General features: G+C 59.4%; 46 protein-coding genes (1 of these 46 running past the window's edge). 32 read left to right on the plus strand and 14 right to left on the minus strand.

Features of this window, described 5'->3' with window-relative positions; all coding sequences use genetic code 11:
* The first annotated feature begins 343 nt into the window (after positions 1-343).
* Positions 344-1,066, plus strand: a complete 723-nt coding sequence (locus tag OQ248_RS23715) for a hypothetical protein (protein ID WP_265814210.1) — start codon at positions 344-346, stop codon at positions 1,064-1,066.
* 950 nt (positions 1,067-2,016) lie between these two features.
* Here OQ248_RS23715 and OQ248_RS23720 read toward each other — a convergent pair.
* Complete coding sequence (locus OQ248_RS23720; RefSeq protein WP_265814211.1) at positions 2,017-3,078, minus strand: AAA family ATPase; 1,062 nt, start codon at positions 3,076-3,078, stop codon at positions 2,017-2,019.
* 1 nt (position 3,079) lies between these two features.
* The gene (locus tag OQ248_RS23725; protein WP_265814212.1) at positions 3,080-3,673 is read right to left on the minus strand and encodes an AAA family ATPase; all 594 of its coding nucleotides are present in this window, start codon (positions 3,671-3,673) and stop codon (positions 3,080-3,082) included.
* 281 nt (positions 3,674-3,954) lie between these two features.
* Between OQ248_RS23725 and OQ248_RS23730 the strand changes: the two genes are divergently transcribed.
* The 3 genes from OQ248_RS23730 (at position 3,955) to OQ248_RS23740 (ending at position 6,153) form a co-directional block, all read left to right on the plus strand.
* On the plus strand, positions 3,955-4,494 hold the full coding sequence (locus OQ248_RS23730; protein ID WP_265814213.1) for a hypothetical protein: 540 nt from the start codon (positions 3,955-3,957) through the stop codon (positions 4,492-4,494).
* Positions 4,495-4,622: 128 nt separating this feature from the next.
* Positions 4,623-5,336, plus strand: a complete 714-nt coding sequence (locus OQ248_RS23735) for a hypothetical protein (RefSeq protein WP_265814214.1) — start codon at positions 4,623-4,625, stop codon at positions 5,334-5,336.
* 430 nt (positions 5,337-5,766) lie between these two features.
* Positions 5,767-6,153 (plus strand): hypothetical protein, encoded by a 387-nt coding sequence (locus OQ248_RS23740; protein ID WP_265814215.1) that lies wholly within the window; start codon positions 5,767-5,769, stop codon positions 6,151-6,153.
* A gap of 85 nt (positions 6,154-6,238) precedes the next feature.
* On the opposite strand, the gene OQ248_RS23745 is transcribed toward OQ248_RS23740, so the two are convergent.
* From OQ248_RS23745 to OQ248_RS23755, 3 genes are all read right to left on the minus strand, one after another.
* Complete coding sequence (locus OQ248_RS23745; RefSeq protein ID WP_265814216.1) at positions 6,239-6,649, minus strand: hypothetical protein; 411 nt, start codon at positions 6,647-6,649, stop codon at positions 6,239-6,241.
* On the minus strand, positions 6,646-7,119 hold the full coding sequence (locus tag OQ248_RS23750) for a hypothetical protein (RefSeq protein ID WP_265814217.1): 474 nt from the start codon (positions 7,117-7,119) through the stop codon (positions 6,646-6,648). The genes OQ248_RS23745 and OQ248_RS23750 overlap by 4 nt, the downstream gene beginning before the upstream one ends.
* Positions 7,120-7,769: 650 nt before the next feature.
* Positions 7,770-9,122: a hypothetical protein gene (locus tag OQ248_RS23755; protein ID WP_265814218.1), complete on the minus strand. Its 1,353-nt coding sequence runs from the start codon at positions 9,120-9,122 to the stop codon at positions 7,770-7,772.
* A 796-nt stretch (positions 9,123-9,918) separates the two neighbouring features.
* Between OQ248_RS23755 and OQ248_RS23760 the strand changes: the two genes are divergently transcribed.
* Positions 9,919-10,278 (plus strand): hypothetical protein, encoded by a 360-nt coding sequence (locus OQ248_RS23760; protein WP_265814219.1) that lies wholly within the window; start codon positions 9,919-9,921, stop codon positions 10,276-10,278.
* A 167-nt stretch (positions 10,279-10,445) separates the two neighbouring features.
* Here the strand turns inward: OQ248_RS23760 and OQ248_RS23765 are convergent, their stop codons facing one another.
* From OQ248_RS23765 to OQ248_RS23775, 3 genes are all read right to left on the minus strand, one after another.
* Positions 10,446-11,015 (minus strand): LemA family protein, encoded by a 570-nt coding sequence (locus OQ248_RS23765; protein WP_265814220.1) that lies wholly within the window; start codon positions 11,013-11,015, stop codon positions 10,446-10,448.
* Positions 11,016-11,018: 3 nt separating this feature from the next.
* Entirely contained in the window at positions 11,019-12,128 is a 1,110-nt protein-coding gene (locus OQ248_RS23770; protein WP_265814221.1) for a hypothetical protein, read from the minus strand.
* Between the two features lie 278 nt (positions 12,129-12,406).
* Positions 12,407-12,820, minus strand: a complete 414-nt coding sequence (locus OQ248_RS23775; RefSeq protein WP_265814222.1) for a hypothetical protein — start codon at positions 12,818-12,820, stop codon at positions 12,407-12,409.
* 217 nt (positions 12,821-13,037) lie between these two features.
* On the opposite strand from OQ248_RS23775, the gene OQ248_RS23780 reads away from it, so the two are divergent.
* Both OQ248_RS23780 and OQ248_RS23785 read left to right on the plus strand, forming a co-directional pair.
* A complete protein-coding gene (locus tag OQ248_RS23780; RefSeq protein WP_265814223.1) occupies positions 13,038-14,381 on the plus strand; it encodes a hypothetical protein in 1,344 nt (447 codons plus the stop codon).
* Complete coding sequence (locus tag OQ248_RS23785; RefSeq protein WP_265814224.1) at positions 14,374-14,763, plus strand: hypothetical protein; 390 nt, start codon at positions 14,374-14,376, stop codon at positions 14,761-14,763. Before OQ248_RS23780 ends, OQ248_RS23785 begins: the two co-directional genes overlap by 8 nt.
* A gap of 57 nt (positions 14,764-14,820) precedes the next feature.
* Here the strand turns inward: OQ248_RS23785 and gspI are convergent, their stop codons facing one another.
* Positions 14,821-15,201 (minus strand): type II secretion system minor pseudopilin GspI, encoded by a 381-nt coding sequence (gene gspI / locus OQ248_RS23790; protein WP_265814225.1) that lies wholly within the window; start codon positions 15,199-15,201, stop codon positions 14,821-14,823.
* 146 nt (positions 15,202-15,347) lie between these two features.
* Here gspI and gspG point away from each other — a divergent pair, with 146 nt between their 5' ends.
* The 10 genes from gspG (at position 15,348) to OQ248_RS23840 (ending at position 38,815) form a co-directional block, all read left to right on the plus strand.
* Complete coding sequence (gspG, locus tag OQ248_RS23795) at positions 15,348-15,806, plus strand: type II secretion system major pseudopilin GspG (RefSeq protein WP_279309477.1); 459 nt, start codon at positions 15,348-15,350, stop codon at positions 15,804-15,806.
* Between the two features lie 8 nt (positions 15,807-15,814).
* Positions 15,815-16,768, plus strand: a complete 954-nt coding sequence (gspK, locus tag OQ248_RS23800) for a type II secretion system minor pseudopilin GspK (RefSeq protein WP_265814226.1) — start codon at positions 15,815-15,817, stop codon at positions 16,766-16,768.
* Positions 16,765-17,910 (plus strand): type II secretion system protein GspL, encoded by a 1,146-nt coding sequence (gene gspL, locus OQ248_RS23805; protein WP_265814227.1) that lies wholly within the window; start codon positions 16,765-16,767, stop codon positions 17,908-17,910. The genes gspK and gspL overlap by 4 nt, the downstream gene beginning before the upstream one ends.
* Positions 17,903-18,448 (plus strand): type II secretion system protein GspM, encoded by a 546-nt coding sequence (gene gspM, locus OQ248_RS23810; RefSeq protein ID WP_265814228.1) that lies wholly within the window; start codon positions 17,903-17,905, stop codon positions 18,446-18,448. Before gspL ends, gspM begins: the two co-directional genes overlap by 8 nt.
* A complete protein-coding gene (gene gspD, locus OQ248_RS23815) occupies positions 18,445-20,817 on the plus strand; it encodes a type II secretion system secretin GspD (protein WP_265814229.1) in 2,373 nt (790 codons plus the stop codon). Before gspM ends, gspD begins: the two co-directional genes overlap by 4 nt.
* A complete protein-coding gene (gspE, locus tag OQ248_RS23820) occupies positions 20,814-22,220 on the plus strand; it encodes a type II secretion system ATPase GspE (RefSeq protein WP_265814231.1) in 1,407 nt (468 codons plus the stop codon). The genes gspD and gspE overlap by 4 nt, the downstream gene beginning before the upstream one ends.
* Entirely contained in the window at positions 22,220-23,431 is a 1,212-nt protein-coding gene (gene gspF, locus OQ248_RS23825; RefSeq protein WP_265814232.1) for a type II secretion system inner membrane protein GspF, read from the plus strand. Before gspE ends, gspF begins: the two co-directional genes overlap by 1 nt.
* A 349-nt stretch (positions 23,432-23,780) precedes the next feature.
* A complete protein-coding gene (locus OQ248_RS23830) occupies positions 23,781-24,890 on the plus strand; it encodes a substrate-binding domain-containing protein (protein WP_265814233.1) in 1,110 nt (369 codons plus the stop codon).
* A 96-nt stretch (positions 24,891-24,986) separates the two neighbouring features.
* Positions 24,987-26,099, plus strand: a complete 1,113-nt coding sequence (locus OQ248_RS23835) for a substrate-binding domain-containing protein (protein ID WP_265814234.1) — start codon at positions 24,987-24,989, stop codon at positions 26,097-26,099.
* A gap of 212 nt (positions 26,100-26,311) precedes the next feature.
* Positions 26,312-38,815, plus strand: coding sequence for a filamentous hemagglutinin family protein (locus tag OQ248_RS23840; RefSeq protein ID WP_265814235.1), 12,504 nt, complete (start codon positions 26,312-26,314; stop codon positions 38,813-38,815).
* Between the two features lie 49 nt (positions 38,816-38,864).
* Here OQ248_RS23840 and OQ248_RS23845 read toward each other — a convergent pair whose 3' ends face one another.
* The 3 genes from OQ248_RS23845 to OQ248_RS23855 form a co-directional block, all read right to left on the minus strand.
* On the minus strand, positions 38,865-39,158 hold the full coding sequence (locus tag OQ248_RS23845) for a type II toxin-antitoxin system RelE/ParE family toxin (RefSeq protein ID WP_347710552.1): 294 nt from the start codon (positions 39,156-39,158) through the stop codon (positions 38,865-38,867).
* Positions 39,139-39,333, minus strand: coding sequence for a stability determinant (locus tag OQ248_RS23850; protein ID WP_265814236.1), 195 nt, complete (start codon positions 39,331-39,333; stop codon positions 39,139-39,141). Before OQ248_RS23850 ends, OQ248_RS23845 begins: the two co-directional genes overlap by 20 nt.
* 255 nt (positions 39,334-39,588) lie before the next feature.
* On the minus strand, positions 39,589-40,536 hold the full coding sequence (locus OQ248_RS23855) for a transporter (RefSeq protein WP_265814237.1): 948 nt from the start codon (positions 40,534-40,536) through the stop codon (positions 39,589-39,591).
* A 211-nt stretch (positions 40,537-40,747) separates the two neighbouring features.
* Between OQ248_RS23855 and OQ248_RS23860 the strand changes: the two genes are divergently transcribed.
* The 11 genes from OQ248_RS23860 to OQ248_RS23910 all read left to right on the plus strand — a co-directional run bounded on the left by OQ248_RS23860 (position 40,748) and on the right by OQ248_RS23910 (position 51,371).
* Positions 40,748-41,779 carry an AraC family transcriptional regulator gene (locus OQ248_RS23860; protein ID WP_265814238.1) on the plus strand — a complete coding sequence of 344 codons (1,032 nt, stop codon included), beginning with the start codon at positions 40,748-40,750 and terminating at the stop codon, positions 41,777-41,779.
* Positions 41,780-42,055: 276 nt separating this feature from the next.
* Positions 42,056-42,943, plus strand: a complete 888-nt coding sequence (locus OQ248_RS23865) for a Dyp-type peroxidase (protein WP_265814239.1) — start codon at positions 42,056-42,058, stop codon at positions 42,941-42,943.
* A gap of 9 nt (positions 42,944-42,952) precedes the next feature.
* Positions 42,953-43,921 (plus strand): Gfo/Idh/MocA family oxidoreductase, encoded by a 969-nt coding sequence (locus OQ248_RS23870; RefSeq protein ID WP_265814241.1) that lies wholly within the window; start codon positions 42,953-42,955, stop codon positions 43,919-43,921.
* Between the two features lie 95 nt (positions 43,922-44,016).
* A complete protein-coding gene (locus OQ248_RS23875; RefSeq protein WP_265814242.1) occupies positions 44,017-44,769 on the plus strand; it encodes a GntR family transcriptional regulator in 753 nt (250 codons plus the stop codon).
* Complete coding sequence (locus OQ248_RS23880; RefSeq protein WP_265814243.1) at positions 44,766-46,496, plus strand: fumarate reductase/succinate dehydrogenase flavoprotein subunit; 1,731 nt, start codon at positions 44,766-44,768, stop codon at positions 46,494-46,496. Before OQ248_RS23875 ends, OQ248_RS23880 begins: the two co-directional genes overlap by 4 nt.
* A 25-nt stretch (positions 46,497-46,521) precedes the next feature.
* Positions 46,522-46,767, plus strand: a complete 246-nt coding sequence (locus OQ248_RS23885; protein ID WP_007959413.1) for a ferredoxin family protein — start codon at positions 46,522-46,524, stop codon at positions 46,765-46,767.
* Positions 46,768-46,877: 110 nt separating this feature from the next.
* Positions 46,878-48,281 (plus strand): ABC transporter substrate-binding protein, encoded by a 1,404-nt coding sequence (locus tag OQ248_RS23890; RefSeq protein WP_265814249.1) that lies wholly within the window; start codon positions 46,878-46,880, stop codon positions 48,279-48,281.
* A 225-nt stretch (positions 48,282-48,506) separates the two neighbouring features.
* Positions 48,507-49,289, plus strand: coding sequence for an ABC transporter permease (locus OQ248_RS23895; RefSeq protein ID WP_265814250.1), 783 nt, complete (start codon positions 48,507-48,509; stop codon positions 49,287-49,289).
* Positions 49,289-50,137 (plus strand): ABC transporter ATP-binding protein, encoded by an 849-nt coding sequence (locus tag OQ248_RS23900; protein ID WP_265814251.1) that lies wholly within the window; start codon positions 49,289-49,291, stop codon positions 50,135-50,137. The genes OQ248_RS23895 and OQ248_RS23900 overlap by 1 nt, the downstream gene beginning before the upstream one ends.
* Positions 50,134-51,096: a HEAT repeat domain-containing protein gene (locus OQ248_RS23905; protein WP_265814252.1), complete on the plus strand. Its 963-nt coding sequence runs from the start codon at positions 50,134-50,136 to the stop codon at positions 51,094-51,096. Before OQ248_RS23900 ends, OQ248_RS23905 begins: the two co-directional genes overlap by 4 nt.
* Positions 51,093-51,371 carry a DUF971 domain-containing protein gene (locus tag OQ248_RS23910; protein WP_134826492.1) on the plus strand — a complete coding sequence of 93 codons (279 nt, stop codon included), beginning with the start codon at positions 51,093-51,095 and terminating at the stop codon, positions 51,369-51,371. The genes OQ248_RS23905 and OQ248_RS23910 overlap by 4 nt, the downstream gene beginning before the upstream one ends.
* 22 nt (positions 51,372-51,393) lie before the next feature.
* On the opposite strand, the gene OQ248_RS23915 is transcribed toward OQ248_RS23910, so the two are convergent.
* A complete protein-coding gene (locus OQ248_RS23915) occupies positions 51,394-52,131 on the minus strand; it encodes a TorF family putative porin (protein ID WP_265814253.1) in 738 nt (245 codons plus the stop codon).
* 102 nt (positions 52,132-52,233) lie between these two features.
* On the minus strand, positions 52,234-53,988 hold the full coding sequence (locus tag OQ248_RS23920) for an amidohydrolase (protein ID WP_265814254.1): 1,755 nt from the start codon (positions 53,986-53,988) through the stop codon (positions 52,234-52,236).
* 103 nt (positions 53,989-54,091) lie between these two features.
* Between OQ248_RS23920 and OQ248_RS23925 the strand changes: the two genes are divergently transcribed.
* The 4 genes from OQ248_RS23925 to OQ248_RS23940 form a co-directional block, all read left to right on the plus strand.
* The gene (locus OQ248_RS23925) at positions 54,092-55,009 is read left to right on the plus strand and encodes a LysR family transcriptional regulator (RefSeq protein WP_265814255.1); all 918 of its coding nucleotides are present in this window, start codon (positions 54,092-54,094) and stop codon (positions 55,007-55,009) included.
* 92 nt (positions 55,010-55,101) lie between these two features.
* On the plus strand, positions 55,102-55,719 hold the full coding sequence (gene lexA, locus OQ248_RS23930) for a transcriptional repressor LexA (RefSeq protein ID WP_265814256.1): 618 nt from the start codon (positions 55,102-55,104) through the stop codon (positions 55,717-55,719).
* The gene (gene imuA / locus OQ248_RS23935) at positions 55,719-56,336 is read left to right on the plus strand and encodes a translesion DNA synthesis-associated protein ImuA (protein ID WP_265814257.1); all 618 of its coding nucleotides are present in this window, start codon (positions 55,719-55,721) and stop codon (positions 56,334-56,336) included. The genes lexA and imuA overlap by 1 nt, the downstream gene beginning before the upstream one ends.
* 7 nt (positions 56,337-56,343) lie before the next feature.
* On the plus strand, positions 56,344-57,671 hold the 5' portion of the coding sequence (locus OQ248_RS23940) for a DNA polymerase Y family protein (RefSeq protein ID WP_265814258.1). The gene runs 88 nt beyond the window's last position; 1,328 of the gene's 1,416 nt are visible here — the first part of the coding sequence; its start codon is at positions 56,344-56,346; its stop codon lies beyond the right edge, outside the window.

The raw sequence follows: 57,671 nt of genomic DNA on the forward strand, positions 1-57,671 counted from the left end.
TTGGGGGAGGGGGTGGAGATGCCTAGGTTGGTTAGGCCGTGAGTTTTTAGGAAGGAGCTATTTGGAAGTTTCAGGCGGGCTGTGGGTCATGGATCGCCGAGGGCTTGCTTAATTGTTTTTGGTCAACTAAAAAGCATGTCGTAAATGTCCGCTTTCGGCCAAAAGCGGCCATTTGCAAGTGGCCGTTTTCGACACAAACCTGCCGGTGACAGGCAGAAAACAACCAAAGCGTACCTTCTGAATGTCAATCATCGTTCGTCTTCGGCGAACTCGTTTGCTGAGAAGGAACATTTAGCCTTAAACTGCTGGTATCTTAAGGGTTTACTACTAGGCTATAAATCAAATGGTGGATTCTGAACAAGCGGTTTTTGACCTTGGTAAATGGCATGGAGCGCTGATCTTTAGCTCTGCAAATTTCAGAGATTTTAAAGGTTATTTGGAAAATACTGACGCTGTTGATTTTCATCTTTCCGCAAAAAAAATATTGTCTGTGAATGACGATGGCGACTTGATTCATCGCCCTCTCTCTGACGATCCACTTTCCAGCGCGATTTCCGACAAATACAAGGAGTCTTTCTCAGACTCTCTAACGATGCACGCTAATATGCTCGTCGTGATGGCAGGCGCGTATTTTGAGAATATTGTATTTGATTTTCTACAAAATTTTTTCACCCATAAACCGAACTCTCTTCACCAATATGTAGGTGGCGAAGACCGCCCAGGCTATATAAAGGTTACAGAGGTTTTTTCGTACAACGCATTAAGCGATCTGATGACAGAGTTATCTGCCAGAGGTGCAAAAAATGCAGCTGCTGGATCTCCGGATATTATTTTACGACGCATTAGAACTCTGACTAAGCACGAAATTCCAAGCAAATTGGAGCAGCGACTAGTAAAGCTAGTGGCTCAGAGAAATGCAATAGCTCATGACATTAAACAATACTCGCTTGATGAAATCGACATCGAGGGTGCTTATGAAACGTTGGAGGAGTTTCTGAAGACACTTGGCCTAATAACTAGCGCATTACATTTGCCCTTGTACGATCCGGGGCATTTGTTAACTTAAGCAGAAAAAGAGAAGCAAAAGGGGGGGCGGATCTATTTCTGCAAAATTAAAATATATTCGTCTCCAATCTCAGTGGAGCCGTGTCAGCATATAGCCCGAATGATTCGATAGTGAGGCTCCGGTAGGCTTCCCGGAGTTGGCGGCGAAGCTCGCTTTTCTAACGGGACTATAGTTGTAATTCCAGGGAGACGCATGACCGAAACTAGTACGCCCTCTTGCTCCCTTATCTCAATGGTGCTTTCGCCTTGAACCGTCGTGTCTAGTATCTCGCTAGGCTCAGTGCAAAGAACAAACCACCAGTTATCGCCTCTGCCCGGCCTCCGAGCGAAAGCTCGAGCCTCTTCCACCCGATTCGAGACTGCGACGTCATAATAGTGTTTAGCCAGTTGCTCAAGTCCAATCTTCAGTAGCATACGAACCACTGCGAGTGACTCCGTGACTTCGGCTATCAGATAAAACTGGGAAACCCGCCCCATTTCGACGAGATTTCTCAGTTGGTCGTTTCGCGGTTCGAGTTGAATGATTCCGGGCGCTCCGGATGCCTCCACTTGGCCAAGCATGGTATCCTTCCGAACGAAGCGTCGCTTCTTCGAGGGCACTCCTTGCAGAAGGCGATAGCCGTTAAATGGGAAGCTCAGCAGCGCCTTAGACTCAACTTTTTGACCAAAATATTGATTGCAGTGATCGCAGGTAACGCCCGGTCTTCCAATTGGGGAGTTTTTCCCGCCTAACGACTCGGGAACAATGTGGGCTACGGACGAGCCCTCACTGCTGTGACAAAAAATGCATGAGAGGGTGGTCGGCATATTTATGTGATCCTCATGAATTTATACGACAATAAGTGAAAAGGGGACTGATTTATTTTATATAAATAAATCAGTCCCCTTTTTTAGTGGCGCTTTTTTAGTGCTGTGTTCAGAAGGTGGATTTTTCTTAATTGTGTTGTTCATCTAAGTATCTTGTTTTTCAAAAGCTTTATCAATTGTTTTGAATAGTGCAAAGAATTTTTCGCTCGAGTCATAGGTGCTATCTTCATCGTAACGTTCCAGAATATACTCCATAAAAGCTTTCTTTGAGCTGTCGCGAATTTTGAATGATATTAGTTTGTCGTCGGCATCAATTACTGGTGACCCGCCTTCGAACCAGGCTTGCTCATGCTCATACGCTTCCAGAATCCAAACGTCAGGAAACAACCCTTCTATAGGGTGTCCGCCAGGGATGAGCACATATTCCTTATTTCCATTAAAACTGTAATCTTTGTTTGAGCAGAAACTGGACATTGCTCTAGCAGCATCTACTCCAGCCTTATCCCCATCAAAAAGGCTCACGGAACAAATTTCGGACCGAAAAAGCCCGAAGTTTGATTTTATGAATCCAAGCAAGTCTTGTACGCCGGTGAAGTCCTTTATCAGCAGTTGGCTTGAATTAAGGTAGGGGTAAAGTTCTTTCTGTTGAGGTTGCATCTGGTCCCATACGTACTCGATATATGCCTTATCCGTTTCACCTTCTACGAACAGGCTATACTTAGAGAGCGCAAAATAGTCAGAGAACTTCACGCCGAGTGACTTTCTTATCGAGTCTGTTGCTTCTCTGTGAGTAGAAAACATTTTCACAACAGTGTTTTGCATTTTTCCCGAGCGCGCAACACCTTGGACTAGATTGATGTTCGATGGAACAAAGTTTATAGCGTGGGTTGTCTTAACCACAGTGGAGATAGTCGAGAGGTCATCTAGTATTTTGGCGGCTTGTAGAGCAAGTGAAGGGTGCATATATGTTTCAGGCTCTTCTACCAGCCATATAACATTTAAGTTCTTTTGTTGTTCGGTTATCCACTTGAACGAAGAAAGAAGTACAGTGGCTTGTACGCCCATTCCCTTGGAGTAAATTGAACTTATGCTTGGGTCGGAAACGCGCAGATCGAAACTAGTTATTAGATCCTCGATTGTCCCGTTAGGAATGTCGAATCCCACCGTGATATCACCAAGGCCATTTTTATGTAGTACGCCGTTCATGCTATTTGGCAATAGTGGCGACGCTTTGCCTGATTTTCGGCAGGTGCTCTTCGAGAGCGCCCGCCACCTTTAAGCGAATAAAAGGCAAAACGAATTCATTATATAGTTCGTCGATGGATTTTTTTGATGGTATATAGTAGCACTTGAAGGAATCCAGTACAGATTGCACAAATGCTTTTTGTGCCATTGAATATTGTGGTGATTTTCCCTCCGGCCTTTTAATTCCTGGGTAAATCTGATAGACGGGGTTGTTGCCGTTGAAATAGACATTTATCGAAAATTCATCGCCGTCGTCTTCTTGCCCTAGAAGAGCCTTTAATTTATTTAGTTTTTCGAATATCTCTTCGTCTTCAGCCTCTCCCCTAAAGTGGCAGGTCAGACTCGTTTTTACAGATTTGTCGCCATGTGAAAGGTCTAGAATATGATTATAAGAGTGCTTGTTCTCATAGCCGGTAAAAAACATATAAAGAGCTAGCAAGGCGTTTGTTTTTCCAGCGTTATTAGGGCCAACTAGCGTTAGACCATCTGATAGCTGCAAAACCTGCTCTGTGGAAATAGTGCGGAAATTTTTGATCCTAAGGCTGTCAATTTTCATATGGCATCCGTGTCGCGGTTGTTAGCTTGTACCGATAATCTCAGAATGCCACCAACTCCACAATGAAGCGGCATGTGGAATGGAAGAAAATGACAAGGCCGGGCATCCGCAGGAAGCAGTAATCACCTGCTAGCCAAAAATAGAGAAAAAAGGGGACAGATTTGAATGGCACTTACTTAACAGCTAACCGATTGAGCTGAAAGCAAAAAATTAAGAAGGGCTGGCCTTGGTCTACGGTGATAGTCGCGAACACACACCAGAAAGCCAAGGACACAGCCCGCATGGATCGTAGACGCCAAATGCTCCAGCATCAACAGCAACGTTTTCGCCGCCATGCTTCGAATTGTGATGCCTATGCTTTTTTCAACCTGCTCACGGCTCCCGAGTTGCTGCAGCGCGTTGAGTCAGCACTGCCAGAGTATCGGGAGCGCTTGTATCCGCCAACGGAAACGCTGTCGATGTTCCTGGCTCAAGCGATGAGCGCCGATCGATCCTGCCAGAATGCCGTCAACGGCTTCTCCATCAAGCGATCCTGTAGCGGCATATCGGCTCTGTTGGCGGACTGCTTGCCTCGCGAACTGAGCTTCAAACACAGCCTTCAGCTATGGCTGGCGCTACAACAATATGGGAGTCCTGAAGACGAGGATGGTCTGGCGAACTTACTGATGCTGATAGCGCAAAGACGCGTTGGAAATCGACCTGGTCGTATCGAACCGCGAGCCATAAAACGAAGACCTCAGGCCTACCCCTTGCTGACCAAGTCACGTCGGTCAGCAAGGGCTGAGGTCAGGAAGAACGGGCATGCTAAACATGTTAAGTAAGTGCCATTCAAACCAGTCCCCTTTTTTCGGGTGGGATAAGGGAAGCAGCCTGCCTACACAATTCGGCCAAGTGGGCCATATTGTCACTGATACACTGATTTCCACTCGCCGATTAGCTAGGAGCTGAGATGGATATCAAAGAGTTTTGCGTCGCTCATGGATTCGACTTGAGTAAAAGTGGAGTGGCGTTAGGGGGTGGAAGTTTTGGAATGACAGATCTGAAAATTCCTCCAATGGAATTTTTGGTCTTGGCAGAAGAGGATTTTGAGCGGGGAGGATTGGCGGCGCTTGTGAACGCAACGACCAATGTGAAACGAGCCATTGTCGGACAGCTTGATCAGTTACTGATCTCCTTTGGCTATCCATCACTTAGATGGAACGTGCCAAAAAAGATCGAGCGAGTAAGGGCACTTGGATTATTGGCGCCAAGTCTGTTACGTAAAGTTGTCGATATGCGAAATTTCCTCGAGCACGAGTACGCCACACCTGAGCTAAAAAACGTTGAGGAAGCATTGGATATTGCGAGTCTATTTGTAATGTCCTCTTCAGCTATGTTCGTTCCGTTCGATGATGTCCTAGAGTTTTCACGGCCTGAGCCCCAAATGGCAGACGGCGCTGTCGCACTTCTCACAGCCGGGTTGAGAAGGGAGTCAGGCAGGGTTTTCTACAACGTCTACGCATATGAAACCGGCGGATATGCTGGACATTGTGTTGGTCAATGCCAGATTCAATCAGGGCATATCCTGTTTGAAGCAATGGTAAAGCTTTCCGCATCGCTGATGCTGCGATACAAAGTAAACCAAGCGATCAATGATTTTGAAGCTGCGTATGCTCAGTTATGAGTGCTCGATAGGTGAGTACTGCCGGTTATGGGGAGGATTTATTTAAGTGAGGGAGGTGCCGCTGTAAGGTCTCGATAAACGCCTGCGTTTAAAAAGACATCTCCAGACACTCTCTCAGGCTACATATCCTTGCGCCGTTGCCTACAGCTACGCCAGAATCCGCCGGCTTGTGCGCCTTGGGGGCGGGTTCTATTGTGGTCTGGTCGCTGACGAGTCAGCGATCGGGTTTGGTAGCCCGGCTTAGACTTGGCGCATTTCGTCACCCGATACAGGCCTTTTTGGGGCTGTGTATTTATGGTGGCCATGCGCAGGGCGTCTTCGGGCGCGCCGGTTCTCCAAGTCACCGGTCTACCAACCTTCGTATGGCCACCACCCCTTCGTTTGGTAGCGAAAGATGATGGCTCCTTTTCTATGATTTGGAGATTCACTCATGATCAAACCAACACCCAACCCGCCCGAAACCGACTCGGTTTCCCCCTACGAATCCATCGATTCCAGAAAACTCCACGAAGCCGCCGACCGCGCGCTCGACCATTACCTCTGTCCGCCCGGCTCCACGCCGCCTCCACGCAGAACCCGCGGGATGTATGCCGTGACGGCGGACAACAAAAACGAAGAACTGCTGATTGATGCCAGTGAGACACTCGCTTCGGCCCAGACCATTGCCCAGAACATCGCCAGTCTGGTACCGGCTTCGCAGCGTCGGGCGTTGGTGGGCATTGCGCAGTTGATCATGCTCGGAGAGTTGGCGGTGAATCGGGCGTTGGATAATTTGCAATTGCCGGTGAGGCAGACTTCGGGATCACCTGCTGATTAAACGGGTGTCAATTCTGGCGCCTTCGCGAGCAAGCCCGCTCCCAAGGAAAGGGGACTGAATTATTTCATTCAGTCCCCTTTGTTTCTTAACCCGCGTCGCCGCTCTCTGGCTCTGAAGGCGCATCCGGACATTCATCAGCCCATCGCGTTACCGTCATGTCTTTGAGCTGCTCACCCATGATGTCAACGCGCAAGCAGGCGCCTTTTTTTGAATAGAACAGGATGCAGCGCGAGCTATCAAAAGAGCAGGTATCGAGTTCCAGGAAATTGCGTGCAGCCAGTTCCCGCTCGACGCCACTGTATTCATAGCCATCGCGGGTGTGCATCCGGGTTGGCTTCCATCCTTGTTTGATCAACTTGGACCTGGCCGACACCAACGGCTCACCGACAGCGATGCCTGCTGGCCCGTATTTGTCGTTTGCTGCTTGCGAGCCATCAGCGAATGCGACGCTTGGACCCGTGCAACAAATGGCGATGAGGAGGATCGTGGCCTTCATTTAGCCGTTCTCTTGATTTTTCTTGCAGTGTAATAAATGACGCCTATCAAAAAGTGCTTGAGCTCCCACGCCCAAGCGCCCGCGAGCATGCAGATAACCAGAAAATGAAAATATTGAGCAAATTCTGTAAAGGGCACTTTTTGTGCGCTTTTTCCAACCAGTCCAAGAGTCATCAGGCTGATGCAAAAAGAACTCAAACACCGTAAGGCGAGATAGCAAATGTCTATGATGTTGGTCGTGTACACCCAGCTTTTTGCGGATTCAGAAAACAAGGCAGACCACACCAGATGAAACGCGCTTGCGTAGATGAAGCTCAGGCTTAGGCGTTGCGCCACGTCAACACCGGAGCTGAGGTAAAACTCCGAATAGAATTGGTCGAGAGAAATGCCTACCGGACGCATATGGTCGAGGTACGGAAACAGGGCAACCCCGCCTGCGAGATAGATAACTACAAAAGCGATGATTTTCATCCCGCACTCCATTGCTCCGTAAACGGCATCGGTTGACGACTTTTCGGCCAGGGAAAGCCGATAGCATAGTCATCCTTGTCCCATCCGTTTATTTGGCCTGGGAGTATTGTCTCCTGCCTGACCATTGGCGGCGAAAGGTTCATACCTGGATGTCTTTTTCGAACGCCTGTAGTTGCCTTATCGGGTCCCAACCGCTCGGCGACGCTTGAGCTTCGCTCCACCAAAGCATCCCGCTGGAGACCCATGATCTACGCAATTCAGCATGAGCCGCGGTCGTGTCGTCGTAGCCAAACTGCGTACCGCAGCACGGGCAGATGCCAAACGAAGAGCAGCCCAGTTCGTCGTATGGAGCCTCTTCAAGCCCGGTGTATCCACAAACCGGACAAAGATATGAAACGTTGCCTCCAATCATCCCAACTCCGGATTCCTGGCCTATAGGATCTGTTGTCGGCGTGCTCGATGATCGCTGGAGCTTTATTCCGACTCTTTTCAACTGACACCTAAAACGTAAAAAAGGGGACTGATTATTTCCATAAAATAAATCAGTTCCCTTTGTTCGTATGTCATGCGCCGGTGACCGGCGCCTGCAACTACCGTGCAAGCTTAAAAATAACTCCGAACGCAAGTAGTAGGAGCAACCTAGAGAAGAATCACATATCGCTAAACGCCTTCGCCGAGTCAGACCCTGAATAGGTTAACAACGCTTCAGCCGATTTAATCAGCGCAATTTTTGAATAGAATTCCGAAATCCCCCTTAGCACCTCAAAAGAAGTCATTCTATCGACTTTATTCCCATGCAAAATCTCAGACCGCCCATGCTCATATATCTTGGTTATAGTCTCATAGAGAGTCAGATCCCCATCATAATTCGCAACAATCTTATCTTCAGGGGTCTTCGTGAGATTTGAAACCATTTTTGATATAGCGCGCGTCTTGCCACCCCCGCTGCTCAATACATCCAAGCATGTTCCAAACTTTGCAATCGCTATCTGGTCACTTACCTCTCGACATGCCTCACCATGCCAATCAAGTGCAGTTGACCATCTCTGGCAAAGGCCCGGGCAACCATCACCATTACCGATAAGGCCTGTTAGTATTTTGGATACAGCCTCGAAAAATTTAATGTGACTTTGATCCAAATCCTCGGGCCGGAGCAGGAACGGATTTACTTCATCCGACAATTCGAGACCCGGATTCCAAAGAAATCCATTTGTCTCTACTATGCTATGCGTCAAGATAGGAGGCCTTCTTTCGGTATAAAGAGTAAAGCTCCTAAAATACTTTGGACTACCACCAATCAGTGATATCGAATCAAGCGCAGTTCGCGCAAGAATCGTAGAAAGTTTGCGAGAGAGCGCTTTTCCATAACCTGCAGTAGTCACACTAATCATGGATTTTGACTTGGTCACCACTTCATAAAGCGAAGCACTCAAAGGTTTTAGCTGTAAGTCCTTATCCACTAAAGCCGCTTTTAGATTTTCACGCCAGTCAGAATTATCGCCCCCCATGTAATCAAGTGCAGAGGGCGGAAAATCAATAGAATCAATCCAGTCTAAATTTTTATAAATCGTAACAGGGCCAATAACAAAAGGCCCATCAATCTCAAGACCAGTAAGCGCAGCGGGTAAATGACACGTAAAATCTCTGGATAGAGCAGGTGCAAACTCCGTTACCATCTGCTTTATCTCCCCCTTCAAGTAAGCAGGCAATAGGTATCTGATTGCACAGGGAGATGTGCCGAAATTCAAGAAACCGTCATACCTCTCAATGATTGCCTTCTTAACTAAATCATGATGTTCCTTCAGATCAAGTTTAATAGAGCCCGGCCAGCTCAGCTTTAGAAGAGCTGCTGATACAAGCCTGATTCTATTCTCGGTAGCGCCACTAACGCACACTTGCCTGCCACTTTTTGCCGTATCGAAATTCGGCGAAAGCGGCTCTTCACGAGTTTGCACCTTGCTAAGCGAGACCAACGCGTCGTAAATTAATATTTCCAGCTTCACGATTACTCCTTGTATAAAATCTTCTGAGATCCTTTCGCCTTAAGGCAATTTCACTCACGTTGGAATAGGCGCACTGGTGTCGATGACGACGACTTGATGCTTTTCTATACCAAGATCATCGGGCTCGCCAGGAAGCCAGCTCAGCGACTTCATAGCCCATGATGTGGCATGTTCGCACTACGTCTGAATAACACGCAACAGCACCTTCCAATGCAGAGCAATCCGACCTGGGGATGAGCACCTGTAGGCCAAGGGCGTACTTCCGAAGCTCTTCAATCAGCTCGCCCACGTTCACACCTATGTCCTTGAGTAACGACCTTGTGGAGGCCACTACAGAAAAAGGCGGGGAAAAAGGAGACTGATTTATTTCCAGAAAATAAATCTGAGAATTATCTGGCGGGCCTCCCCATCTCATGGAGGTGCCGCAGTAAGGTCTCGATAAACACCAACGTTTAAAAAGACATCTCAAGAAGCTCTCTCAGGCTACACACCCTTGCGCCGTTGCCTACAGCTACGCCAGAATCCGCCGGCTTGTGCGCTTTGTACCTGGTCTTTATCGTCTACGTGTCGCTGGCAACCCAGCGACCGGGTTTAGCGACCCGACCAGGTATAAGTTCAACGACGCTCCCGTTTGTCGCAGACATTTGCGATGACGATATGGTGGCTGTGCGTGGGAGACCTTCGGGTCTGCCGGGTCTTATACCTCTCGGTTCGCTAACCCGCGTACAGCTGCCACCCTTACTTGTTTAGCGACAGGTGTTGGTGGTTCCACCAGGTATAAAAATGGAGCTTCACCATGATCAAACCAACACCCAATCCGCCCGAAACCGACTCGGTTTCCCCCTACGAATCCATCGATTCCAGAAAACTCCACGAAGCCGCCGACCGCGCGCTCGACCATTACCTCTGTCCGCCCGGCTCCACGCCGCCCCCACGCAGAACCCGCGGGATGTATGCCGTGACTGCGGACAACAAAAACGAAGAACTGCTGATTGATGCCAGTGAAACACTCGCTTCGGCCCAAACCATTGCCCAGAACATCGCCAGTCTGGTGCCGGCTTCGCAGCGTCGGGCGTTGGTGGGCATTGCGCAGTTGATCATGCTCGGAGAGTTGGCGGTGAATCGGGCGTTGGATAATTTGCAGTTGCCGGAGTGATGCGGGGCAGCGATGGCGCATGCGCTGTTTCTATTGCCTGATATTCCGCTATCGCCAGCAGGCTGGCTCCCACAAAGTCATGGGTTGGTCACGGACACCGTGTTCGGCCAAGGAGGGAGGTGGTCGACCATCACCCTCACGGGTGATGGTCTGAAGCACTACGGGTGTCAGATATTCGGGGTGTAGGAGAAGCCTTGCGAAGCTTCGGTATCGGTGAACGGTGTTACGCGAGTTTTCTTGTTGAACAGGCCATTGACGATTGAAGCTGGGAACATTTCGATGGCGTTGTTGAACAGTTCGACGTTGCGGTTGTAGATGGTGATGGCCGCGCCGACGTTTTCTTGTTGTTCGGCAATTTCACGCATCATGTTGTTGGCGGCTTCGGATGCTTTCAGGTCAGGGTAGGCCTCGAAAGCGATGCGCAAACCACCCATTACTTCCCTCGACGCAGTTTCAACGTTGGTGAGTGCGTTGCCGTTCGCGCCAGCAGGAAGGGCGTGAATGGCGCTGCGCAGGCCGGCGATTTTTTCGAGGAGGCTGGACTCGAAAACCATGAAGTCTGCGAGCACTTTTTGCAGCTGATCGAGCACTTTTGTCTTCTGGCGTTCGTAAACCAGGACGTCCGACCAGGCACGTTGTACCCCGTTATGTCGGGCAATGATGTCGTTGTAGATGCCCAACCCCACCAAGATGATGATTACAGCGATAACGGCGGAGAGTATGAGTGCAATGTCCATGGCTTACTTCTCTTTGCATTTGTTTGGGGGAGAGGCGGTAAAGGTAAAGTTGTCATCGTGCAGCTCAGTGAGTGCGTGGCTCCATTGGAGCACTGACATCAGGCGCGGCAGTTCGATACCCGCAGAAATTTCTGCGTAAAACTCGTTGGGTGACGCCAGCGAATACTTCGTGCCGAACGCGAGCAGGTCGCTGCTCGCGAAGCTGAGGCAGAGCAAGCCATCGTCGGAGAACTCCAGGTTCGGACGATCGAGGATTTCGAATAGCTTCAACAAATGCAGCACTGTCGAAGGTTTGATGAATTTCGCGCAGAGTATCTCGCTCTGCCCTGTCAGACAGAACGATTTATTGAAGTCCGGGGAAGCCGTGTCCATCGACCATGAATAGTCGTTCTCTGATTGGTCATCGGATCTGACCGAGATCCCGGTGACCCAGGGAAAGTCGAAAACCAAACTGTACCGGTCGTAGTGGTCATACACCACTCGAGTCTCCGTTCTGGTTTTGCCATCTTTGTCGGTCACCGTAACTTGCACATGCCGCTTGTTGACGTAGTGCAGCTGGCGGTAGTGGTAAGGGAGTTCGCGCAGCGTGCCGGTAAACACTCCTTCTATCGATTCGACCAGCTCGCGGCTGTAGTTGCCCCGGCTGTAGTCACCAAATTGCGTATCCAGTTCGTTGAGGGTCCGGTTCGAGTTTTCTTCCATGAACATCAATCCGTTGTGGAAGTAGGAGGACAGTGCAGCAATTGTGCGGCTGAGCGCTGGTAAGCGCTCAGCTTTGGATGTCATCCAATTCATGCTTCCAATGGCGAACCCGAGGCCCACCACACCAGCGACTGCGCCGACCAGGCCAGGCTCAATGTGCAGACGTTGAAAAAAAGAAACCACCGGATAGCGGTTCATATAACCCAACAGGGCTACAGCGCCCGCTATCAATAGCAGGCCAGTACCAAAAAACCACCATGCGCGTGTGCAATTGAATTTGAGCGGGCCATCGTACGAGGCGAACGCGTGGATCACCTTCAACAGATCGGCTGTGGATTCGGCGCTGTCAATATTGGCTTCGCTCACAGCCAGCAACTCGTTAAATCTCGCGTTCTGCGACGTGTTGGGCATGTCAGATATCCATTGATTCAGCGATGCCCGGTGCGGGAGCAACGGCCCGGATTGAGGATTCGACGATATTCATGATCTGTCAGAAATTTGAAAAAGGAGGGGACGATACCATTTTCACGGCAATGATGGCTTCTGGCCTCTGCTTGAGAGAGATCGTGTGCGACGTTGAAACCTGCGGGGATTCGGGCTGGTAGCGATGGATTTGCTTCCCGACACTCCGCTATTGCTCGGAAGGGAAAAGGGGATTGATTCATTTCAATCGGTCCCTTTTTTGTTGCTTAACCCGCGTCGCCGCTATTTGGCTCTGAAGGCGCATCCGGACATTCATCAGTCCACCGCGTAACCGTCATGTCTTTAAGCTGCTCACCGATGGTCTCCACACGCAAGCAGGCGCCTTTCTTTGAATAGAACAGGATGCAGCGTGAGCTATCAAAAGAGCAGGTATCGAGTTCCAGGAATTTGCGTGCAGCCAGTTCGCGCTCTACACCGCTGTATTCATAGCCATCGCCGGTGTGCATCCGGGTTGGCTTCCATCCTTGTTTGATCAACTTGGATCTGGCCGACATCAAGGACTCATCGACGGCGATGCCTGCTGGCCCGTGCTTGCCGTTTGTCGCTTGCGAGCCGCCGGCAAACGCCAGGCTTGTACCGGTGCAATACATTGCGAAGAGCAAGAGGATCGGGGCCTTCATCTGACAGTTCCTCCGGCTGACGTCCATGTGCCCATGCTTCGTGCAGGATGCCTGAGGTAAAAGTTGCGCTCAACAGCCGCCATAAAGCACTGATGATTCGAGCCCGGAATCCGCAAGCCAGAAATCCGGATTTCCCCTACAACGAACACCGATTCATCCTGCATTCAAACCTGAGTCCGTTCGCCAAAGTCCCCCGTTTTCAGAACGGGACACGGACGTGACCAGACTCATCCCCCGAAGCGAACTCCTTGGCCAGCGTGACCAGATCCTCGATTCCTACCAAGCCATGGAAGACTTCCGACAGGCATTGAATCGCCCGGACGACTTGCCCGGATTCGATGACCTATTAAACGCCATGGGCCTGCATCGTTCGAACTACATGCAAGGCGCGAATGAGCGAAAACTCATCGATGCTGTGCGTAACGGTGAGTGGGCACTGGTGAAACCGCGCACGGCTACAGACAGCGGCGGCGCCTCCTGGAACGCCTTCAAACCCAAACCCGAGCCACCTCCCGCACGACACCTGGTGGAGGAACACGCCTACACCTTGCCGCAACCCGCTGAATCGGGTTTTCACATCGTTCAGAAACCCATGACGCTCGAAGCGCTTGAACGGGAGTTGTACGAAGTCAGGCCCGGTGAATCACTGCGTCGCGAATTCCGGTCACTCAATCGACATCTCGGTGAGCGGGTCAAGCCAGGGCAAATGGTCTTGTTCAGCGATTCACGCAACTACATGTGCCGGCGCGAAGAAGCACAGATGATGGCCGCTGCGGAAAAGGTGAACGAGGCGTTGAAAGATCTCTCGGATGAAGAGGCTTCGTTCATGGTTGAGCATCACGAAGTCATTGAGCCGTTTCTGGAGGTGTCGTCGGGGTCACTGGGGATTGCCTCCTATATGATCGGGCAGCATCTGGATGGGTTGAAAAAAGCTTTGCAGGATATGGAACAACTGCACCAGCAGCACTATCGGCAGTACGGGCATCTTCGCTCGCCAGATTTTTTTGCACAGCGCAAACGTATCTTGACGAAGCTTGATAGTGGCCTTGGGTCGCTGGTACGCAAGGGAACCGGAATTGCCGATCACCCCAAGCTCAAGAGAGCACTGGGTTTGTCGACTCGAAGAACTATTCACCGTTGGGATAAAGCGGGAGGCCCCACTCAGTTGCCGGGATATGCGTCCAACATCGTTGGCGTTGCGCGGGCGGCAAAGTTCATGCAGATCGGAGGTTACGTCGGAATTGGTTTAGCAACAGGGGCGGCAACTCTACGAATCAACGAAGTGTGCCGTACCGGCACTGATCAAGAATGCCAGAAGGTTAAATTCATCGAAGGCAGCAAACTGGCAGGTAACGTTGGAACAACTGTCGCGGCAACCACATATACCGCACCGCTCACAATGGAGTATTGCGCAGGTGTTGCACTAAAAACACGAGGCATCGGCGGCGTTATTTGCGTCCTCGTCATCAGCGGCGCGACAGCTTCTGTAGCAGGTAATACGGGATCTAAGATTGGCGATGTCCTCGGTGAGATCGTTTACGAAGCTACCTCAAATGATTGAAATCAAACTTCTGTTCGCCGCCACAGGCATTGGGTTATTGGTGCTGATCATTTCCAACGTTCTGGTGATGATTTATGTCGGGTATTTCAAGCTTTCCGAAATCGAGTCGCACCTTGAAAATTGTTATCTGCTCCAGAATTGCCCGCAGAAAGGAAGTGCCGGTTTTTGGGCGCGCAGGTACAGGCTCAATCTGATCACTGCTTTGCTTCGCAAGCGTCCTTCGCGCCTGTTGCTGGATAATCCGAACGCCCTCGAAGATGTCCGGCGCCTTCCGCTGAATTTGCGGCGGTGGGTCGAAATTCCATATCGATTGAATGCATTTTCTCTGCTGGGAATTCTGGCCTTGTATGGTTGGGCGGAATATCTAGGACTCTTCAAGTAAGCGCCATTGAGAACCGGTCGTCTATCAGAGGGTCTTGGTGGGCCGACGCTTGGGGGGCTAGGGATTTTCAGGACGGCTGAGCAACGTCTCCAGCCTCGCCAGTGGCGGCGCCTCCTGGCTGCGATCAAAGACTTGCACACCAACCTTGAGCAACCGCCCATTCTCCGCCCCCCCAATCACCTGCTCACACCGCAACAACAACCGCCCCTGATCACACTCAATCACCTTAACCCCCATCGGCAATCTCCCTTCCAACCTCAATTCCGCCATCCGACTCTGCGCCGCAATCATCGCAATCGAGCGATCCCGCAAAACCCCGCTGCTCTGCGTCATCAACCCAGCCACACGAACAGCGGCGGACATGGCGACGGCGATGATCGCCAGTGCGACGAGTACTTCAATCAGGGTGAATCCGGCTTGCGGGGAGGGGGTGCGCATCGGGGGCTCGGGCAGTCGGGCAGCCCTTGACGCTAACGCCCGTGCTTGACGGCTTGACGACGAAAACACCCGAGGATTTTCAACATCCCTGACATATCTTCTTGCAACACTGCGCGTCGAATCGAATCAAGCCAGGGAATGACGAGATGGATATCGCGCAATTCAAACAACCCGGTCGACCGAGCCGGATGCCCCGTGGGCAGCAGGGTTTCACGCTGATCGAGATCATGGTGGTGGTGGTGATTCTCGGGATTCTGGCGGCGATGGTGGTGCCCAAGGTGCTCGACCGGCCGGATCAGGCGCGGGCCACGGCGGCGAAGCAGGACATTGGCGGGTTGATGCAGGCGCTGAAGCTGTATCGCCTCGATCACGGCACTTACCCGAGCCAGAGCCAGGGCCTGAAGGTGCTGGTGGAACGGCCGGCCGATGCCAAGAACAGCAACTGGCGCTCGTACCTGGAGCGCCTGCCGAATGACCCGTGGGGTCGTCCTTATCAGTACCTCAATCCCGGTGCCAACGGCGAGATCGACATCTTTTCCCTCGGCGCCGACGGCCAGCCTGACGGCGAAGGCGTGAATGCCGACATCGGTTCCTGGCAGTTGTAAGGCCGGTCATGAACAGCCAATCGAACCAGCAGGGGATGGCGATCATCAGTGCGCTGCTGATCGCGGCGGTGGTCGCGGTGATCGCCGCCGGCATGCTGACGCGCCAGAGTGTTTCGACCCGGGCGCTGGAAGCCGAACAACTGCGCGTGCAGGGCCGTTGGGTGTTGCACGGCGGGTTGGAGATCAGCCGGCAATTGTTGTGGGACGCGCGGCAGCGCGATCCGCTGACCCGACTCGATCAGCCGTGGGCGCAGCGCTTGAACACCCAGGGTTTCGAGGGGCGGCTGGAGGACGAGCAGGGCAAGTTCAACCTGCGCAATCTGGTGGCCAACGAGCGGATCGATGACGCGCAGGTGCAGGCGTTCGAGCGCTTGTGCGAGTTGATTGGTGTCAGCAGCGGCTTGAGCCGGCGCATCAGTCAGCGGGTGATCGGCTCGTATCCGCACCTGTTGAATGCCCAATTGGTGGACAAGCCTGTGGCGAAAAACACCTTCGACAGCGGGCGCGCCACGTCGCCGTCCGCGTCGCGCAAACCGCAATCGCCGACCTTGCCGATGCTGCGCACGCTTGACGATTTGCGCAGTGTCGACGGGGTCAACGATGCGGTTTTGGCGAAACTGGCGCCGTACCTGACGGTGATTCCGGCGACCACCTGGCTCAACGGCAACACGGCCACGGCGCCGGTGCTGGCGGCTTATGTGCCGGGGCTGTCGCTGGAGCGGGCGCAGGCGTTGATCAATGAGCGTGACGCCGGGCGCTGGTTTATCAATCGCGGGGATTTCGTCAATCGCCTGCGCTTGCCGCAACTGGAGATCACCAGCGTCAAGGTCGGCATCACCAGCGACTGGTTCCGGCTGCGCGGGCAGGCGCGGCGGGATCAACGGCGGGTCAGCCTCGATGCGTTGCTGCATCGCAGTCAGGATCGGTTGCCGCAAGTGATCTGGTCGCGGGTGGGCGTATGAGCCAGTTGCGCGTGAGTTTGCCGCCGCTGGCGGAGTTGAGTCTCGACAGTGAAGTGGAGTGTGCGTGGCTGGATCGTCAGGGGAAGGTCACACGCCAGGAGCGTGTGCGGCTTGGCGCGCTGCCGAAGCAACCGCTGGTGTGCTTTCTGCACCCGTCGGACAGCCTGCTGGCGAGCATTGATCTGCCGCCGTTGCCCGCGAACAAAACCGCTGCGGCGGTGCAATGCGCGGCGCAGGCCTTGATGCTCGGTGACAGCGCCGACATGCACATCGCCCACAGTGCTCGCAATGAAAGCGGCCAGGTGCAGATTGCCTGGGTAGCACGCAAGGAGTTGCAGCACCTCGGGCAATTCGGCCTGAACCTCAAAGGCCTGTACCCGGCGGCCTACAGCTTGCCGGTGATGGCCGGCGGCGTCGGCTGCTTGCACGACGATCATCTGTTGCTGCGTCACGGCCCGAATGCGGCGCAGGTGCAGCCGATGATCGATGAAGCGTGGCTGCTGGAAACCGGTCTGCCGGCGCACTGGGTCGGTGACGGCGCGCCGGAAGCGGTGCAATCGACATTGGCCGATACGCAACGTTGCGCCGGCCCGTTGCCGAATTGGGGACTGCACGGCGGCCTTCAGCAACCGGGCACCGAACATCGTGGTTGGGGCAGGGCGCTCGGTTGCTGTGCGCTGGCACTGGCGGTGTGGGTGATCGGTTTGAACCTGTACGCCGCCCGCGAGGCCGGGCAGGGCCAGCAGCTCAAGGCGCAGATGGCGCAGCGGGTGAAGCAGGCGTTCCCCGAGTTGCCGGTGATCCTCAATCCGCTGCAACAGGCTCGTCAGCAAATCGCGGCGCGCCAGCAAGGCGCGGTGGATGCGCCGGGGCAGGACTTCACGCGGCTGGTGTTGCAGGCCGGCAGCGGCATGCCGTCCATGGCCGGGACGGTGCAGCGTCTGGAGTTTGTCGACGGCGCGCTGCAATTGAGTCTGCTGCCCGAGGCCCGGCGTTCGGGTAACGACAAGGACTGGCAAGGCATGCTGGCTCAGGCCGGCATCAGCATCAGCCCGAACGACGACGGTTGGGTCCTGCGCCCGGCCGGCGAGGCGACCGCCGCCACCGACAACGACGACAGCAGCGGAGCCGAAGATGAATAGCCCCTCGCTTGCGAAATACCGCGCCGGTTGGCAGCGCTTGAATGCTCAGTTGCAGGCCCGTTGGCAGCCGTTGGCGCTGCGGGAAAAACGCATGGTCGCTGGGATGGCAGCGCTGTTAGTTGGACTGTTTGTGTGGGTGACGTTGATTCAGCCGCCGCTGAAGAAGATCGCCGCCTCGCAAGTCGAAACCCCGAAATTGCGCGCCCAGGCCGAAGCGCTGGAAGTGCTGTTGCGCGACGTCAGCGTGCGCCCGGACGGGCAAAACCTGGAGCAATCGCTGCAACAGACCTTGCAGGCCAGCGGACTGGGCGGCCATTACCAATTGGCGGCCGCGTCCGCCGGCTGGCAGTTGACCTTCGACGCGGCACCGGCCGACGCCGTGCTCGACTGGCTGCTGAGCCAACCCCGGAATTTTTCACTGCAAGTGGTCGAGGCCCGTCTGCAACGCGCAGACGACGCCGCGACCGATGACACGGCCGGCACTCTGTCGGGCACCGTACGCATGGATCAGGCGCTGGGCGCTAAGGAAGCTTCATGAAGGGGTCAGGGTCCAAACGCATGGCGTTGCCGATGCTGTTGATGGCATTGAGCGCGTGCAGCAACACCACACCACCGAATCAACCGCCGCTGCTGGTGGACAGCGAACTCGGCCGGCCGCTGGCCAACACCCAGCGCAGTGGCGACGCGGTGCTCGACCGCGAGCGGGCGCAGGCTCAGGCCAGACCTGCGCCGAAGCAATTGCACAACATCACCGAACGCGCCCGCAGTGGCGGTGCGGCCCGGGGCACGACGTTGCCGGCCAATCCGTTGGGCGATCAACCGGTGACGCTGAATTTTGTCGACGCGGATATTCAAGCGGTGGTGCGGGCGTTGTCTCGTTCCACCGGCCAGCAGTTTCTGGTCGATCCACGGGTCAAGGGCAACCTGACGCTGGTCTCCGAAGGCCAGGTGCCGGCGCATCAGGCCTACGACATGTTGCTGGCGGCGCTGCGCATGCAGGGTTTCAGCGTGGTGGACGTCGGCGGCGTGGCGCAGGTGGTGCCGGAGGCCGATGCCAAATTGCTCGGCGGGCCGATCTACAGCGCCGACAAACCGGCCGGCAACGGCATGCTCACCCGCACGTTCCGCCTGCAATACGAGAACGCGGTGAACCTGATCCCGGTGCTGCGCCCGATCGTATCGCCGAACAACCCGATCAACGCCTATCCGGGCAACAACACCATCGTCGTCACCGATTACGCCGAGAACCTCACGCGGGTCGCTCAACTGATTCAGGGCATCGACACCCCGAGCGCCATCGACACCGACGTGGTGCAGATCCAGAACGGCATCGCCGCCGACATCGCGCCGATGGTCGCCGACCTGCTCGACGCGCCGGGCAATGATCCAACCCAGAAAATCGCTGTGATCGGCGACCCGCGCTCCAACACCATCATCATCCGCGCCGGCAGCCCCGAGCGCACGGAGCTGGCGCGCAACCTGATCTACAAACTCGACAATGCCCAGAGCAACCCGAGCAATCTGCATGTGGTGTATCTGCGCAACGCTCAGGCCGGCAAACTGGCGCAAGCGCTGCGCGGATTGTTGACCGGCGAGAGCGACAGCGGCTCCAGCGACAGTGCGCGCTCGGTGCTCAGCGCGATGGGCAGTTCCACCAACTCGGGCGGCGGGCAGAACGGCCAGAGCGGTACGCAAACCAACGGCTCGACTTCGACCACCAACAACGGCAGCACCGGCGGCAGCTACGCCCAAGGCAGCAGCAATAGCAGTGGCAGCAGCAACGCGCAAAGCAGCGAACAGAACGTTGCGTTCAGCGCCGGCGGCGTGACCATTCAGGCGGATGCGACCACCAACACCTTGCTGATCTCCGCGCCGGAGCCGCTGTACCGCAACCTGCGTGAAGTCATCGATTTGCTCGACCAGCGCCGCGCGCAAGTGGTGATCGAAAGCCTGATCGTCGAAGTCGGCGAAGACGATGCCAGCGAATTCGGCGTGCAATGGCAGACCGGCAATCTGGCCGGTAATGGCGTGATCGGCGGCGCCAACCTTGGTGGTTCGGGGATCAACGTCAACGGCAAGACCAGTGTCGATGTATTGCCCAAAGGTTTGAACCTCGGCTACGTCAACGGCACCGTCGACATTCCCGGCATCGGCAAGATCCTTGACCTGAAAGTGCTGGCCCGGGCCCTGAAGAGCAAGGGCGGCACCAACGTGCTGTCGACGCCGAACCTGCTGACCCTGGACAACGAAGCGGCGAGCATTTTCGTCGGCCAGACCATCCCGTTTGTCAGTGGCAGCTACGTCACCGGCGGCGGGGGTACGAGCAACAACCCGTTCCAGACCGTGACCCGCGAAGAGGTCGGCTTGAAGCTCAACGTGCGGCCGCAGATTTCCGAAGGCGGCACGGTGAAGCTCGACATCTATCAGGAAGTCAGCAGCATTGACGAGCGTGCTTCGGCGGCTTCGACTTCGGCGGGGATCGTCACCAGCAAACGTGCGATCGACACCAGCATCCTGCTCGACGACGGGCAGATCATGGTGCTCGGCGGTCTGCTGCAGGATGGCTACAGCCAGAGCAATGACGCGGTGCCGTGGCTGGGCAGTATTCCCGGCATCGGCGCGCTGTTTCGCAACGAGCGCCGCTCGATCACCAAGACCAATCTGATGGTGTTCCTGCGCCCGTACATCATCCGCGACAGCGCGGCGGGGCGCAGCATCACGCTTAACCGCTACGACTTCATGCGCCGTGCTCAGGGCGGTCTGCAACCGGAACGCAGCTGGGCGATGCCGGACATGCAGGCGCCGCAATTGCCGACCGCTGCGCAGGGGGTTCCGAGTTCGGTTCCGGCTTCGGGACCCCGCGCGGTCATCAAGGCTGTGCCGATTGAAGCAGGCCCGCGGTTATGAGCAGCTTGCCTTACGCCTGGGCCAAGGCGCAGCGGATTCTGCTGCGCGACGGCGTGCTGACGGTGTGCCCGTCGACGCCGGGCTGGTCGATCAGCGAAGTACGGCGGCAGTTCGGCGCGGCGAAACTTGAGCGGGTGCGCGACGACGAACTCGACGGCTTGCTCGCCACGGCCTACGCCGACACTGGCAGCGCGGCGGCGGTGGTCGGTGCGGCGGAGAACGAAGTCGATCTCGACCGCCTGATGCAGGACATGCCGGAAATCACCGACCTGCTCGACACCCAGGACGGCGCGCCGGTGATCCGCATGATCAACGCCTTGCTCACCCAAGCGGCGAGGGATGAGGCCAGCGACATTCACATCGAACCGTTCGAAACCCATTCGGTGGTGCGTTACCGGGTCGACGGCACCCTGCGCGACGTGGTTTCGCCGCGCAAGGCGTTGCACGGTGCGCTGGTGTCGCGGATCAAGATCATGGCGCAGCTCGATATCGCGGAAAAACGCCTGCCGCAGGACGGCCGCATTGCCTTGCGCGTAGCGGGGCGGCCCATCGACATTCGCGTTTCGACCGTGCCCACCGGCCATGGCGAGCGGGTGGTGATGCGTTTGCTGGACAAGCAGGCCGGGCGCCTGCATCTCGAAACGTTGGGCATGGATGCGCAGGTGCTGGCGAAACTCGATCACCTGATCCGCCAGCCCCACGGCATTGTGCTGGTCACCGGCCCGACCGGTAGCGGCAAGACCACCAGTCTGTATGCGGCGCTGGCTCGACTCGATGCGAGCACCAGCAACATCCTTACTGTGGAAGACCCGGTGGAATACGACTTGCCGGGCATCAGCCAGATTCAGGTCAACGCCAAGATCGACATGACGTTTGCCCTGGCCTTGCGGGCGATTCTGCGGCAGGACCCGGACATCATCATGATCGGCGAGATCCGCGACCTCGAAACCGCGCAGATCGCAGTGCAGGCTTCGCTGACCGGTCACCTGGTGCTCGCAACGTTGCACACCAACGATGCCGTGTCGGCGGTCAACCGCTTGGTCGACATGGGCGTCGAGCCGTTTCTGCTGGCCTCGTCGATGCTCGGGGTGTTGGCCCAGCGTCTGGTGCGGCGCCTGTGCAATCAGTGCAAACAGGAAGACCCGGCGACGCCCGGCACCTGGCGCCCGGTGGGTTGTGCGGCGTGCAATCACACCGGTTACAGCGGCCGGACCGGCATTCACGAATTGTTCTGCATCGACGACGACATTCGCACGCTGATTCACCAAGGGGCAGGGGAGCAGGCGTTGCGCGCAGCGGCGAGCAAGGCCGGGATGTTCAGCCTGCGTGAGGACGGCGAACGCTGGATTCGCAGCGGTGCGACGGCGCCGGAAGAAATCCTTCGTGTGACACGGGACGCCTGATGAATCGCTATCGTTTTGAAGCCGCCGATGCCAGCGGCAAGATCGAGTCCGGGCATCTGGAAGCGGACAGTCAGGGTGCCGCGTTTGGCGTGCTGCGCGGTCGCGGCTTGACTGCGCTGTCGGTGGAGAAGGAAAGCAACGTCTCCCAGCACGGCGGCGGTGGATTGTTCAGTGCCAGGCTGTCGGACAACGATCTGGCCTGGGCCACGCGGCAACTGTCGAGCCTGCTCGGCGCCAGCCTGCCATTGGAAGCGGCCTTGAGCGCCACGGTCGAACAGGCCGAGAAAAAGCACATCGCCCACACACTCAGTGCTGTGCGCGCCGACGTGCGCAGTGGCATGCGTCTGGCCGAAGCGCTGGCGGCGCGGCCACGGGATTTCCCGGAGATTTACCGGGCGCTGATTGCGGCGGGCGAAGAGTCCGGTGATCTGGCGCAGGTGATGGAGCGACTGGCGGATTACATCGAGGAACGCAACAACCTGCGCGGCAAGATCCTCACCGCGTTCATCTATCCGGGCGTGGTCGGACTGGTGTCGATCGGCATCGTGATTTTCCTGCTCAGCTACGTGGTGCCGCAGGTGGTCAGCGCGTTTTCCCAGGCGCGGCAGGATCTGCCGGGGCTGACATTGGCGATGCTCAATGCCAGTGATTTCATTCGTGCGTGGGGCTGGTTGTGCGCTGGCGTCCTGGCCGGCGCGTTCTGGAGCTGGCGCCTGTATCTGCGCAATCCGGCGGCGCGCTTGAGTTGGCATCATCGGGTGCTGAAGCTGCCGCTGATCGGGCGGTTTGTGCTGGGCCTGAACACCGCACGGTTCGCCTCGACGCTGGCGATTCTCGGTGGCGCTGGCGTGCCGTTGTTGCGGGCATTGGAGGCGGCGCGGCAGACCTTGTCGAATGATCGTCTGAGCCTGAGCGTCAATGAGGCCACCGCCAAGGTGCGCGAGGGCGTCAACCTGGCGGCCGCGCTGAAAGTGGAAAACGTGTTTCCGCCGGTGCTGATTCACTTGATCGCCAGTGGCGAAAAAACCGGCGCGCTGCCGCCGATGCTCGAACGTGCTGCGCAAACCCTTTCCCGCGATATCGAACGCCGGGCGATGGGCATGACTGCGTTACTTGAACCGCTGATGATCGTGGTGATGGGCGGGGTGGTGCTGGTGATCGTGATGGCGGTGTTGCTGCCGATCATCGAGATCAATCAGTTGGTGCAGTAAACTTTTCCAATCTTTTTTCCTCTCGTCCAACTATCACCCGAGCGCGGAAGCAACCGTCCTCGGGTTCTCCTTTCTGTCATCTGCAACGGCTCTTCAAGGGCTGTGGCCGATTCCCTTGAAAAGCGTGCCGTAGACACTCCGGACAAGCACCAGAACACCCGAGAATAAACCTCGAAAATCAGTTCCCACCTCCCGAGGTTTTTTCCTTTATCTGTCACCGGAAACTGCGAATTTCTCAGTGCGACTTAACCACGGACCCCGCTTGCGAAGGTCAGCGGTGAGTCATCCCAGTGTCATGCAAGCAATCCGAAAACCTGTGTTCCCAACCTAGTTGAAAAGGAGATTCTTCATGTTCAAGCGCACTCTGATCGCAGCTTCCCTGACCGTTGCCGCTCTGGCTTCCGCTCAAGCCATGGCCGTTACCGGTGGTGGTGCAACTCTGCCAGCCGCTCTGTACAAAGGTTCTGCCGACAGCATCCTGCCTGCCAACTTCAGCTACGCTGCCATCGGCAGCGGCGGTGGCAAGACCGCTTTCCTGACCAACAACCCGGCCGGCTTCAGCACCACTGGCACTGTGCACTTCGCCGGTAGCGACTCGATCCTCAGCGCTTCGGAGCTCAAGACCTACAAAGACACCTACAATGCTTCGTTCGGTCCGCTGATTCAGCTGCCTTCGGTTGCCACTTCGGTTGCCATCCCTTACAAAAAAGCCGGTCAGACTGCTCTGAACCTGACCAGCGCTCAGCTGTGTGAAGTGTTCTCCGGCAAGACGACCACCTGGGGCGGTCTGCTGGGCACTAGCGACGACACCAAAATCCGCGTCGTTTATCGCAACGTTTCCAGCGGCACTTCGGAAATCCTGACCCGTCACCTGAGCACCGTCTGCTCTGATCAGTTCGCCACCAACAGCACCTTCACCAGCGCTCGTATCGGCGGCATCGCTCTGCCTGCGAACTGGGTCGGCGTAGCCAACACCTCCGATGTCGCCACTGCCGTGAACGCGGTTGACGGTTCCATCGGTTATGTCGGTCCGGACGGTGTCGACGCTACCAGCAACGCTGTTGTTGCCCGCGTCAACGGTGTTCAGCCGACTTCGCTCAACGTAACCCTGGCGCTGTCGTCGGTGACCCCTCCGTCGTCTGCTGCCGATGCTGCCGATCCATCCAAGTGGTCGCCAGTGGTTGCCAACCCGACTTCGGGTTACAAACTGGCTGCCTACACCAACTTCATCTTCGGTCAGTGCTACAAGGATGCAGCCGTGGCCGCGGACGTCAAAGCCTTCCTGACCCAGCACTACAGCAACCCGGGCAACAACACTGCGACTCAGGCCCACAAGTTCGTCGCCGTGCCTAACGCCTGGAAAACCGCTGTAACCGCCAACTTCATCACCAACACCTCGGGCAACAACCTGGACATCAACAACACCACCGTGTGCAACACCATCGGTCGTCCTTTGTAAGCAGGTTGGTTTAGTCAGCTGTAACGGTGGCAGCCCTTCGGGGCTGCCATTTTTTTTGGCTCCCGTTCGGGGGGGCATTCGATAAGGAGATTGAACATGTTCAAACGTATTGGAGTGGCTGCACTGGTATCGGCGGCGCTGGTTTCGGGGCAGGCGATGGCGGTGACGGTGATCGGAGGTGGGGCAACCATCCCGGCGAAACTTTACAGGGGCTCGGTGAACAGCATATTGCCGGCCACCTTCAACTACGCCGCAGCAGGTAGCGGTTACGGAAAACAGGCCTTTCTGACTAACGATCCCATGCGTCTGGCTCAAACCGGGACGGTGCATTTTGCGGCCAGTGACTCCACTCTGACTGCCTCGGAACTTTTGACCTATTCCAAGCAGTATGGGGCTTCATACGGTCCATTGATCCAGCTACCGTCGGTCATCACGTCCGTGGCTATCCCTTATAAAAAGTCTGGCCAGACTGCGCTGAACCTGTTTGATAATCAGCTGTGCGATGTGTTTTCCGGTAATAAAAACACGTGGGGTTCTCTATTAGGTACCTCGGACACCACCCCTATTCGCGTTGTCTTCCGGAAGGAGGCGAGTGGCGCTACGGAGATTCTGACCCGCCATTTGAACTCGATCTGCCCAACGCAATTCGTGACCGATGCGCGATTCACTGTCGCGCGGATACCCTATTCCTCAATACCTGTAAATTGGGTAGCGGTGGAATATGACCAGGATGTCGCACAAGCCGTAAACGCTGTCGATGGTTCTATCGGTTATGCCGGCCCGGATAACGTTGATGCAAGCAACAATGCGGTTGTGGCTCGTATCAACGGAGTTCAGCCAACGCCCCCCAACCTGTCGTTGGCATTGTCGTCTACATCAAAACCCCCGACTGCTGTGGACACCGCAAACCCTGCTCTCTGGTCTCCAGTCGTGGCTAATCCGAGTCTGGGTTACAAGATGACCGCGTTTACCAATTTCATTTTCGGTCAATGCTACAAAGACGCTGCGGTTGCAGCGGAAGTTAAGGCCTTTCTGGCAGCTCACTACAGTATTCCCGGCAACAACGCCGCGACACAGGCGCATAAATTCAATGCCATGTCTTATGCCTGGAAGAACGAGGTCATCGCCAACTTCGTCACTAACACCACCGGCAATAACCTCGATATCAACAACCCCAGCGTCTGCAACGGCATCGGCCGTCCGCTCTGAACAATAGAACCATCAATACCAATGGCGGCCTCGTGCAGGGCCGCCATTTTTGTCTGGATGACATTCCATCCTCCGAAACCCGCGAATACTCCCCCAACATGAAGTTTGTGTGACATCCGTTCGGTCGCGCCCCTCGCCAACTGCCTATGACGTAACAGCAGGTTTTTGCACGCCTGCGGCCTTGTGTGGCAATCAAAAAGGATCTCGTAGTGATGCTCGCTCGCCCATCCCGTCGTCGTACCAACGTTCTGTCCTCCAAGCGTGAAACCGGGGAGCCGTCGCTGTGGCTGCTCAAGCCGTTGACGCACGCGGTGGCGTTGTGTCTGGTGGCGGGCAGTGCGCAGGCACAGACGGCGTTCAGTTCGGGATGGTTTGCTGCAAAGGGAGCGGCGCAACAGGCTGCGGCGGCACGTCCGAGCGTGGGTGGCTTGCCGGGCATGACACCGCCGCTGGCCCAGCAGCAGAGGGCCAATGCGCAGTTGCAACGCTCGATTCAGACCCTGAACAACACGGTCGCTGCGATTGCCGCGCAACAGGCGGCGCAGGCGGCCGGACGCACCGCCGCGTTGGGCACGGTGCAGTTCGTGCCGGACGGCCTGGGCGAGGGCGGTTTGAAAGTCGACAACAGCCTGACCCAGGGCTGGCAGAACGCGAAGGGCCCGCAGCAGACCCAAGTCGATGGCAAAACCACGGTGACGATCGAGCAGACTGCCGACAAGGCAATCCTCAACTGGGAAACCTTCAACGTCGGCCGCAACACCACGGTGGACTTCGCCCAGCAATCGAACTGGGCAGTGCTCAACCGGGTCAACGATCCGAACGCCCGGGCCAGCCAGATTCAAGGCCAGATCAAGGGCAACGGCACGGTGATGCTGATCAACCGCAACGGCATCGTGTTCAGCGGCAGCAGTCAGGTCAACGTGCGCAACCTGGTGGCCGCTGCCGCCAACATCACCGACATCCAGTTCCGTGATCGTGGCTTGTATTTCGACAGCACCGGCACTCAGCCGACCTTCACCGATGCCGCTGGCAAAGTGTTGGTGGAGCGTGGTGCGTCGATTGAAACCCACAAACCGGCGGCTTCCACCGATGCCGGCGGCTATGCGCTGCTGCTCGGCAACGAAGTGCAGAACGACGGCAGCATCAACACCGCCAAGGGCCAGACCGTGCTGGCGGCCGGTGATCGTTTCTACATCCGCAAGGGCTCGGGCACCGAAGGCAATGCGCTGTCGACCACATTCGGCAGCGAAGTCATTCCGGGCTTCAAGGCCGGTGCCGTTACGGGCAAAGTCACTAACAACGGACTGATCCAGTCGTCTACCGGCGACATCACAATGGCGGGGCACGAGGTCGTGCAAAACGGCGTATTGCTCGCCAGCACATCAGTGTCGACGCGGGGCACGATTCACCTCACCAACCCGATCACCGATACCAATGGCAGCGTGACGCTGGGGCAGGGCAGTGCCACGGCGATCATGCTCGACAGCAGCGACATGACCGCCCTCGACAGCCAGCATCAGGCCGCGCTGACGGGCGTCACGGCCAACAACCGGATCCGTGGCGACCAGTCGCGTATCGAGATTCAGAGCGGCGGCAGTGTCGAATTCCAGAACGGCTCGATCACCCTGGCCACCGGCGGCCAGGTCGCGGTCAGCGCACAGCGCCGCAGCCTGGTGCGTGACGGTGCGATGATCGATGTGTCCGGTGCCATTGGCGTCAAAGTGGCGATGGAAAACAACAGCATCAAGATCAACGTGCAGGGCAACGAGCAGCGTGATGCGTCGGTCAACCGCGAGAAAGGCGCGCTCAACAGCAACGACATCTGGGTCGATGTGCGCGAGCTGGTGTACGTACCGGCCGGCACCAACGGCTACGCCACGGATCGCTGGTACACCGCCGGCGGCCTGCTGGAAGTCGGCGGTTATCTCGGCACCCAGGGCCACAGCGTCGGCGAGTGGATGGCCCAGGGCGGTACGGTGAGTTTTGCCGGTAACGACGTGGTCACCGAAAAGGGCTCGCTGATCAACCTGTCCGGCGGCACCCTGGATGTGCAAAGCGGGCAGATCCGCCAGAGCTGGCTGCGGGGCGCCGACGGACGCTTGTATGAAGTTTCCCGTGCGTCGGGGGATCTGCTCTACACCGGGCTGTACAAAGGTTATGAAGACAACAGCGAGCGCTGGGGCCAGACCAGTTATTTCTACAACCCGCTGATTGCCCCGCGTTCACGTTTCGAGTCGGGTTACACCGTGGGCCGCGATGCCGGGCAATTGGTGATTTCCACAGCCAACGCCGTGCTCAACGGGCAAATGATCGGCGATGTGTACCAGGGCGAGCGGCAGAATCAGGCGCCGAAACCTGTTCTCGATGGTTATCAGCAGAGCCAGACCGCACTGGCCCGGCGTGCGCAGTTGATCGTCGGCAGTTACGACCCGACCTTCGTCGCGGCATCGAATGGGCTGCTCTACACCCTCAATCCATTGCTCGATCAGGTGCAGATCGGTGGCACGCGTCCGGTCGCCGGCAATGATCTTGATTTGACCGGCGCGGTGTCCGATACCCGCAAGGGCAAGCTGTATCTCGATAACGACCAGCTCAACGGATTCCGCCTCGGTGCGCTCAAGGTTTCGGCCAAGGATCAGATCGCCGTTGACGGTGCACTCACGGTCGATAACGGTGGTGACATTACCCTGTACGCCCCGGATGTGCAGGTCGGCGCCGATCTGACTGCTCGCGGTGGCAGTCTGCGTCTGGGCAACGTGCTCAATCAGTTCAATGGTGGCGCAAACACCGACACTCGTCTGGCGGCCAAAGCCGACAAAAAGACGCAAACCCGCATCGCCGAGGGGGTGCAACTCGACACCCGAGGGCTGTGGAGCAACCTGCGCACCAACCCGGACGATAACGCCAGCCTCGCGTATCTGAACGGTGGCCTGATATCGATCCGCAGCAGCGGCGATATCGACGTCTCTGCCGGCAGCCTGCTCGACGTTTCTTCCGGTGGCGCCGTACTCGCCAATGGCAAGACCCGGGGTGGCAAGGGCGGTGATCTGACGCTGGAGTCCAGTGCCATTTCCGCGCCGGGGAAATCGCATCTGAACCTCAATGGCGAACTGCGCGGTTACGGCGTCACGAGCGGCGGCACACTGACGGTGCAGGCCAACAAAATACTTGTCGGGCAAACGGATAAAACCCTGGCAGACAACACCCTGCAACTGTCCACCGACCTGTTCAGCAAAGGGTTCTCCGCCTACAACCTGATCGGCCTGAGCGGGCTCGACGTTGCCGAAGGCACCACAATTGACGTGAACATGCCGGTGTACCGTTTCGGTGATGCGGCACCCAACCAGGTCAGTGGCGTCGATCCGCGAACGGCGCTGGAGCTGTGGACACCGACGCTGTTCCAGGAAAACCCGACCAAGGGCGTGCTGACCCAGCGCGCCGGTGCCAGCCTGACACTGCAAGGCGGCGCGACGCTGGTCGAGCTGATCGACGCCGCCAACAGCACCTTGACCCTGGGCCGTGGCTCGCGCATCAGCGTCGACCCGGGGCAGAGCATCAAGCTGCGCGGTGCCGGGCAGATCACCGTCGGCGGTGAACTGAATGCCTGGGGCGGCACGATCGATATTCGTCAACAACAATTCGGCTTGATCCAGCCGGCCACCTCCATTCAAACGGCGGATCCGAACGCCCATGACCGCTCGATCTGGATCGGCGAGCAGGCCGTGCTGGATGTCGCCGGGCGTGCGAATACGGCGACCGACACCCTGGGCCGCACTTACGGGCAGGTCGGCAAGGGCGGCAGCATCATCATCGGCGGCGAGATCGACTCGAAACTGGCAACGGCCACAGCCGCCGATGCCTACGTGATTGTGCGTCCGGGCGCGCGGCTTGATGCCTCGGGCACCGAGGCTGTTCTGGATATCGCCGGTCAGGGCCCGACCCGCGTGGCAACGGATGGCGGGCGCATCGGTTTGAGTTCCTACACAGGCCTGTTCGTTGAAGGCAACTTGCGAGCGGCGGCGGGTGGCGTCGGGGCGGCTGGTGGTCGTCTGGAGCTGGCGCTGGAGACGCCGCTGTATTCCGACTCGGCGAGCAACGCGGTGCGGGCACCGAGGGAAATGATCATCGGCCAAGGGGCAGGGAACGGGCTGTTGCCCGCGAATCTGCAACCCGGCGAAGGCGCCGATGGCTTGCGCTACGGTCAAGCCCGTTTGAGTGCCGATGGCTTGATGACGGGCGGTTTCGACAATCTCAGCCTGCTGAGCAATGGTCTGTTGTCGTTTGACGGTGACGTCAATCTGCGCATGAATCAGAGCCTCAGTCTGTTCGCCGGAGCGCTGTCGCTCGCCGAGAATTCCAAAGGCACGGCACGGATCGACTTGAGTGCTCCGTACCTGCGTCTGTCGGGTGTGGGCACCTACTTTGCCGGCTTCAGCATGATGCGCCCACGACTGCTCCCTGGCCCGACGACCCGGTTGTCCGACGCGACGTTCAATGCCTCCGCGAACCTCCTGGATGTGAGCAATGGCCTGTCCTTCGGGACTCAGGGTTCGATCCTGCAACGGCAGGCGCCGGCCGTTGAATACAGCCGTCGGGCTTTTGGTCTGGTGAGCCTCGACAGCAGCGGCGACCTGCGTTTCCTCGCGCCGAACGATGGCGCTGTGGGCACCCGATTGTGGACGCCAGGCGACTTGGATCTAGGGGCGGCGCAGATCTATCCCGCCACCGGTATTCAGGCCGAGGTGCGCGTCGGTTATCAGGGCGAGGTTCCGGTTTCTCAACACACCTTGCGGATCAGCGGCCACGGAGCCGCACCGGCTGCAGTGCCGTACTCGGCATTCGGAAAGCTGATTTTTTCCGCCGCGTACATCGAGCAGGGCGGTGTCTTGCGTGCACCGCTGGGCAAGATCGTATTGGGTGACGATCTGCTCAGCACTACTCGCGAGGTTCATCTCTTGCCGGGCAGTCTGACTTCGGTCAGCGGTGCCGGCCTGGTCATGCCATACGGTGGCACCACGGACGGTATCGACTATCGCTACAACGGCAAATCCGTGGTGCTCGACGGCATCACTGGCGAAACCTCAGGTGTGTCGATCGGCACGCAGTACGCAGACGTGCAGGGCGGCGCGGTCATCGACCTGTCCGGTGGTGGGGATCTGCGCGGCGCCGGCTTCGTGTCCGGTCGTGGTGGCTCCACCGATGCGCGCTACAACCCGCTGGTGCGCAATGCGCCTGACGGCACCTTCAGCCTGCCGGGGCTGGCGAGCAACCCGGTCTATGCCATCGTGCCTGGCAACCAGAGCAGCTATGCGCCGATGCTGGCAGAAGCCGGTGCGGTCGATCCGCGCATTGGCCAGCAGATCACCATTGGTGGCGGCGTTCCGGGGTTGGCGGCGGGTACTTACACACTGTTGCCGTCAACGTTCGCCTTGATGCCCGGTGCGTTCCGCGTTGAGGTAAACGGTCAGGCGACGCCCGGCGTGACAACGGGGGCGCTGCCACTGCGCAATGGTTCATGGACCAGCAGCGGGCAGATGTCGATTGCCAATACCGGCCTGCGTGACAGCCTTGCCAGTCAGGTGATTCTCACGTCTGCCGATGTGTTGCGTCGTTACTCGCAGTACAACGAAACCGGCTTTACCCGGTTCATCCAGAGCGACGCCGCCCGGCGTGGTGTGCCGCGTGCGCTGACACCGATGGACGGCAAGATACTGGATCTGCGCCTGGCCCCGGGGGGCAAACAAGGCATCGCTTTGCAGTTCAACGGGCGCGCGTTGTTCGAGGCTGCCGAGGGCGGTCTGGTCGGAGCGGCGGTGGTGCGTGGTGGTTATGCGGGCGCCAGCTTTGAAATCCTCGGTTCAGGGCACGCACCGACTCAGGGGTTCAGTGGTGTGTCGTTGTACGCCGATACGCTCAATAATCTCAATGCCGGGCGTCTGGCCATCGGTGCGATGCCGAATGTCCTGTACAACACCGCCGCCAACATCATCGGTTTCGTGGGCACCAGCCCAAACATTGTCTTGCGTGAGGGGGCGATTCTCTCTGCGCCGGAGGTCTTGCTGCGTACCACGTCAACGCTTGGCGGCATCACGGTCGAGGCAGGGGGCGGGATCAATACGCTGGGGCGTGGCAACGTGGCCTACGACTCGATGGCCGGTTTCGTTTATGAGCCGAAAGCCTCCAGCGTGTTGCTCGTTTCCAACGGTTGGACCCAGGTACTCGCGCCGGAGCTGGCAAGTGCCATCACCGGAGCGGGCAGTATCCGGATCGGCACTTGCGCAACGAGTGTGTGCAGCAATCCGGCCCTGCTGTATTCGAACGGCAGTATCACTGCTGCCACGGATAACCAGTTCGAACTCGGTGAAGCCGTGCGTTTCGGCACCCGTCATCTGGCATTGTCGGTCGGCTCGGTCAATGCCGGCAGTGCCGAGGCACTGGCGGCGGCAGGCAGCCGCGTTCCCGCCGGTCTCACGCTGAACCAGAACGTACTCGACCGCTTGCTGCGCGGTGATACACAGTTTGGTGCGCCGGCCCTGGAAACCCTGAGCCTGACCACTCGCGACGCCTTCAATTTCTACGGCAGCGTCAGTCTCGACACGATCGATCCACAGACCGGCCAGAGCAAACTGCAGAATCTGGTGCTGGTCACTCCGGCAATCTACGGTCTGGGCAACGCCGGCGACGTGGCGAGCATCCGTACCGCCAACCTGATCTGGAACGGCGCCAAGCAGAGTCCTGGCGCAGTCATCACGGGTGGCGCCGGTACAGGCAGTGGCACGCTGGACATTCAGGCCCAGCGAATCGAGCTGGGTTACGGACCGATGCCTCAAGCCAGCGGCCTGGATCAGAACAATCGTCTGGCGCTGGGTTTCGCCAACGTCTACCTGAGCGCCAGCGACCGCATCACCGCCAATCACAAGGGCAGCCTGGCGGTGTATCAGGAGCAGGGCGCTTACGATCCGGTCAAGGGTTACAGCTACAGCGGCGGCAATCTGAATCTGCGTACGCCTTTGCTCACTGGCGAGGCGGCATCAGTCAGCCTGCTCAAGGCCGGCAATAGTCTGACATTAAGCGGCGCCGGGGCTGCCGGCGTGGCCAATGCCCTGGGTGCGGAGTTGAACCTTGAAGCCCGCGATATCGTGCTCGACAGCCGTATCGCACTGGCCAGCGGCAAGCTGACGGTGAAGTCCGAAGGCGATTTGACCCTCGGCGGCAATTCCGTGCTGGATCTGTCCGGACGCACCTTGCCATTCAATGATGTCAGCAAGTACAGCTGGGGCGGCGATGTGTCGCTGTACAGCGCCAACGGCAATATCCGTCAGGCTGCAGGCTCACGGATCGATCTGTCGGCGAAGAACAATCAGGCCGGTAACCTCAGTGTCGTCGCGCTGGCCGAGGCGGCCGGGATGGTCGATCTGCAAGGCGAGATTGTCGGCGGCAGCAGCGGTTACTACGACGCCGGGGGCACGCTGGTGCCGTACAAGGCCGGTGGCGTGGACATTCGCGCGCAACGTCTGGGCGGTGACGCCACCGAGCAGTTCGCAGCGCTCAATCAGCGCTTGAACGCCGGGCAGGTTTTCGGCAGCCGCAGCCTGCAACTCAAGCAAGGCAACCTGGTGATCGGCGACGGCCTCAAGGCTGGCGAGGTGAATGTGTCGGTGGACAATGGCAGCCTGACGGTGGCCGGTCTGATCGACTCCAGTGGTGAGCGTGTCGGCAGCATTCGTCTGTCGGCGAAAAACGGTCTGACCCTGGCGGGCAACAGTGTGCTCGATGCCCATGGCCGCGTGCTGCGGCTCGACAGCTACGGCAAGATCATCGATGCGCCGAACCGTGCCACGGTCGAACTCGGTTCCGGCGATGGTTTGCTCACGCTGGGCAGCGGCGCGCGCATCGACCTGCGCCACGGCACCGATGCCGTGCCCGGTTTCCTCGCCGGGCAACACGATGGAATGCTGCGCGGCACGCTGGAGCTGAACGCGCCACGTCTGGGCAGCAATGACATCGCCATCGACGCCAGCGGTGTGTTGACCATTCAGGGCGCACGCTCTATCGGGCTCAATGGCATGCGCCGCTACACCGATGCCCGCGATGGTGTCGATCAGGCGGTCAGTGGCCGGCCGTATCAAGTGATTGATCAGGCCATGCTTGAACGCATTCACGGTGACAGCAAAAACTTTATCAACGCTGCTTTGGGCAACGGTGATCTGTTGCAACGCAAACTCGCCGGACTGAATAACGCCACCTACGCCGATGCATTCCATCTGCGGCCGGGCGTGGAAATCGCCAGCAAGACTGCCAGCGGTGATCTGGTGGTGGAGGGCGATCTGGATTTGTCCGGCTATCGCTACGCCAGTCTCAATCCGCACACGCGACTGAACCCGTTGGTGTACGGGTCGGGGGAGGCCGGCAGCCTGGTGATTCGCGCTGGTGGCAACCTCGACATTTACGGCAGCATCAACGACGGCTTCGCGCCGCCATCGGAAACCAAGGATGACGCTGGCTGGAAACTGATTGCCGGTGTGCAGCCGTTCGGTGGCGATCTGATCGTGCCGGGCAGCGGGGTGACGCTGGCCGAGGGCACGCAGTTTCCGGTGGGCGCGACGCTCAATTACGACGTGACGATTCAAGGCGCGAGACTGGCCAGTGGCACGTTGCTGCCGACCCAGGCGGTTTTGGGCGAGGCGTACACGTTCAGCGCCGGCACTGTGCTGGCGGGGGCTATCCATGATGCCAGCGGAAATCTGTTGTATGCGGCGGGAACGTTGCTCAGCGAAAGTGTGACGTTGCCGGCAAACACCCGCCTGGGGGCCGGTATCCGCCTGAACAAGGCGACGAGTCTGCAGGCCATGACCTGGCCCAAGGGCGTGCCGCTGCCAGGGGTTTTCGACCTCGACCTTTTAACGGTTTCCGGTGTGAAACTGAGTAGCGCGCTGGCCTTGCTGCGTGGCTCGCTGATTCCTTCGATGACTGATGTAAAGCTTGCCGATGGCACTTCGCTGATTGAACTGCGTCCGTTCACGGGTGACCAGCAAGGCAAGAACTGGGCGGTGGCGAGCATGCTGCCATCGGGCAGTACGTCGTGGTCGATGCGCGTGGTAGCGGGTGCGGATATTGATTCAGCCGACAGCCGTGTCGTGAAACCGGTGACCCGCGCGGGTGATCTGCGGCTGGCCGATACTCATTACGGTGTGAAGGTGACGACATCGGCCGGGCGAATGGTCTGGGCGGCGGGTAACCAATATGGCTTCCCCGAGTTTGAACCCGTCCCCGATGACGCTCTGCTTGCTTGCACTATCGAGCCGAGCGATTGTGCCCCCATGGCTCGCTGGGTCTGGGCGCCAGGCAGTGGAGCGGGCCCGGATTACGAGCCGGTTCCCGAGGACGCTCAATTCATTTGTGATCTGCAGCCGGAACTGTGCATCGGCAACAATCCCGGAAAAACCGCCAAAGCTCATACGCAGATGTTCAGCGTCCTGCGCACCGGTACCGGCGATCTCGATCTGATGGCTGCCGGAAACCTGAGCATGGACTCGCCTTTCGGCGTGTACACCGCCGGTACACAGTCATCGAATGTCGACCCGTTGTATAACCAGAAACGCGGGCATCTCTCGGACAATAACTCGGTGTTGGGCACCGCCGGCGCCGATTATGAAAAGTGGGTCAACGGCGGCAGCGACAGCCTCTATCAGGCCTGGTATCCGCAGTTGGGGGGCAACCTGACAATCAATGCCGGCGGGTCGGTTTCGGGGGACTCGGTGGGCACGAAAGCGCAATCGGCAGCGGCTGGGTTCCGTGAGCAGATGGCCAGTGTGGCAGTGGGCAACTGGCTGTGGCGCCAAGGCACGGGTAGTCCGGATGTGCCCACGGCGTGGTGGATCAACTTCGGCAGTTACGCCACCCAAATGGTGTCGGATCGTGTGATCAATACTGAACCGTACCTGGTGGGTTTCACCGGTTTCGGCACTTTGGGCGGGGGCAATATCAGCCTGCGGGCTGGTGGTGATGCCGGCATGCTCAAACCGATGGGCGATGCCGTTCACTATCCGCGCGGGCAGGGGCTGATCGTCGCAGTCGGCAGCACCGGTCGAGTCGCCAGCGATGGCAGCGTGCAGATGACCGGTGGTGGTGACATGGATATTCGAATCGGCGGTACTTTCAACCCCTCGCTGCAAGCGCGGGCAGGAGAAACCGGCATCGGCAAACCGGTCCATGATCTGCAAGGTGCGCTGATCAACCTGCGTGGCGCGGCACGGATGACGGGTGGGGCACTGGGTGGAATCAACCTGCAGTACGGCGCCGGCGCCGTGGTCAATGATCTTCGGGAAACCCGGGCACTTGATCCGTTTACCTCGACCACCGCCAGCGCTTCCGGAGGCGTGGTGCTGATTCCGGGTGACTCGGGCATGAGCCTGAGCAGCCGTGGGGATCTGGTGTTGGGCGGTGCAGCGGATCCTGGGCGAGTGAGCCTGATGAACGCCAGCCCGATCATGGCGGCCAACGGCAGCGTTCAGCAGGGCGGTACTCTGAGTGGCTTCTCATTGTGGACTGACCACACCGCAATCGATCTGTTCTCGGCTGGCGGGAACCTGACGCCGGGCACACAGATATCCGAGTTCAGTACCACCAACGCCCTGATCACGGGACGCAATACCTCGCCTACCGATGGCCGGTTTGTCTACCCGTCGATTCTGCGCGCGGTGGCGGGGCAGGGGTCCATCTATGCCGGGCCATCCGCGACGTTCACTGGCGTAAACAACTACCCGCTGCAAGGTTATTCACTGCTCCTGGCACCGTCGAAGTCGGGACAGCTTGAACTGTTGGCAGGTGACTCTATCTACGCCGGTGGCTATGCAATCAACCAGTCGGGGGCGAGCCCAATGGCCATTACCACGCCGTTCAACCCGGCGTTCAACACCTATACCACCAACAGCAACACAAGCAAGCCGGTGCGCACCAACTATAGCGACGATGGTGTGGCACCTGAGGGCAACGTGCGATATCCGCTGTTTGCCTTTGGTCCCGATAGCTATTCGGGTTTGAACGACGTACAGGGGCCGGCGCGAATCTACGCACTGACGGGGGACCTGGTGGGCGTTCGCAGTGGTGAAACGTTGAGCTTTTCCACTTCCAAACGCACCTGGTACGAAGCGGCCGGTCCTGTGTGGATGATCGCCGGTCGTGACATCGTCGCCTCCGGCACCACCCTGGGGCAGCCTACGGCAGTACCGAGTTCGGAAATAAGCAACGGCAAGGATGATATTTCCTCCACCGGCAACCTGTTTGTCCACAATGACCCACGAGACGTATCGCGAGTGTCGGCAGGTCGCGACATTCTCTACAGCAGCTTCGATATCGCCGGCCCCGGCGTGCTCGATATCAATGCCGGGCGCAACATCCTGATGGAGAACCGCGCCAGCATTACCAGTCTCGGCTCGTTGGTGGCCGGCGATAAACAACCGGGCGCCAGCGTGGTATTGCAGGCTGGTGTGGGCGCGCAGAGGCCGGATTACTCGCGGTTCATCGCCCGTTACCTGAACCCGCAGAACCTCGCCAACCCGAACGCATCGCTCAACGGGCAGCCAGGCAAAGTGGTCAAGACTTACCTCGACGAATTGCAGAGCTGGCTGACCCTCGGCTATGGCTTCAGTGGCAACGCCGAACAGGCGCAAGCCTTCTTCGCTGCACTGCCAAGCGCCGAGCAGGCAATCTTCGCCCGTCAGGTGTACTTCGCCGAACTGCGTGCCGGTGGCCTGGAATACAACGATGCCGATGGCCCACGCAAAGGCAGTTACCTGCGCGGTCGCAACGCCATTGCTTCGCTGTTCCCGACCACCGATGTGGCCGGTAATCCGGTCCGTTATGACGGCGACATCACGATGTATGGCGGAGCAGGGGTGAAAACCCTGTTCGGCGGCGACATCCAGATGCTTACGCCGGGCGGTGGTCAGGTGTTCGGCATCGAAGGTGCGGCGCCGCCGTCCACGGCGGGGATCATCACTCAGGGCTCGGGCAATATTCAGCTCTACTCCGAGGGCAGCATTCTGTTGGGGCAGAGCCGGATCATGACGACGTTTGGTGGCTCGATTCTCGGCTGGTCCGCCGAGGGCGATATCAACGCCGGTCGCGGCTCGAAAACCACCGTGGTCTACACGCCGCCGAAACGCGTGTACGACACTTGGGGCAACGTGACCTTGTCGCCATCGGTGCCGAGCACCGGCGCCGGTATTGCCACGCTCAACCCGATTGCCGAAGTGGCCCCGGGGGACATCGACCTGATCGCCCCGCTGGGTACTATCGATGCGGGCGAGGCGGGGATTCGCGTCTCGGGCAACGTCAACATCGCTGCGCTGACGGTGGTTAACGCCGCCAACATCTCTGTGCAGGGCAAAGCGACCGGTGTGCCGGTGGTTTCGGCGGTCAACACCGGGGCGATCACTTCGGCCAGTTCCGCTGCGTCGTCGGCGACCCAGGCGGCGGAAGATGTCGCCCGTCAGCAGCAAGCCGCGTCGCGCCAGAACCAGGCCTCGGTGTTCACCGTGCAGGTGCTGAGCTTCGGCAACGAACAACTGGCCCCGACCCGCGACGGCGCCAGCCGTGCACCGACACCGGGCTACAACCCCAATAGCCCGGTGCAGGTGCTGGGCGCCGGGGTGCTGGATGAACAGGCTAAACAGCAGCTGACCGAGGAGGAGCGGGGGCAGCTGACGTTGTAAAGGACTCTCGTGTAGTACGCTTCGGGCGGCCATTTGGCCGCCCTTTTTTTTAGGTTGATGAGGTTCGTGGGTATTGTCGTCGGGTGTGGACTAACGTCAGTATTTTGATGCGCCCGTTCACTCGATAGACCAGCAGATAGTTCGGATTGACCACCATTTCCCGAGTGCCTGGCACTCGACCGGACCGGTAACCATAAGGAATTGATGAAAGCCTTTGCGTTGCTGCACCAACCTTGTGCTGCAGAGCCGTTGAAGCGTTTGAGTTGTAATGTTCAATGTAATCGATAATGTCAGCCAGATCGTCCAGAGCTTGATCGCTCCATTCAAGCGGCAGCGCGTCGATTCTTGCGTCTCTCTTCTAATAGTTGGTCGAGCCGCACCATGGCTTCTTCATGGGGAATACCCGGGCGAGGATCATCCAGTACAGCCTGCACCTTGGCACGAAACCAGCGATCGTAGCTCTCTGCCTCTTCTTCGGAGTCGAAGTCAGAGTAAAACGGGGAATGCAATATGCTCATAGTGATCTCCGTGATCAATTTCAGCAGTCTAAGGGGGGAAGGGCCCATTGTCGTCACTGGCAGACGATGCACCCCATGAGCCCTTGAGGAACCATGAGGTAGCGGGACCCAGTATCTGCAAGTCCCCCCTTTCAAATCTGCCGGACGTTTCCCTCCGTTGTCCGGCAATCTCGACCGCCGTTGTAGGCCTATTCCACCCCAGTGTTTTTCAGGTTTTCCGGCTACACATTCAGGCGCGTTTTCCTACAAATGCGCTCAAAACGCATAGGGAATACTCACCTTCGCCCACAACATGTCCCCCTCCGGCCGGTTCTCCACGTCGAACTCCCTGGCCCAACGAATCTCCGCGCTGGCGTATTTGAGGAAGGTAAAGTGCAGCGCCGGGCCGATGGCGAACACCTGGCCGCGCACGCCGTCGTCAACGTCCTGGCCGGCGAACTGCACGGTGTGGCCGAACTGTTTGTCGTCGGTGGTCTGCTTGAGGTAATAGCCATTGACGCCGAGCATCAGGTCGTCGGTGATCTTGTAGCTGGCCGAGTAATCGAAGTGGAAGATCTGCCCGGACTTGTAGTCGGTGTCCTTGTTCTTCTCGTTGAAGCTGTAGGTGGTCTTCATCGAGACTTCGGTCTTGTCCGTCGGCAGCCAGGTGAAGGAGAACAGCGGCTTGTAGGTGTAGAAATTGTTGCTGGTGTTGGCCAGCCGGTCGACGCTGTATTCGCCGGTGGGCACGGTGATTTCCACGGCGGCTCCGAGCGTCAGGTTCTTGCCCATGTCCCACAGGATGATCGGGGCGATGGTGGTATCGCCCATGCCTTCGCGGGTGTCGCTCTGGCCGAACACCGAGACTTCCTGCTTCAGCCATGGCTGGGCGATGTAGCCGGCCAGGCGTCCGCCGAACACCCGCACCGGGCTCAGGTAATCGATGCGCGGGATGACCGCCGTGGATTCGATCTCGACATTCGGCACCTTGCCGCCGAACGAGCTGATGTTCAGCTTGGTCGCCTTGTAATGGTTGTAGTAGAGGTTGAAGGCGACCATGTTCTCGGGAAGGCTGTCGACCTCCAGCGGCAGCATGAAGAAGCCGTCGGTGCCGGGGCCGATGTTGTCGACACCGGCTTCGGTGGCCAGCACTGGCAGGGTGGTGGCGCAGCCGAGCAGGCTCAGCGCCAGTCGCACAGGGAGTGTCGCGCGGTTCGGGGTCATGTCCGTCCTCATTATTATTGTGTTTGGGCGCACTGCCGGCGCGCAGGACGCCCGGCCACTATAGAAATAAGCCCTTGGCGCACGCCGGGGCAGGGTATTGGCGGACACGGATGGGGGCTTCTGCGGACACTTCGTCAACCCTGTGCTAACTTCCTTCGACATAACCGGTAACAAAAATAACAATTCAGCGTGATCCGGAATGTCAGCCCCCATGAACGCAAAACTCCAAGACCCCACCTTCGATCTGGCGCTGGTGTCGCCATTTCTGCTGCAGACCCTGGCCGAAGTCGCCGCGAACAAGGGCATTGAGCCGCAAAGCCTGTGCCGTGGCCTGGGTTTTGACGTCGAGGATCTGCAGGATCCGTCGCAGCGGATTTCCTATCGTCAGGCCGTGGCCATGATCCAGCGGGCGCTCAAGGCCTTGCCCAATCAGGGGTTGGGGCTGTGGGTCGGTGCGCAGAACGTGCTCGGCACCCTGGGTTTGCTCGGGCACGTGCTGTCGCTGTGCAAGAACCTGCGCGATGCGTTCGAGCTGGGCATTCGCCATCAGCACACCTCCGGCGGGATTGTGGTGATCAGCGTGGATGTGGTGGGCGAGCAGGTGTACGTCGATGTGGAATGCCGTTTGCCGTTCGCTGAGGTGCAGATATTCGCCGTCGAAGAGTTTTACGCCAGCCTGCTGGTCTACGGCCGGGCGCTGGTGGGCGAGACGTTCAAGCCGATTGCCGTGGAATTCGTCCACGCGGCGCCGGATTACGTCGATGAATACCGGCGGTTGCTGGGGCCGGACGTGCGCTTCGGCTGCCTGCACAACCGCATGCTGATCGACGTGCAATGGCTGGATGTGAACCTGCCCAACCACCATTCGCTGGCGCTGCGTCAGGCGGTCAAGTTGCTGGAGCTGGAAGCGGCGCAAGTCCATCAGAAGCTCGATCTGATCCAGGCTGTAGAGCGCGCCATTGCCCGGGACCTGAGCCGGGGCAGCCATATCGAAAAAATCGCCGGCGACCTGAACATGAGCAGCCGCACCTTGCGCCGGCGGCTGACTGAACATTCACTGACGTTTGAGGCACTGCTGGAGCAAGTGCGCCAGGCGCGCACGATGAGTCTGCTGGCCAACCCTGATATGCCGATCGAGCGGATTACCGAGGAAGTCGGCTATAGCGACGTGCGTAGCTTTCGTCGGGCGTTCAAGCGTTGGACCGGCAAAAGCCCGAGCGCGTGGCGCAGTGCTTCGATTTGATCGGAAATCGCTGCCCTCACCCTAGCCCTCTCCCGGAGGGAGAGGGGGCCGATTCGGGAATATTGAAGATGTACTGCGACCTGAAAAAGTACCTTTGAATCCATAGTCGGCATAAATCTTTCAGGTCGATGTATCACGCCAGACAACTCGGTCGGCTCCCTCTCCCTCCGGGAGAGGGCTGGGGTGAGGGCGCTTTTGACGTTATCCAACCCATTCCAAACCCACACAAACCCTCCGGCTACAGTTAAACTCCGCGCTCTTTCCCAAGGAGTTCACATGAGTTACTACCAGCCGGGCATCCTCGCCACCCCAGTTCCGCCGCAAGCACGTCACCTGTTTTTCGCCCTTGAGTCGGTTGATGCGTTGCCGCAGGCGATCGACAACCTGCTGAACCTGGTGGACGGCAAGTCGGCGGTGGTCGGTTTCGGTGAATCCCTGGCCAAGGCGCTGAATGTGAATATCGACGGCCTGCGCAGCTTCCCGGCGCTGACCGGTGTCGGCGTGGAAAACCCGTCGACCCAGCACGCCCTGTGGGTCTGGCTGCACGGCGTCGACCGCGGCGAGCTGCTCAACCGCAGCACCGCGCTTGAGGCCGCACTGGCCCCGGCGCTGCGTCTGGTGCAGATGCAGGAAGCCTTCCGCCACAAGGACGGCCATGACCTGACCGGTTATGAAGACGGCACCGAAAACCCTCATGACGAAGCCGCCATCGCCGCCGCACTGCAAAGTGAAGGCGCCGACGGTCTGGTCGGTGGCAGCTTTGCCGCGATCCAGCAGTGGCAGCACGACCTCAAGGGTTTTCATGCGCTGTCCGCCGAAGACAAGGACAACATCATGGGCCGTCGCCTGAGCGACAACGAAGAGATCGACGACGCCCCGGTCTCCGCCCACGTCAAGCGCACCGCCCAGGAAAGCTTCGCTCCGGAAGCCTTCGTCGTGCGCCGCTCGATGCCGTGGATCGAAGGTGACCGCGCCGGTCTGATGTTCCTGGCCTTCGGTTTTTCCCTCGATGCCTTCGAAGCGCAACTGCGGCGCATGAGCGGTCTGGAAGACGGCATTACCGACGGTCTGTACCGCATCAGTCGACCGATCACCGGCGGCTACTACTGGTGCCCGCCGCTCAAGGACGGCCACCTCGACCTGCGCGCACTGCGCATCGGCTAAGGCGTGACGATGAACGTGGTGCGCTGGGGCATGATCGGTTGTGGCAGTGTCGCCGAACGCAAGAGCGGGCCAGCCTTCTACAAGGCGCCCGGTTCTGCGCTGGTGGCGGTGATGGGGCGACGTCTCGAAGCCGTGACCGATTACGCCGCGCGCCACGGCATCGCCCGGACTTACACCGACGTCGATGCCCTGATCAATGACCCGGAGGTGGACGCGGTGTACATTGCCACGCCCCCTGACAGTCACCACGCCTATAGCCTGAAAGTCGCCGCCGCCGGCAAGCATTGCTGCGTGGAAAAACCCATGGCCCTCAACGCCGGGCAAAGCCGCGAAATGCAGCAGGTGTTCGCCGATGCCGGTCTGCACCTGTTCGTGTCCTATTACCGCCGTTCGCTGCCGCGTTTCCAGCAGGTTCGGCAATGGCTGGAGCAGGGGCGTATCGGCGAGGTGCGGCACCTGAGCTGGACGCTGACCAAGGCGCCGTCGCCGAAGGATCTGGACGGCAGCGCCAACTGGCGCACCGATCCGGCGGTGGCCGGTGGCGGATACTTCGCGGATCTGGCCAGCCACGGGTTCGACCTGTTCCAGTACCTGCTGGGCGATATCGTTGACGTCGCTGGCTTCACGGCGCGTCAGGCCGGGTTGTACGCGGCGGAAGATGCGGTCAGCGCGAGTTGGCGATTCGCATCCGGCGCGCTGGGCATGGGCTGCTGGAGCTTTGTCGCGGACCGGCGTGAGGATCGGGTCGAGATCATCGGCAGCCAAGGGCGGATCGGCTTTTCGGTGTTCGATGAGCATCCGGTCGAGCTGCATGCTGACGAAGACATCAGCCTGGAAATCCCCCATCACGAACATATCCAGTGGCATCACGTATTGGGCATGAACGCGCAGATTCGCCGCGAATCGCAGCATCCGGCGACCGGGGCAGAGGCCCTGAAGACCGATTGGGTCATGGATCGGATCCTCAAGCGCCACTGAAGGCGCATCTAACCTTATGCTCATTCGGTATTTCTCAAGCTTGTCATAACGTCTCTAAGATCACGTCATAACTCGTTATAACAAGTGATCCCGTGATGACCGATAACGTTCTCTCCCTTGGCAGTGTTCCTCTACACACTCAACTGCGCGACGTGCTGCGCGCTCGCATTCTTGACGGCGAATACCCGCAGGACAGCCAGATGCCGTCCGAAAGCGAGCTCGGCGCGCTGTTCAAGGTCAGCCGCATCACCGTGCGCCAGGCCCTGGGCGATCTGCAGAAAGAAGGGCTGATCTTCAAGATCCACGGCAAAGGCACCTTCGTCGCCAAGCCCAAGACCTTTCAAAACGTCAGCACCCTGCAAGGCCTCGCCGAGTCCATGACCGGCCGTGGCTACGAGGTGATCAACCGCCTGCGCAGCTTCAAATTCATCGCCGCCGACAAACTGGTCGCCGAGCGTTTGCAGGTCGCCGAAGGCGAAATCGTCGCGCAGATCAAACGCGTCCGGCTGATCAACCGCGAGCCGATTTCGCTGGAAATCACCTACCTGCCCAAAGCCGTCGGCGAACGGCTGGAGAAGGCCGATCTGGTGACCCGCGACATCTTCCTGATCCTCGAAAACGACTGCGGCATCGCCCTCGGCCACGCCGATCTGGCCATCGACGCAGTGCTGGCCGACAGCGACCTGACCCAGGCGCTGAACGTCGAGGCCGGCTCGCCGATCATGCGCATCGAGCGTCTGACCCACGACGCCAATGGCCAGCCGCTGGATTTCGAACACCTTTACTACCGTGGCGATGCGTTCCAGTACCGCCTGCGGATCGACCGGCAAAAAGGGGAGCAGGCATGAGTCGAACGACACTCGAACAGGAATACGACATCGTCGTGATCGGCGGCGGCACCGCCGGCCCGATGGCGGCGATCAAGGCCAAGGAAAAGAACAAGGAGCTGCGAGTGCTGTTGGTGGACAAGGCCAACGTCAAGCGCAGCGGCGCGATCAGCATGGGCATGGACGGCCTGAACAACGCGATCATTCCCGGCCACTCGACGCCCGAGCAGTACACCAAGGAAATCACCATCGCCAACGACGGCATCGTCAATCAGGCGGCCGTGTACGCCTACGCGACGCACAGTTTCGAAACCATCGAGCAGCTCGACCGCTGGGGCGTGAAGTTCGAGAAGGACGAAACCGGCGATTACGCGGTGAAAAAAGTCCACCACATGGGCGCCTACGTGCTGCCGATGCCGGAAGGGCACGACATCAAGAAAGTCCTGTACCGCCAGTTGAAGCGGGCGCGGGTGAGCATCACCAATCGCCTGGTCTGCACCCGTTTGCTGACCGACGAGGAGGGCGCGGTCAACGGCGTGATGGGGTTCGACTGCCGCACCGCCGACTTCCATGTGATCAAGGCCAAGGCAGTGATTCTTGCCTGCGGCGCTGCCGGCCGACTCGGCCTGCCGTCCTCGGGTTACCTGATGGGCACCTACGAAAACCCGACCAACGCCGGCGACGGCTATGCGATGGCGTATCACGCCGGGGCCGAGCTGGCGAACCTCGAGTGCTTCCAGATCAACCCGCTGATCAAGGATTACAACGGCCCGGCCTGCGCCTACGTCACCGGCCCGCTCGGCGGCTACACCGCCAACAACAAGGGCGAACGCTTCATCGAGTGCGACTACTGGAGCGGGCAGATGATGTGGGAGTTCCACCAGGAGCTGGAGAGCGGCAACGGCCCGGTGTTCCTCAAACTCGATCACCTGGCCGAGGAAACCATCCAGAACATCGAAGAAATCCTGCACAGCAACGAGCGCCCGAGTCGCGGCCAGTTTCACGCCAATCGCGGCACCGATTACCGCACGCAGATGGTCGAGATGCACATCTCGGAAATCGGTTTTTGCAGCGGTCACTCGGCGTCCGGGGTGTGGGTCAACGAGCGGGCGGAGACGTCGGTGAAAGGTTTGTACTCGGCCGGTGACATGGCTGCCGTGCCGCACAACTACATGCTCGGTGCGTTCACCTACGGCTGGTTCGCCGGCCATAACGCGGCGGAGTTTGTCGCCGGGCGCGAGTTCTCCGCTTTGGATGCCGAACAGATCGAAAAGGAAGAGGCTCGGGTCTACGCACCGCTGGATCGCGAGCACGGTCTGCCGCCGGCGCAGGTCGAGTACAAGCTGCGGCGCTTCGTCAACGACTACCTGCAACCGCCGAAAGTGACGAAGAAGATGGAAATCGGCCTGCAACGCTTCAGCGACATCGAACGCGATCTCAACGAGATGAAGGCCAACAACGCCCACGAACTGATGCGCGCCATGGAAACCAGCGTGATCCGCGACTGCGCCGAAATGGCTGCCCAAGCTTCGCTGTTCCGCGCCGAAAGCCGCTGGGGCCTGTACCACTACCGCGTCGATCACCCGCAACGTGACGACCGCGAATGGTTCTGCCATTGCCATCTGAAGAAGGGCGAGGACGGGCGCATGACCAGTTTCAAGAAAGCCGTCGAGCCTTACATCATCCCGCTTGATGCCGAGGAAATGCAGGCCTACGACCGCCTTCGGGTCGGCGCTTTCGCCGCTTGAGGCATCACCAGAGAGAGTCCGAACCATGGCCTATCAAGCCCAGGAAATCTTCTTCCGCTCCAACGCCCCCGTCACCGTGGACGAGGACAAATGCATCGCCGAAAAGGGCTGCACCGTGTGCGTCGACGTCTGCCCGATGGACCTGCTGGCGATCAACCCGGCCACGCAAAAGGCCTACATGGCCTTCGACGAATGCTGGTACTGCATGCCTTGCGAAAAGGACTGCCCGACCGGTGCGGTGAAAGTCGAAATCCCGTACCTGCTCCGCTAAAACGCCATCCGGCAACACCGGACGCCTGATTCAAGACACCCCTCGTTTCCCACCGCGCCCTGATCGCGGCGGAGACGAACATCCTATAAATGATTCGAGGGGATTCAACCATGTTGCGTGCAGCAATCGCCGGTCTGGTACTGGCTTCGTTCACCCTGTCGGCCTCGGCCGAAACCATCCGCATCGCCATCGGCACCCAGGACACCACCATCAACTGCGCCGCCGGCGGGCTGTTGATCCGCGAGCTGGGCCTGCTCGACAAATACCTGCCTCACGACGGCGCCTATAAAGACGCCAAATACGACGTGCAGTGGAAGAACTTCACCAGTGGTGCGCCGCTGACCAACGAGATGGTCGCCGGCAAACTCGACTTCGGCGCCATGGCCGATTTCCCCGGTGCGTTCAATGGTGTGGCGTTTGAAACAGCCGGCAAACACAGCCTGTTCATCAGCGTGTTGTCGGGCAGCATCAAGGGCAGCGGCAACGGCATCGTGGTGCCGAGCGCGTCCGGCGTGCAGTCGTTGAGTGAACTCAAGGGCAAGACCATTTCCGTACCGTTCGCCTCCACCGCCCACGGCATGTTGCTGCGCGCAGTCGCGGAGCAGGGCTGGGACCCGCTCAAGGATCTGAACATCATCGCCCAGCCGCCGGAAGTTGCAGGCTCGGCGTTGCAGGCCGGCAAGATCGACGCCCACGCCGACTTCGTACCGTTCGCCGAACTGTTCCCGAGCCGTGGTTTCGCCCGCAAGATCTACGACGGCGCCCAGGCCAATGCGCCGACTTTCCACGGGGCACTGGTCGATCAGGCCTACGCGAAAAAGTACCCGGAAATCGTCGTCGCCTACCTGCGCGCAAGCATCGAGGCCAATCAACTGCTGACCGCCGAACCCGAGAAGTACAGCGAACTGATCGCCAAGGTCACCGGCGTCGATGCCGAGGTCAATTACCTGTTCCACGGCCCGCTGGGCGTGCAGACCCGCGACCTGAGCTGGAAACCGGAATACCGCCAGGCCGTGGGCACCGCCATCGACACGCTGAAGCTGCTGAAGAAGGCCGATCGCGGGCTCAATCTGAATACCTTTATCGACGATCAATACATCCGCGCGGCATTCAAGGCCTCGAATCTGGATTACACCGCGCAACTGGCCAATTACGCGCAGACGCCGTTGAAGTCTGTCGATGCGGTGACTGGAAAAGCCATTTCGGACTTCAGCCATGTCGCGGAAATCTGGGTGCGGGGGGAGGACAAGGTTCGGCGGTATGCCTCGGCTGAAGAGGCGTTTGCCGCGCTGGCCGGCCTGAAATCGGAAGGCAAGAGCATTCGGGCGGTGTATGCGCAGGCGAGTGACAGCGGGATCAAGTTGCTGGCGGAGCAGGCCTGGTTTGCCAGTGATGGGAAGGGGCGGTTGAGTGCGTTTTTGCTCAAGGGGCAGGCTCAGGAATTTGCTTCGGCGCAGGGTGGGAAGGTCTTCGACTTCACCGATGCCACGACCCAGGCCGTTGCTGCACGTTAACAGCAGATCAAAAGCTCCCCCTCACCCTAGCCCTCTCCCGGAGGGAGAGGGGACTGACCGCGGTGTTTGGTAAAGGTACGCCGACCTGCAAATCTGAGGTCGAACTCGGGGTTGAAAACAGCCGAGATCTGCTCCCTTTCCCCCTCGCCCCCCATGGGGGAGAGGGCTGGGGTGAGGGGGGGCGATCTCAGTCATTACACCGCTCCAAACCTGGAAACCCGATCCATGAAAATCCCGAAAGCCCGCTGGACCACCAGAGCAACCTCCATAGCGTTCTGCCTGCTCTTCTGGCAACTAGCCGCCAGCCACCACTGGAACCTCGGCCTCGTCACCTTCGCCAACGTGCCAACCCCGCTGGCCGTGATCGAAGCCGCACTCGGCCTGGGCGACTCCGGCAAGCTCCTCCAGCACCTGAGCGCCAGCCTCGGCCGGGTCTTCGCCGGTTACCTCGCAGCGCTGATCATAGGCATCGCCCTGGGCTTGGCCATCGGCCGTTCGAAATGGGCCGAAGACCTGCTGCTGCCGCCACTGGAAGTGCTGCGCCCAATCCCCGCCGTCGCATGGATACCGCTGGCCATCCTGATGTTCCCATCCTCCGAACTGTCGATGGTGTTCATCACCTTCACCGGCGCGCTGTTCCCGATCCTGCTCAACACCGTGCACGGCGTCGAAGGCGTCGATCCACGGCTGATCGCCTCGGCGAAAAGCCTCGGGGCTGGACGCCGGGCGATCCTGCTGGAAGTGATCCTGCCGGGCGCCGCGCCGAGCATCATCACCGGGCTGGCGATCGGCATGGGCACGTCGTGGTTCTGTCTGGTGACCGCCGAAATGATCTCCGGCCAGTTCGGCATCGGTTATTACACCTGGGAGTCCTACACCATCCAGAACTACGCCGACATCGTGGTCGGCATGTTGCTGATCGGCGTGTTGGGCATGGGCAGCAGCCTGCTGATCAAACGCCTGGGCGGGCTGTTCACGCCCTGGCATCGACCACGAGGAAAAGCCTGATGAGCGTGATGCAAACCCCGGAAGGGCGGATCGATATCCGCCAGTTATCCATCGTCCTCGGCGAAGGCCGGCAAGCGTTTGAAGCGGTGCAGGGGCTGGATTGCCAGATCGAACCCGGCCAGTTCGTGTGCATTCTCGGCCCGTCCGGTTGCGGTAAATCGACCTTGCTCGGCGCATTGGCCGGGCATCTGCAACCCCATGGCGGGCAGTTGAAAGTCGACGGCACCGAAGTGTCCGGCCCGTCGCCACAGCACGGCATGGTGTTCCAGCATCACACGCTGTTCCCGTGGCGCACGGTGCGCGACAACGTTGCCTTCGGCCTGAAGATGCGTGGCATCGGTAAAACCGAGCGCCATCGTGCCGCTGACGAAATCCTCAAACTGGTCGGCCTCGAAGGCTTCACCGAACGCTGGCCCGATCAACTCTCCGGCGGCATGCAGCAACGGGTGGAAATCGCCCGGGTGCTGGTCAACCGGCCACGGCTGTTGCTGATGGACGAACCCTTCGGTGCGCTGGACGCGCTGACCCGACTGAACATGCAGGAACTGCTGCTGGATATCTGGACGCGGATTCGCACCACCGTGGTGTTCGTCACCCATGACATCGACGAGGCGCTGTTCCTCGCCGACCGTTTGCTGGTGATGAGCGCACGGCCGGGGCGGATCATCGAAGACCTGCGCCTGGATTTCTCTCGTCCACGCACCACCGGACTGGTCACCAGCCACGAGTTCTCACGCCTCAAGCGCCACTGCTTGGACCTGCTGCGCCACGACAACGACCGACCGCTGCCGCGCCTCAACCCGCTCGGTTTGCCTCCTGAAAACACCTTGCCGAGATTTGCCTTATGACCTCATTTTTTGCTGTGACCGATAACGACGACATTCTTGCCTTGCAACCGCGTCTGACCGCTGATGACGCCGGGGTGCGCCGGATTGCCCTGATCGATCTGGCCGACCTCGAAGAGCCGGACGGCTTGCTCTGGCTGGTCGAGCGGCTGGCCGAAGACCCGGCCGAAGAAGTGCGTGCCGAAGCGGCGCGTCTATTGGAAGCCTGGGAAGATGAACCGGTGGTGGAAGCGCTGTGCCAGGCGCTGACGGATCCGTCGCCAGCAGTGCAGGCCGCCGCTGCGCAGAGCCTGAGCCTGCTCAAGACCGAAGCGGCGGGCAGGGTGATTCTGCCGTGGGTTGCTCATGCCGAAACCAGCGTGCGGATTGCCGCGTTCCGGGCCTTGCGCGAGTTGCGTTTCCCCGGCGCTGCATCCGCCGCCATTCAAGCGTTAAGCGATGCTGACGCCAGCGTGCGTCGCGAAGCCGTGGGCGTGCTCGGCTGGCTGAAACAACTCGACGCACTGCCAGCCTTGGCCCGATTGGCAAGCGCTGATCCAGACACTGAAGTCCGCCGCGCCGCCACCGGCGCCCTTGGCCTGGCGAGTGGCGCAGATGTGCTGCCCGCGTTGCGTCAGGCCTTGCAGGACGACGCCTGGCAAGTGCGCGAAGAAGCGGCCACGACACTGGGCAAAGTCGGTCACACCGACGCAGGTCCGGCCCTGATCGAAGCCTTGGGCGACGACTACTGGCAGGTTCGCCTGCGCGCCACTCGCAGCCTCGGCCGTTTGCGTTACGTGCCGGCCCTCGATGCCCTGATCGACACCCTCGGCCATCGCATCAGCAACCTGCGCAAGGAAGCGGCGCTGGCGCTGGGCGAGTTGAATGATCGCGGCGCCGTGGCGGCGTTGCAGGCCGCGCAGGATGACGGCGACCCGGAAGTGCGCAAGGCCGTGCGGATTGCCTTGAGTCAGTTGCAATGAATCCGCTGGCGATCGGCAACTCCCAAAGTGAACACCGGTTGCGGCTGAGCTGGCCGGATGGCCGCGAGCAATTGCTCGACCATGCCGAACTGCGCCGCCAATGCCCGTGCTCGCAATGTCGGGCGTTTCGCCTGCGGGGCTCGGCCCCGCTGGTGGATGATCGGGTTCGTGTGATCGAACTCAACCAGCAGGGCTACGGACTGCAACTGGTGTTCAGCGATGGTCATCAACGCGGGATCTATCCGTGGCAGTACCTGGCGCAGCTCAAGCCTTAGGCTCCCCGCAATCAACCGGGGCTCAGAAGGATTTGCTGACGCTGGCCACGACCGTCGCCGTGCACACATCCTTGAAGCCCCAGTTGCTCAGGCACTGGTTCTGCGAGAGGTCGGTGTCGATGTAGCTCAGGCCCAGCACCACGCCGGCCAGGTTGTGGGTCAGTTTGACTTCCCACTCCCGGTAGGACTCTTCGCCATGACCGGACGCCGAATACAGATGCGGGTCCTTGAAGTCCATGTTGCCGTAGCGCAGTTTCAGCCCTGATTCGAATGGCAGTCCGGTTTCATAGCCGATGTAGCTGTAGAGCGAACTCTGTTTGCTGTCGATGCCCGGCGCGTCGCTGGAGTAATAGGCCGCAAGCTTCACGCCGTAAGCGCTGAGAATCGAGTACACCTCGCTTTGGTTGAACTGGCTCTCCTTGGGATAGGCGTATTTGATGTAGCCCAGATCCAGACTGACGGCTTCGGTCGCCTGCCATAGCCAGCCGGCGTAGTAATCGACTTCCTGACGGGTTTTCAGGCCGCCACCGAAATCGACGTTCGAACTCCACGCGCCGAGGTACAGACCGCTGCTGTGGGCCAGGGTCAAACCGGCCTGTACCGCCGGATCGTTCTGGGTCTGGGAGATGCCGCGAGTGCGGTAGTCGCTGGCAAGGGTCAGGTCGACCAGCACCGCGAAATCATCGTTCAGAGGGATTGCGTGGCTGCTCAAAGGCAGCAGGCTCAAGGAAGTGAGGGCAAGCAGGGGCATGGCTTTCATGTGAAGTCCCGATGTTGTGATTGTTATGGGCAGGAAGCAGGCAAGGCTGCGCCGGACCCCGGCGGCTGGCGCGGGGTCGGGCAGGGGGTATGGCGATTGTTTTTAGAGGGTAGGGGCGTAGATCTGGCGGCCGGCGAACCAGGTCTGTAGCACCTTCGTGTCATGCAGGGATTTGTCATCGACGCTGAACACGTCGCGATCAAGCACGATGAAATCGGCTTGTTTGCCGGGGCTCAGCGAACCGATCTGTTGCTCCAGCCCGATAGTGCGCGCCGCGTTGACGGTGTAGGCGTAGAACATGGTTTCGCGGTCCAGGCGTTCGTCGGCATTGAGCACGCCCAGCGGCCCGGTGCGGGTTATGGCCTGGGCGATGGCGTTGAACGGGTTCGGCGAGGACACCGGCCAGTCGCTGGCGCCGGCAATCGTCGCGCCCTGTTTGAGCAGCGAGTGCGCCGGGTATTGATAGCGAAAGGCGAGGGCGCTGACGTAAGGCTTGATCATGTCGGTGGTGTAATCGTCGGCGCTGGCCCACAGCAGTTGCATCGAGGCAATCACGTTCAGCGGCTTGAAGCGGGCGAACTCCTTCGGATTGACCATTTGCAGGTGGGTGATCGAGTGCGTCACGCCGCTCTGCCGATCCTTGCGCGCCTGGGCGATACCGTTGAGGGATTCGCGTACCGCGCGGTCACCGATGGCGTGGATGTGCACCAGCCAGCCGCGCTGGTCGATGGCGCTGACCAGTTCGCCGAAGTGCTGCGGGTCGATCAGCAACTCACCCTGTTTGTGCGAGTTGCTGTAGGGATCGATCATCGCCGCGCTCTGGGCCGGGTATTCGATTACGCCGTCGGCGAAGATCTTGATTCCCGGCAGCGTCAGATTGGGGATGCCCTGGAACTGCTGGCGAACCTTGTCGAGGGTGTCGAGATCGGCCGGGACGCTTTTCGGGTTGGCCACCAGCAGCGCAGCAACGTGAGCGGTCATGCCACCGCTTTCCGACAGGGCCTTATAGGCCGGCAGCACGCCGACGGTTTTCTCGGTGGGCTTGAGGGCGAACACCGGTTCGCCCGGTGCGGCGTTGGCGGCGGGGTCCATCCATGCTGTGATGCCGAGGCTGTTGTTGAAACGCACCGCCGATTGCGCCGCCTTGAGCATGTCGGCCGGGCTCGGTACCGGCATTTTCGAGGCGACGCGATCCCAGCCGGCATCGACCACAAAGCCGTTCGGTTCACCGCTGGCCAGTTTGCCGATGGTGTCTTTTTCCGCGTCCGGCAAGTTTTTCAGCAGTGCGGCGTCGATGCCCGCGCGCTTGAGCATGACGTTGTTGGCCCACGCCGTGTGGTGATCGCTGCCGGTGAACACCACCGGCACGTCGGCCCATTCGCCGTGGTTGAAGATCTTGCCCAGCGCTTCAGCCTTGGCCCAGTACGCCGAACTCATGCCGGCCACGCTCAACACATCGCCATGCCGGGCCTTGCCGTCGTCACGCCAGGCGCGCAGGCGTTTTTCCAGTTCATCCAGACCGACCACATCGTCTTCCATGTTGGCCGAGACCATTTCCAGTCCGCCGAAAATCGCGTGGGAATGGCTGTCGATCAAGCCGGGCATCATGGCCTTGCCTTGAAGGTCGATCACTTGGGTGCCGGGTTCGATCAAGGCCTTGATCTGCGCATCCGTGCCGACTTTCAGCACCTTGCCGTTCTCCACGGCCAGCGCCTGAACCTTCGGTTGAGCGCGGTCGGCGGTGAAAATCTTGCCGTTGAGCAGCACCAGATCGGTAGCTGCCATGGCTTCCATCGAGGCAAAACTCACAGCGGCGATCAGCACATTTTTTGTGAAATGCGGGATGAATCTTTTCATTGAACATTTCCTTGTTATTGCGTCTGATGGCCAGATTAGTGGCTGCCAACGCCCGACAGAACGCCTCCCTCACGAAAAACGTTTTTGCCTGAATGGAAAAAGCATGGACAAGCTGGGTGCACTGAAAATGTTCGTGGTCACCGCGCAGCTCGGCAGTTTCAGCCGCGCTGCCGAGCAACTGGGCAAGACCCCGTCGGCCCTGACCAAAGCGGTCAATCATCTGGAATCCGAACTCGGCGCGAGGCTGTTCGAACGCAGCACGCGGCGGATCCTGCTGACGGAAATCGGCCGGCTCTATCTGGAAACCGCACGTCAGGTGCTGCAACGGCTGGACGAGGCCGGCGAGGAAATCGAGCAGTTGCAGCACGGCCTGCGCGGCAGCCTGAAAATCACCGCGCCGCTGGCTTACGGCCGGGCGTTTCTCGATCAGGTGTGCGACGGCTTTTTGCAGCAATACCCGCAGATCAGCCTGCAAGTGGATTTGTGCGACGAATTCGTCAATCTGCTGGAAAGCGGCTACGACCTGGCATTGCGCGAAGGCCATGACGACTTGCCGGGGCTGATTGCCCGGGTGGTCGGCAGCAATCGTCTGGCGCTGTGCGGCAGCCCCGGATACCTGGCGCGCAAGGGCTTGCCGGTGACGCCGCAAACCCTCGATCAGCATGAATGGCTGCTGTACCGGCATCCGTTGCTCAGCCGCGAATTCTGGTGGGCCGAGCGCGACGGCCAGCGCCTGAGCCTGGCGCAACCGGCGACGCCGCTGTTGCGCAGCGACAATTACGATTTGCTGCTGGCCAGCGCTTTGGCCGGGCGCGGCTTGCTGCACACGCCGTTGTGGAGCGCTGCCCCGTATATCGCTGACGGGCGACTGGTGCGGGTCATGGCTGATTACGAGATCGACCCGGACAGCTTCGGCCCGCACATTCTGGCGGTGTACCCGAGCCATCGGCGGGCGACGGCCAAGGTTGTGGCGTTTATCGACTACATCGCAGGGTTTCTCGCTGAACGCGGTTTGAACTGACAGCTGCATTCCCACGCAGAGCGTGGGAACGATCAGTCACAGGATTTGAGTTGACTGGCGGTGCTTGTCAGGAAATTCCCACAAGAGTACAAATGTACTCCATGACGACTCTGACTCCCCGCCGTACCGCCATCCTGACCTTTATCCGCGAACGCATCGCCGAACACGGTCAGCCCCCAAGCCTCGCTGAAATCAGCGAGGCTTTTGGTTTTGCCTCCCGCAGCGTGGCGCGCAAGCATGTGCTGGCGCTCACCGAGGCCGGGTTCATCGAGGTCAATCCGCATCAGGCCCGGGGCATTCGCCTGCTCGGGCAACCGCCGCGACCGGAGCTGCTCGAAGTCCCGGTGCTTGGCCGGGTGGCTGCCGGTGCGCCCATCGGCGCCGATGCCGACATCCACAATCGCCTGATGCTCGACCCGGCACTGTTCTCCCGCACGCCCGACTACATGCTGCGGGTGCAGGGCGACTCGATGATCGAGGACGGCATTCTCGACGGCGATCTGGTCGGCGTACGCCGCAACCCCGAGGCGCTCAACGGCCAGATCGTGGTGGCGCGGCTCGACGGTGAAGTCACCATCAAGCGCTTCGAGCGGGTCGGCGATGAGGTTCGCCTGTTGCCGCGCAACCCGGCGTACCAGCCGATTGTGGTGCGTGACGATCAGGACCTGGCCATCGAAGGCGTGTTCTGCGGTCTGGTGAGGCAAGGCTGATGGGTGCCGTCGTTGCGCTGGATACGCTGTTCAATGGCGGCCAGGTCTGGAGGGGCCGGCCTGCGCCACCCACCGCCAGCCCGCAACCCACCGGGCATGCGGCGCTGGACGCAGCCTTGCCCAGCGGTGGCTGGCCGGAAGCGGCGCTGAGCGAAATCCTTCTGGCCGGGCCCGGGGTCGGCGAGCTGCAACTGGTGTGGCCGACGTTGGCGCGGCTGTCGGCGGCGGGGGAGCGCATCGTGCTGGTGGCACCGCCGTTCGTGCCATACCCGCAGGCCTGGGCCAATGCCGGGGTCGATCTGCGGCAGTTGTCGGTGATCCAGGCCAGCGAGCGCGATGCCTTGTGGGCGGCGGAGCAATGCCTGCGCTCGGGCAGTTGCGGCGCGGTGCTGTGCTGGCCGCACAAGGCCGATGACCGTGCCTTGCGCCGTTTGCAGGTGGCGGCGGAAACCGGCCAGACCCTGGCGTTCGCGTGGCGACCCTTGAGCGAAGCGGTCAACCCGTCGCCGGCCGCGCTGCGCATTGCCATCGATGCCCGGCCGGCGCAATTGCGCGTGCTCAAATGCCGGGGCGGTCTGGCGCGTACCGCACCGATTGCCTTTGCCGTGGGGCATTGAGGTCGCCATGCGCTGGGTTTGCATTCTGTTCCCGCAATTGGCCCTCGACGCCGTGCTGCGTCAACGCCCCGATCCCGAGCAACCCCTGGCGCTGCTCAGCGGCCCGGCCCAGCGCCGGGTGCTGCAAGCGGTCAACCCGGCGGCGCGGGCACTGGGCTTGCGCCCCGGTCAGTCGATGACCGCCGCGCAGGCCATGAGCAAAGGGTTCGCCACCGTCGATTACGATGCTGCCGAGGTCGAGCACTGGCAGCAGTTTCTCGCCGCCTGGGCTTATCGCTTCAGTGCACAGGTCAGCGTGCATTACCCGCGTACCGTGGTGTTCGAGATCGAATCGAGCCTCGGGCTGTTCGGTTCCTGGGCGCAGTTCGAGGCGCGATTACGCACGGAGCTGACGGAACTGGGCTTTCGTCACCGCATCGTCGCAGCGCCCAACCCGGTGGCGGCGCGTGTATTGGCCAACGCCTATGACGGACTGGTGGTGCCGGACGGTGAAGCCCTGCGCCATCACCTCGGGCAACTGCCGGTCGACCGTGTCGGACTTGATCCGGGTGTGGCCACGGCGCTGTCGCGCATGGGCCTGCGCCACCTCCATCAGGTGCAGAGCCTGCCGCGTCAGGCCCTGGCCCGGCGATTCGAGGCACCGATGCTCAAGCATCTGGACACGCTGTTTGGCGCACGGCCGCTGGCGCTGGCGTTCTACCTGCCGCCGGATCGCTTCGACGTGCGCATCGAACTCAACTTCGACGTGCAGTCCCATCAGGCGCTGCTGTTCCCGTTGCGCCGCCTGACGTCCGATCTGTCGGCGTTCTTGTGCGGGCGCGACAGCGGCGTGCAGCGCTTCGATCTGCATCTGGAGCATGCAGGGTTGCCGGACACATTGATCAAGGTCGGTCTGCTCAGCGCCGAGCGCGACCCGGCGATGCTCTTCGAGCTGGCCCGTGGCCGACTGGAGCAGGTGCAGGTCGAAGCCCCGGTGCGCGGTTTTCGTCTGCGGGCCGAGGATCTGCCGAGTTTCGTGCCGCAGTTTCAGGAACTGTTCGACGATCGTCCGCAGCAGACCTTGCCCTGGGAGCAGCTGCGTGAACGCTTGCGCGCGCGGCTGGGGGATGACGCGGTGCAGGGCCTGCGCTTCCAGGCCGATCATCGCCCGGAGTGCGCGTGGCAGAACGCCGATGACAAACAGCCTTGTGCTGCGTTGCCGGGCGTGCAGCGTCCGGGCTGGTTGCTGGGTGAGCCGCAGTCCGTGCCCGAAGGTTCGGCGCGCATCCTCATGGGGCCGGAGCGCATCGAGTCCGGCTGGTGGGACGGTGACGACGTGCGCCGCGATTATTACCT

Source organism: Pseudomonas sp. COW5 (assembly GCF_026240005.1).
Classification (GTDB): domain Bacteria; phylum Pseudomonadota; class Gammaproteobacteria; order Pseudomonadales; family Pseudomonadaceae; genus Aquipseudomonas; species Aquipseudomonas kribbensis.

Coding starts and splice junctions, on each gene's coding strand:
- OQ248_RS23735 (WP_265814214.1), top strand. CDS start 4,623: ATGGATATCAAAGAGTTTTGCGTCGCTCATGGATTCGACTTGAGTAAA.
- OQ248_RS23875 (WP_265814242.1), top strand. CDS start 44,017: ATGACCGATAACGTTCTCTCCCTTGGCAGTGTTCCTCTACACACTCAA.
- imuA (WP_265814257.1), top strand. CDS start 55,719: ATGGGTGCCGTCGTTGCGCTGGATACGCTGTTCAATGGCGGCCAGGTC.
- OQ248_RS23905 (WP_265814252.1), top strand. CDS start 50,134: ATGACCTCATTTTTTGCTGTGACCGATAACGACGACATTCTTGCCTTG.
- OQ248_RS23910 (WP_134826492.1), top strand. CDS start 51,093: ATGAATCCGCTGGCGATCGGCAACTCCCAAAGTGAACACCGGTTGCGG.
- gspE (WP_265814231.1), top strand. CDS start 20,814: ATGAGCAGCTTGCCTTACGCCTGGGCCAAGGCGCAGCGGATTCTGCTG.
- OQ248_RS23765 (WP_265814220.1), bottom strand. CDS start 11,015: ATGGACATTGCACTCATACTCTCCGCCGTTATCGCTGTAATCATCATC.
- gspD (WP_265814229.1), top strand. CDS start 18,445: ATGAAGGGGTCAGGGTCCAAACGCATGGCGTTGCCGATGCTGTTGATG.
- OQ248_RS23870 (WP_265814241.1), top strand. CDS start 42,953: ATGAACGTGGTGCGCTGGGGCATGATCGGTTGTGGCAGTGTCGCCGAA.
- gspL (WP_265814227.1), top strand. CDS start 16,765: ATGAGCCAGTTGCGCGTGAGTTTGCCGCCGCTGGCGGAGTTGAGTCTC.
- gspF (WP_265814232.1), top strand. CDS start 22,220: ATGAATCGCTATCGTTTTGAAGCCGCCGATGCCAGCGGCAAGATCGAG.
- gspG (WP_279309477.1), top strand. CDS start 15,348: ATGGATATCGCGCAATTCAAACAACCCGGTCGACCGAGCCGGATGCCC.
- OQ248_RS23920 (WP_265814254.1), bottom strand. CDS start 53,988: ATGAAAAGATTCATCCCGCATTTCACAAAAAATGTGCTGATCGCCGCT.
- gspI (WP_265814225.1), bottom strand. CDS start 15,201: ATGCGCACCCCCTCCCCGCAAGCCGGATTCACCCTGATTGAAGTACTC.
- OQ248_RS23900 (WP_265814251.1), top strand. CDS start 49,289: ATGAGCGTGATGCAAACCCCGGAAGGGCGGATCGATATCCGCCAGTTA.
- OQ248_RS23785 (WP_265814224.1), top strand. CDS start 14,374: ATGATTGAAATCAAACTTCTGTTCGCCGCCACAGGCATTGGGTTATTG.
- OQ248_RS23750 (WP_265814217.1), bottom strand. CDS start 7,119: ATGAAAATCATCGCTTTTGTAGTTATCTATCTCGCAGGCGGGGTTGCC.
- OQ248_RS23740 (WP_265814215.1), top strand. CDS start 5,767: ATGATCAAACCAACACCCAACCCGCCCGAAACCGACTCGGTTTCCCCC.
- OQ248_RS23880 (WP_265814243.1), top strand. CDS start 44,766: ATGAGTCGAACGACACTCGAACAGGAATACGACATCGTCGTGATCGGC.
- OQ248_RS23770 (WP_265814221.1), bottom strand. CDS start 12,128: ATGCCCAACACGTCGCAGAACGCGAGATTTAACGAGTTGCTGGCTGTG.
- OQ248_RS23745 (WP_265814216.1), bottom strand. CDS start 6,649: ATGAAGGCCACGATCCTCCTCATCGCCATTTGTTGCACGGGTCCAAGC.
- OQ248_RS23775 (WP_265814222.1), bottom strand. CDS start 12,820: ATGAAGGCCCCGATCCTCTTGCTCTTCGCAATGTATTGCACCGGTACA.
- OQ248_RS23850 (WP_265814236.1), bottom strand. CDS start 39,333: ATGAGCATATTGCATTCCCCGTTTTACTCTGACTTCGACTCCGAAGAA.
- OQ248_RS23915 (WP_265814253.1), bottom strand. CDS start 52,131: ATGAAAGCCATGCCCCTGCTTGCCCTCACTTCCTTGAGCCTGCTGCCT.
- OQ248_RS23830 (WP_265814233.1), top strand. CDS start 23,781: ATGTTCAAGCGCACTCTGATCGCAGCTTCCCTGACCGTTGCCGCTCTG.
- OQ248_RS23885 (WP_007959413.1), top strand. CDS start 46,522: ATGGCCTATCAAGCCCAGGAAATCTTCTTCCGCTCCAACGCCCCCGTC.
- OQ248_RS23835 (WP_265814234.1), top strand. CDS start 24,987: ATGTTCAAACGTATTGGAGTGGCTGCACTGGTATCGGCGGCGCTGGTT.
- OQ248_RS23860 (WP_265814238.1), top strand. CDS start 40,748: ATGAACGCAAAACTCCAAGACCCCACCTTCGATCTGGCGCTGGTGTCG.
- OQ248_RS23730 (WP_265814213.1), top strand. CDS start 3,955: ATGGATCGTAGACGCCAAATGCTCCAGCATCAACAGCAACGTTTTCGC.
- lexA (WP_265814256.1), top strand. CDS start 55,102: ATGTACTCCATGACGACTCTGACTCCCCGCCGTACCGCCATCCTGACC.
- OQ248_RS23840 (WP_265814235.1), top strand. CDS start 26,312: ATGCTCGCTCGCCCATCCCGTCGTCGTACCAACGTTCTGTCCTCCAAG.
- OQ248_RS23715 (WP_265814210.1), top strand. CDS start 344: ATGGTGGATTCTGAACAAGCGGTTTTTGACCTTGGTAAATGGCATGGA.
- OQ248_RS23855 (WP_265814237.1), bottom strand. CDS start 40,536: ATGACCCCGAACCGCGCGACACTCCCTGTGCGACTGGCGCTGAGCCTG.
- OQ248_RS23890 (WP_265814249.1), top strand. CDS start 46,878: ATGTTGCGTGCAGCAATCGCCGGTCTGGTACTGGCTTCGTTCACCCTG.
- gspM (WP_265814228.1), top strand. CDS start 17,903: ATGAATAGCCCCTCGCTTGCGAAATACCGCGCCGGTTGGCAGCGCTTG.
- OQ248_RS23925 (WP_265814255.1), top strand. CDS start 54,092: ATGGACAAGCTGGGTGCACTGAAAATGTTCGTGGTCACCGCGCAGCTC.
- OQ248_RS23895 (WP_265814250.1), top strand. CDS start 48,507: ATGAAAATCCCGAAAGCCCGCTGGACCACCAGAGCAACCTCCATAGCG.
- OQ248_RS23865 (WP_265814239.1), top strand. CDS start 42,056: ATGAGTTACTACCAGCCGGGCATCCTCGCCACCCCAGTTCCGCCGCAA.
- OQ248_RS23760 (WP_265814219.1), top strand. CDS start 9,919: ATGATCAAACCAACACCCAATCCGCCCGAAACCGACTCGGTTTCCCCC.
- OQ248_RS23720 (WP_265814211.1), bottom strand. CDS start 3,078: ATGAACGGCGTACTACATAAAAATGGCCTTGGTGATATCACGGTGGGA.
- OQ248_RS23725 (WP_265814212.1), bottom strand. CDS start 3,673: ATGAAAATTGACAGCCTTAGGATCAAAAATTTCCGCACTATTTCCACA.
- gspK (WP_265814226.1), top strand. CDS start 15,815: ATGAACAGCCAATCGAACCAGCAGGGGATGGCGATCATCAGTGCGCTG.